Source organism: Zoogloea sp. (genome assembly GCF_030157465.1).
Lineage (GTDB): Bacteria > Pseudomonadota > Gammaproteobacteria > Burkholderiales > Rhodocyclaceae > Zoogloea.
In genome coordinates this window covers 56,892-103,556 of record NZ_JAOAUU010000135.1, presented here as the reverse complement: position 1 = coordinate 103,556, position 46,665 = coordinate 56,892, and the positions used below count along the sequence as shown (strand labels likewise).

Annotated in this window: 38 protein-coding genes and 1 pseudogene (1 of these 39 cut by a window edge); 10 read left to right on the top strand and 29 right to left on the bottom strand. The window is 65.7% G+C overall.

Going from position 1 to position 46,665, the window contains the following annotated elements; all coding sequences use genetic code 11:
- Positions 1-96: 96 nt before the first annotated feature.
- The 7 genes from Q1W26_RS16485 to clpB all read right to left on the bottom strand — a co-directional run bounded on the left by Q1W26_RS16485 (position 97) and on the right by clpB (position 8,605).
- Positions 97-537 (bottom strand): potassium channel family protein, encoded by a 441-nt coding sequence (locus Q1W26_RS16485; RefSeq protein ID WP_300442450.1) that lies wholly within the window; start codon positions 535-537, stop codon positions 97-99.
- A 151-nt stretch (positions 538-688) separates the two neighbouring features.
- On the bottom strand, positions 689-1,522 hold the full coding sequence (locus Q1W26_RS16480; RefSeq protein WP_300442449.1) for an aldo/keto reductase: 834 nt from the start codon (positions 1,520-1,522) through the stop codon (positions 689-691).
- A 76-nt stretch (positions 1,523-1,598) separates the two neighbouring features.
- The gene (locus Q1W26_RS16475; protein WP_300442447.1) at positions 1,599-3,032 is read right to left on the bottom strand and encodes an aldehyde dehydrogenase family protein; all 1,434 of its coding nucleotides are present in this window, start codon (positions 3,030-3,032) and stop codon (positions 1,599-1,601) included.
- 112 nt (positions 3,033-3,144) lie between these two features.
- Positions 3,145-4,026 carry a transglycosylase SLT domain-containing protein gene (locus Q1W26_RS16470; RefSeq protein WP_300442445.1) on the bottom strand — a complete coding sequence of 294 codons (882 nt, stop codon included), beginning with the start codon at positions 4,024-4,026 and terminating at the stop codon, positions 3,145-3,147.
- Positions 4,027-4,287: 261 nt separating this feature from the next.
- Complete coding sequence (locus tag Q1W26_RS16465; protein WP_300442443.1) at positions 4,288-4,770, bottom strand: OmpA family protein; 483 nt, start codon at positions 4,768-4,770, stop codon at positions 4,288-4,290.
- A 140-nt stretch (positions 4,771-4,910) separates the two neighbouring features.
- Entirely contained in the window at positions 4,911-5,885 is a 975-nt protein-coding gene (locus tag Q1W26_RS16460; protein ID WP_300442441.1) for a hypothetical protein, read from the bottom strand.
- Positions 5,886-6,025: 140 nt separating this feature from the next.
- A complete protein-coding gene (gene clpB / locus Q1W26_RS16455) occupies positions 6,026-8,605 on the bottom strand; it encodes an ATP-dependent chaperone ClpB (protein ID WP_300442439.1) in 2,580 nt (859 codons plus the stop codon).
- Between the two features lie 241 nt (positions 8,606-8,846).
- Here clpB and Q1W26_RS16450 point away from each other — a divergent pair, with 241 nt between their 5' ends.
- Entirely contained in the window at positions 8,847-10,004 is a 1,158-nt protein-coding gene (locus Q1W26_RS16450) for an ABC transporter substrate-binding protein (protein ID WP_300442437.1), read from the top strand.
- Between the two features lie 24 nt (positions 10,005-10,028).
- Here the strand turns inward: Q1W26_RS16450 and Q1W26_RS16445 are convergent, their stop codons facing one another.
- Genes Q1W26_RS16445 through Q1W26_RS16435 form a run of 3 tightly spaced genes read right to left on the bottom strand, consistent with a single transcriptional unit; the run spans position 10,029 to position 14,253 of the window.
- A complete protein-coding gene (locus tag Q1W26_RS16445) occupies positions 10,029-11,102 on the bottom strand; it encodes a lipocalin-like domain-containing protein (RefSeq protein ID WP_300442435.1) in 1,074 nt (357 codons plus the stop codon).
- Positions 11,102-13,603 (bottom strand): FtsX-like permease family protein, encoded by a 2,502-nt coding sequence (locus Q1W26_RS16440; protein ID WP_366143689.1) that lies wholly within the window; start codon positions 13,601-13,603, stop codon positions 11,102-11,104. The genes Q1W26_RS16445 and Q1W26_RS16440 overlap by 1 nt, the downstream gene beginning before the upstream one ends.
- Positions 13,600-14,253, bottom strand: coding sequence for an ABC transporter ATP-binding protein (locus Q1W26_RS16435; protein WP_300442433.1), 654 nt, complete (start codon positions 14,251-14,253; stop codon positions 13,600-13,602). The genes Q1W26_RS16440 and Q1W26_RS16435 overlap by 4 nt, the downstream gene beginning before the upstream one ends.
- Positions 14,254-14,435: 182 nt before the next feature.
- On the opposite strand from Q1W26_RS16435, the gene hpnC reads away from it, so the two are divergent.
- From hpnC to hpnE, 3 genes are read left to right on the top strand one after another with little or no spacing between them, the layout of a single operon-like run.
- On the top strand, positions 14,436-15,257 hold the full coding sequence (gene hpnC / locus Q1W26_RS16430; RefSeq protein ID WP_300442431.1) for a squalene synthase HpnC: 822 nt from the start codon (positions 14,436-14,438) through the stop codon (positions 15,255-15,257).
- Between the two features lie 51 nt (positions 15,258-15,308).
- On the top strand, positions 15,309-16,145 hold the full coding sequence (gene hpnD, locus Q1W26_RS16425; RefSeq protein WP_300442429.1) for a presqualene diphosphate synthase HpnD: 837 nt from the start codon (positions 15,309-15,311) through the stop codon (positions 16,143-16,145).
- A complete protein-coding gene (gene hpnE / locus Q1W26_RS16420) occupies positions 16,142-17,470 on the top strand; it encodes a hydroxysqualene dehydroxylase HpnE (RefSeq protein ID WP_300442428.1) in 1,329 nt (442 codons plus the stop codon). The genes hpnD and hpnE overlap by 4 nt, the downstream gene beginning before the upstream one ends.
- A 30-nt stretch (positions 17,471-17,500) precedes the next feature.
- Here the strand turns inward: hpnE and Q1W26_RS16415 are convergent, their stop codons facing one another.
- Positions 17,501-18,211, bottom strand: a complete 711-nt coding sequence (locus tag Q1W26_RS16415; protein WP_300442426.1) for an ABC transporter ATP-binding protein — start codon at positions 18,209-18,211, stop codon at positions 17,501-17,503.
- 145 nt (positions 18,212-18,356) lie between these two features.
- Entirely contained in the window at positions 18,357-19,817 is a 1,461-nt protein-coding gene (guaB, locus tag Q1W26_RS16410; RefSeq protein WP_300442424.1) for an IMP dehydrogenase, read from the bottom strand.
- An 81-nt stretch (positions 19,818-19,898) separates the two neighbouring features.
- Here guaB and Q1W26_RS16405 point away from each other — a divergent pair, with 81 nt between their 5' ends.
- The gene (locus Q1W26_RS16405) at positions 19,899-20,366 is read left to right on the top strand and encodes a DUF4124 domain-containing protein (protein ID WP_300442422.1); all 468 of its coding nucleotides are present in this window, start codon (positions 19,899-19,901) and stop codon (positions 20,364-20,366) included.
- Between the two features lie 36 nt (positions 20,367-20,402).
- Here Q1W26_RS16405 and Q1W26_RS16400 read toward each other — a convergent pair whose 3' ends face one another.
- Both Q1W26_RS16400 and Q1W26_RS16395 read right to left on the bottom strand, forming a co-directional pair.
- Positions 20,403-20,738 (bottom strand): RnfH family protein, encoded by a 336-nt coding sequence (locus Q1W26_RS16400; protein ID WP_300442420.1) that lies wholly within the window; start codon positions 20,736-20,738, stop codon positions 20,403-20,405.
- Position 20,739: 1 nt separating this feature from the next.
- Positions 20,740-21,177, bottom strand: coding sequence for a type II toxin-antitoxin system RatA family toxin (locus tag Q1W26_RS16395; protein ID WP_300442418.1), 438 nt, complete (start codon positions 21,175-21,177; stop codon positions 20,740-20,742).
- A 95-nt stretch (positions 21,178-21,272) separates the two neighbouring features.
- Here Q1W26_RS16395 and smpB point away from each other — a divergent pair, with 95 nt between their 5' ends.
- Positions 21,273-21,719, top strand: a complete 447-nt coding sequence (smpB, locus tag Q1W26_RS16390; RefSeq protein WP_300442417.1) for an SsrA-binding protein SmpB — start codon at positions 21,273-21,275, stop codon at positions 21,717-21,719.
- A 61-nt stretch (positions 21,720-21,780) separates the two neighbouring features.
- Here smpB and Q1W26_RS16385 read toward each other — a convergent pair whose 3' ends face one another.
- From Q1W26_RS16385 to Q1W26_RS16375, 3 genes are all read right to left on the bottom strand, one after another.
- On the bottom strand, positions 21,781-22,701 hold the full coding sequence (locus Q1W26_RS16385) for a hypothetical protein (protein ID WP_300442415.1): 921 nt from the start codon (positions 22,699-22,701) through the stop codon (positions 21,781-21,783).
- A 140-nt stretch (positions 22,702-22,841) separates the two neighbouring features.
- On the bottom strand, positions 22,842-23,141 hold the full coding sequence (locus tag Q1W26_RS16380) for a 4a-hydroxytetrahydrobiopterin dehydratase (RefSeq protein WP_300442413.1): 300 nt from the start codon (positions 23,139-23,141) through the stop codon (positions 22,842-22,844).
- 23 nt (positions 23,142-23,164) lie between these two features.
- Entirely contained in the window at positions 23,165-26,782 is a 3,618-nt protein-coding gene (locus tag Q1W26_RS16375; protein ID WP_300442411.1) for a DUF748 domain-containing protein, read from the bottom strand.
- Between the two features lie 193 nt (positions 26,783-26,975).
- On the opposite strand from Q1W26_RS16375, the gene Q1W26_RS16370 reads away from it, so the two are divergent.
- Entirely contained in the window at positions 26,976-28,199 is a 1,224-nt protein-coding gene (locus tag Q1W26_RS16370) for an NAD(P)/FAD-dependent oxidoreductase (RefSeq protein ID WP_300442409.1), read from the top strand.
- 74 nt (positions 28,200-28,273) lie between these two features.
- On the opposite strand, the gene ppa is transcribed toward Q1W26_RS16370, so the two are convergent.
- From ppa to hemN, 5 genes are all read right to left on the bottom strand, one after another.
- Entirely contained in the window at positions 28,274-28,801 is a 528-nt protein-coding gene (gene ppa / locus Q1W26_RS16365) for an inorganic diphosphatase (protein ID WP_148579286.1), read from the bottom strand.
- A gap of 84 nt (positions 28,802-28,885) precedes the next feature.
- Entirely contained in the window at positions 28,886-29,092 is a 207-nt protein-coding gene (locus tag Q1W26_RS16360) for a cation transporter (protein WP_300442407.1), read from the bottom strand.
- 11 nt (positions 29,093-29,103) lie between these two features.
- Entirely contained in the window at positions 29,104-31,506 is a 2,403-nt protein-coding gene (locus Q1W26_RS16355) for a heavy metal translocating P-type ATPase (protein ID WP_300442405.1), read from the bottom strand.
- 104 nt (positions 31,507-31,610) lie between these two features.
- The gene (locus tag Q1W26_RS16350; protein WP_300442404.1) at positions 31,611-32,318 is read right to left on the bottom strand and encodes a sulfite exporter TauE/SafE family protein; all 708 of its coding nucleotides are present in this window, start codon (positions 32,316-32,318) and stop codon (positions 31,611-31,613) included.
- Positions 32,319-32,427: 109 nt separating this feature from the next.
- Positions 32,428-33,822, bottom strand: coding sequence for an oxygen-independent coproporphyrinogen III oxidase (hemN, locus tag Q1W26_RS16345; RefSeq protein WP_300442403.1), 1,395 nt, complete (start codon positions 33,820-33,822; stop codon positions 32,428-32,430).
- Positions 33,823-33,941: 119 nt separating this feature from the next.
- Between hemN and fnr the strand changes: the two genes are divergently transcribed.
- The gene (gene fnr / locus Q1W26_RS16340; protein WP_300442401.1) at positions 33,942-34,676 is read left to right on the top strand and encodes a fumarate/nitrate reduction transcriptional regulator Fnr; all 735 of its coding nucleotides are present in this window, start codon (positions 33,942-33,944) and stop codon (positions 34,674-34,676) included.
- A gap of 79 nt (positions 34,677-34,755) precedes the next feature.
- Here the strand turns inward: fnr and Q1W26_RS16335 are convergent, their stop codons facing one another.
- From Q1W26_RS16335 to Q1W26_RS21525, 7 genes and pseudogenes are all read right to left on the bottom strand, one after another.
- On the bottom strand, positions 34,756-35,142 hold the full coding sequence (locus Q1W26_RS16335) for a SirB2 family protein (RefSeq protein ID WP_300442399.1): 387 nt from the start codon (positions 35,140-35,142) through the stop codon (positions 34,756-34,758).
- Between the two features lie 90 nt (positions 35,143-35,232).
- On the bottom strand, positions 35,233-35,973 hold the full coding sequence (locus Q1W26_RS16330) for an MBL fold metallo-hydrolase (RefSeq protein WP_300442398.1): 741 nt from the start codon (positions 35,971-35,973) through the stop codon (positions 35,233-35,235).
- Positions 35,974-35,979: 6 nt separating this feature from the next.
- Complete coding sequence (locus tag Q1W26_RS16325) at positions 35,980-36,603, bottom strand: chemotaxis protein (protein ID WP_300442396.1); 624 nt, start codon at positions 36,601-36,603, stop codon at positions 35,980-35,982.
- Positions 36,604-36,751: 148 nt separating this feature from the next.
- Positions 36,752-38,839 (bottom strand): hypothetical protein, encoded by a 2,088-nt coding sequence (locus Q1W26_RS16320; RefSeq protein ID WP_300442394.1) that lies wholly within the window; start codon positions 38,837-38,839, stop codon positions 36,752-36,754.
- Positions 38,840-39,147: 308 nt separating this feature from the next.
- Positions 39,148-42,048, bottom strand: a complete 2,901-nt coding sequence (locus tag Q1W26_RS16315; protein ID WP_300442456.1) for an autotransporter outer membrane beta-barrel domain-containing protein — start codon at positions 42,046-42,048, stop codon at positions 39,148-39,150.
- Between the two features lie 71 nt (positions 42,049-42,119).
- Positions 42,120-44,309 (bottom strand): autotransporter-associated beta strand repeat-containing protein, encoded by a 2,190-nt coding sequence (locus Q1W26_RS16310; protein ID WP_300442393.1) that lies wholly within the window; start codon positions 44,307-44,309, stop codon positions 42,120-42,122.
- Between the two features lie 804 nt (positions 44,310-45,113).
- Positions 45,114-45,221 (bottom strand): annotated as a pseudogene (locus Q1W26_RS21525) (ESPR-type extended signal peptide-containing protein); the annotation flags it as partial.
- A 292-nt stretch (positions 45,222-45,513) separates the two neighbouring features.
- Here Q1W26_RS21525 and Q1W26_RS16305 point away from each other — a divergent pair.
- Both Q1W26_RS16305 and Q1W26_RS16300 read left to right on the top strand, forming a co-directional pair.
- Positions 45,514-46,254 (top strand): tRNA pseudouridine(65) synthase TruC, encoded by a 741-nt coding sequence (locus Q1W26_RS16305; RefSeq protein WP_300442391.1) that lies wholly within the window; start codon positions 45,514-45,516, stop codon positions 46,252-46,254.
- Positions 46,255-46,397: 143 nt separating this feature from the next.
- Positions 46,398-46,665, top strand: the start of a protein-coding gene (locus tag Q1W26_RS16300; RefSeq protein ID WP_300442389.1) for a type II secretion system protein N. The gene runs 350 nt beyond the window's last position; the window shows 268 of its 618 coding nt (coding positions 1-268); the start codon lies at positions 46,398-46,400; the stop codon falls past the right edge of the window.

Sequence of the window (46,665 nt, the reverse complement as noted above, 5' to 3'; positions counted from 1 at the left end):
TCCACCCGGAAACCCTCCCGCTCCAGCCCCTCGACCAGGCCGGCCGCCAGCAGCACATCGTCTTCCACCACCAGGATGCGCATCCGGCCTCCCTTGTCAGGCGGCGCGGCCGGCCGCGTCGCTCCAGAAACGTTCCATGGCGATGTAGGTGTATGACGCCGACCAGCCGATCAGGAGCAGGCCGTTGAGCGCCTCGACGCCGGCCAGGAGGCGCACCGCTCCGCCGGGCACCACGTCGCCGTAGCCCAGGGAGGTGTAGGTTTCTGCCGAAAAATAGAGCGATACATCGAGCGAGAAACGGCTCGAATCGGCCAGCGTGCCCAAGCCGCCAAAGCGCACCAGGCCCCAGATCGCCAGCGCATACAGCGCGATTTCGAGCGCGTGGGCCAAGAAGGCGGCAATGATGACGACGATGAGCTTGGCCCGCGGCTTGATTCCCAGGCCCGGCAGCAACACCGTGAGGCCGCGCAGCACTTCATAGTGAATCACTGTTGTCACTACCAGCAGCGCCAGACACACCAGCACGACCATCGCCATTCTTCGCTCCCCGCCCCGAAGCTGCCCGCTGGCAGCGCCGGCCATTCTGGCACGGCGCCTGGCGGGCGCCTTTGCAAAAAGGCAAGGAAACGTAAGCCGCGGCTTCGCCGGGCGAAGGGTGCCCGGTAAAGCCGCGCCGGAATGCCGGCGCTCAGTGCCCGAAAACGTCGGCGTCCAGCATGCCCGGATCGGGCCGGTCGAGGGTGCCGAGCACGGCCATTTCGTCGGCCGACAGGGTGAAGCCGAAGATGTCCAGGTTTTGCGCCTGGCGCAGCGGGTCTGCCGACTTGGGCGTGGCGACGAAGCCCTGCTGCGTGAGCCAGCGCAGGATCACCTGCGCCGTGGTGCGGCCATGGCGCTCGGCCACCGCGGTGATCAAAGGGTCTGCAAGCATCGCGTTACCGCAGCCCAGGGGCCGCCAGGCACCGGTGGCGATGCCTTTGGCGCGGTGAATGTCCACCAGGTCGTTGCGCAGGTGGTAGGGGTCGAGCTGGATCTGGTTCAGGTGGGGCACCAGGCCCAGGTCGAACAGGCGCTGCAGGTGGGCCGGCTTGAAATTGGAGGTGCCGATGGCGCGCACCAGGCCCGCGTCGAGCAGGCGCACCAAACCCTGGTAGGCCTCGACGAAGCGGTCCTGGTCGGGGTTGGGCCAGTGCACCAGCAGCAGGTCGATGTAATCCAGCCCCATCCGCGCCAGGCTCGCTTCGCAGGCCTCGCGGGCACCGTCGACGCTGTGCCACTTGCGGTTGAACTTGGTGGTGACGAAAACGTCCGCGCGGCTTACGCCTGACTTGCGGATGCCCTCGCCGACGCCACGTTCGTTCTCGTAGTTCTCGGCGGTGTCGACGAGCCGGTAGCCCATGTCGAGAGCCTTCGCGACCGCCACGGCCGCTTCGGCATCGTTCATGGGCCAGGTGCCCAGGCCCAGCAGCGGCATGGTCACGCCGTTGGCCAGGGTGAGGGTGGGAGCAGGTGTGATCATCATGGGGATTTATCTGATTTTTCTGATGGGAGGGGCGGGCATTTTACCGCCCGCTCCGTGCGCACCGCAGGGCTCGCGCTCAGTCGTCCGCGCCGTAGCCGATGATCGCCTTGGTTTCGAGGAACTCCTCGAGCCCCCAGGCGCCCCACTCCCGGCCAAGGCCGGATTGCTTGTAGCCGCCAAAGGGCGCGCTCAGGTCCACCGGGGCGCCGTTGAGATGCACGTTGCCGGTACGCAGCCGCCGCGCCACGCGCCGCGCGCGCGGGATGTCGGCCGACGCCACATAGCCCGACAGGCCATAGGGCGTGTCGTTGGCGATGCGCACCGCGTCGTCTTCATCCCGGTAGGGCAGGATGGACAGCACCGGGCCGAAGATTTCCTCGCGGGCGATGGTCATGGCGTTGGTCACGCGGCTGAAGATCGTCGGGCGGGTGAAAAACCCCTGCGCCATGCCATCGGGCCGGCCGGGGCCGCCCGCCACCAGCTTCGCGCCTTCGGCGACGCCCAGTTCGATGAGCTGCTGCACGCGGCGAAACTGGGCTTCGTTGGCCAGCGGGCCCATGGTCGTGGCCTCCGACAGCGGATCGCCGACGACCACCTTCGCCAGTGCCGCCGCGGCAATGGCCTCCACCTCGTCGAGGCGGTTTTCGGGCACCAGCATGCGTGACGGGGCGTTGCAGTTCTGGCCGCTGTTGGTGAGCAGGGTCAGCACGCCGAGCTTCACCATGCGGGGAAAATCCGCGTCGTCGAGAAGAATGTTGGCGGACTTGCCGCCCAGCTCCAGCGCCACTTTTTTTACCGTGTCGGCGGCGGTTTTCATGACCAGCTTGCCGGCGCGGGTCGAGCCGGTGAAGGACACCATATCCACATCATGATGGGCCGCCAGCGGCGCGCCGACGCCCTCCCCGTCGCCATTCACAAGGTTGAAGACCCCGGCCGGAACCCCGGCGTCATCGAGAATTTCGGCCAGGATGAGCGCCGACAGCGGCGCCAGCTCGCTGGGCTTGAGCACCATGGTGCAGCCCGCTGCCAGCGCCGGGGCGACCTTGCAGGCCATCTGGTTGGCCGGCCAGTTCCAGGGCGTGATGAGGGCGCATACGCCGATCGGCTCGCGCAGGATGCGGGTGCTGCCCTGGCTTTTTTCGAAGGAGAAATCCCGGAGCGCGGTCGCCGCAACCTTGAAATGGGCCAGCCCCGAACCCGATTGGCCGCTGCCGGCAAGGGCCTTGAGCGGCGCGCCCATTTCGGTGCAGATCGCCCGGGCCATGTCGTCGTAGCGCTTTTTGTAGGCGTCGAGAATGCGCGCCATGAGATCAAGGCGATCCTCACGCGAGGTGGCCGCGAAGGCCGGAAACGCCGCCCGCGCCGCCGCCACCGCGCGATCCACGTCGGCCGCGGTGCCCATTGCAATTGCACCCACGGCGGCTTCGGTGGCCGGATTGATCACGTCGCGCCGCGCCGGGCCCGCCGGCTCGACCCACTGGCCGTTGATGTAGAACTGTTGCTGGTGCATGGCGTCCCTCCTTCGTTGTTATCGGTCGGGGGGTACGCTACAGGAAATGATGCGCCCTACGGAAGATGGCTCCGTGCGGGCCGCGGCCCGCCCGGAGCAAATCAGGGAGAAATCAGCCCCTCAGCACGTCCGCGTGGCGGGGCGCGCGGTAGAAGGCCATGACGCGGCGAACGTATTCCTGGGTTTCGGCGAAGGGCGGAATGCCCTTGTAGCGGGCCACGTTGCCTTCGCCGGCGTTGTAGGCGGCTGCGGCCAGCGCCACGTCGCCCTTGAACTGGCCGAGCAGGACGCGCAGGTAGGCAAGGCCACCGCGGATGTTCTGCTCCGGGTCCAGCGCGTCACGCACGCCAAAGCGTTCGGCGGTGCCGGGGATCAGCTGCATCAGGCCGAGGGCGTTTTTCGGCGAGCGGGCAGAGGCGTCAAAATTGGATTCGGTGCGCACGATGGCAAGGGCCAGGCGCGGGTCGATCTGGAAGCGCGGGGCCAGCTTTTGCACCAGCTGGGCATTCCGGCGCTTGTCGGCCGGCAGCGCCTTCACAAAACGCTCGACGACTTCATGGGGAACGGCTTCGTTGCTGTCGGCAGCGATCAGCGTGGGGGCCGTGCCATTGACGAGGCAATCCGGCAGGCGCTCGCCGGCAGGCAGCTCGCCCACCAGGCTGCGGGCCTTCTCGTGGCCACGCTGGGCGGCGATGGACAGCAGCGTGGTGGCAATCTGGTTGTCCCGCGCCACCCCCTGCCCCATCAGGAACAGGCGGCCGAGGCGGTACTGGCCCTCGACACTGCCGTCGCGTGCGGCGGCGCAGTAGTGGGCGGCGGCAATGCCGGGCTGGCGCCCTGCTTCGGCCTTGAATCCGCTCTCGAGCAGGCGGGCCAGGGCCGGCGGCTCGTCGCTCCATTCCGGCGCGTCCTCCTGGACACCGGCCTGCGCGCACACGGCGAACAGGGCCAGCAAGGCGGCAGCGGCAGAACGGGCAAGAGCGGAAGCGATCATCGGGAAATCCGGCAATGAGTCAGTGCCCGAATGATGCGGCCATCCATGGTGCACCGCCGTGATGCACTCGCCGTTTGGGGGCCGAAACAGGCTGCACCCCTGGCCGGATGCGATAAATTTCACAATCGGGCCGCCATTCGCAGCGCCACGAACCCGTTTGGCGACCGGTATGGCGAGAGCCCCGGCGCCTGCGCCCTGCCCGCGGTGGACGAAAAAAAGCCGGGCGAACCCGGCTTTTTATGCAGCCATGTACCCGGCAGCTTACTGCACGCGAACTTCCACGCGGCGCGCCTCGGCGGCTTCGCCACCACCCAGGGTCACGGCGGGCTTGCGCATGGCAAGCTTGTCGGCCGGAACGCCGGCAGCAAGCAGCGCATCCTTGACCGCGCCGGCGCGGGCCTTGGCCACTTCGGCGTTGACGGCGGCACCGCCGGTTTCGTCGTGGTAGCCCGAAATCAGCACGATCTTGGTGCCGTCTTCAGCCAGCTTGGCTACAACCTTGGCCACTTCTTCGGCGCCGTTGGCCGGCAGCTCGGCCTTGCCGGACTCAAAGTACAGCTTGACCAGCGGCTCGCCCACTTCGGCAATTTCCGGTGCCTCGACCGCAGCCACGGCGGCCGGCTTGGCAGCGGCGTTCTGGCCGGTCACGTAGACGGTAAGGCCGATCACCAGGCCGATCACCAGCGCGATGACACCAAAGAGGATGCCCAGTACGAGGTTTTGGTTGTCGTCGTCTTGTTCCATGTAGTGCTTTCCTTTCGCAAGTCATAAGAAAAATTTAACCGCGGAAGTATAACGGCTTATCCGCGCAGCCTTCGTTCCTTGGAGGGCCAAAAAGTTAAATAGCTTGTCCGGGCGGCGCAATGTCCCCGGGCCTGGCGGTCTCAGGGCCTCAGCAGCGTCAGCGTCCGGCGGCTGTAATCCCAGACGCTGATGTAGTTTTTCAGAAAATGGTAGCCCAGCCCCAGGCGGTTTTTTGATCCGGTTTTGAAATCGAGGTTGCGGGCATCGTGCAGGGCTTGAGCGCCGTGGCGCAGCCCTTTCAGGGTGCCCCGCGTATGGGGTTCATAGGTGCCGTAGGTGTGCTCGCTCGCCGCAAGCTTCAGGTAGCCCCGCTCGTCGAGCACCTTTTTCATGGGCTCCGTCAATTCCAGGGTGCCGTGGCTGCCGGTGTCAAAAAAGGCGGTGATGGTTTCATCGCCGATCTGCAATTCGACCTCGGGCATTTTCCCGTCCACGCCAACGGGGGTGAAGGCGAACGCGGTGACCACCCGGGCCGGATCGATCACGCTGGCGAGAACGCCTTCGTCCTGGTCGAGGGCGTGAAAGGTGATCGTCTGCGCCTCGTAGTCGATCACAAACAGATAATTTCGATTGAAACCGTGGCCGATGGAGCCGAGAAAATGCGGGGTGTAGGCCTGCTCCAGGAAGCTCCAGTCGGCATGCAGCAGGGCGGGCGTGTTTTCAAAGCGGATCTGGCCGGCGATCTCGATGCTGGCAACGGGGGCGTTTTGCCTGTAGATCAGCATTTCCTGACCCGACCCGGCGTGCCCCTGAAACACCAGCTGATCCCTGGCAAGGGACAGGAAGTGGTTGTTCAGAAAAAACGGGAACTCGGTTCCCGTATCGAACATGAACTTCCCCACCCTGCCGTTCACGGCCCCATCGATCAGGATATGGCCGTTGAACAGATAAAAAGGTAGCGTAAAACGGGGCTGGCCAGCCCGGTATTCGTTGAAGGAGACCACCGGCGAGCCGTTTTCGGGCTGGCCGGCGGCTGACGAAATCGATGAGGCGACGAGCGCCGCAGTCGCGACGATCCACACCGACAGTGTCTTCACTACAGTTCTGGCCGCCACGGGTCAAATTCCATGCAAATATCCGGGCCGCCATTAAAACATCATTGATACGCGGCCACGCCGGCCGGCTGTAAAAAGCCTGGGCGGGTCTTTCAACCCGCCCAGAACAGCATTGCGATCTTGCAGGCTTCCGGGCTGGCTCAGCCCTTCGCGAACACGATCCGGCCATGCTCCACGCCCACCCGGATCGTATCCTTGGCGGCGAACTGGCCTTCGAGGATGCGCCTGGCGAGCGGGTTTTCGATGTACTCCTGGATCGCCCGCTTGAGCGGCCGGGCGCCGAACACCGGGTCGAAACCGGCCTTCGCAAGCTCGGCAAGGGCGTCGTCGCTGGCGTCGAGGTGCATGTCGAGCTTGGCCAGACGCTTTTCCAGGTAGGCGAGCTGAATCTTCGCGATGGAGGCGATGTTCTTCTCGTCCAGCGCATGAAAGACCACCACTTCGTCGATCCGGTTGATGAACTCCGGCCTGAAGTAGCTTTTGACTTCCGCCATCACCGCCAGCTTGATCACCTGGTAATCGTCGCCCGACATCTGCTGGATCATCTGGCTGCCGAGGTTGCTGGTCATCACGATCACGGTGTTCTTGAAGTCCACCGTGCGGCCCTGGCCGTCGGTCATGCGACCGTCGTCGAGCACCTGCAGCAGCACGTTGAAGACGTCCGGGTGGGCCTTTTCGACTTCATCGAAGAGGATCACCGAATACGGCTTGCGACGCACCAGCTCGGTCAGGTAGCCCCCCTCTTCGTAGCCCACGTAGCCCGGCGGCGCGCCGATCAGGCGGGCCACCGAGTGCTTCTCCATGAACTCGCTCATGTCGATGCGGATCAGGTGTTCCTCACTGTCGAACAGGAACTCGGCCAGGGTCTTGCACAGCTCGGTCTTGCCCACGCCCGTGGGGCCCAGGAACAGGAATGAGCCATAGGGCCGGTTCTCGTCCGACAGGCCGGCACGGGAGCGGCGGATGGCGTCGGCGACAAGGCGCACGGCCTCGTCCTGGCCCACCACGCGCTGGTGCAGCTTGTCTTCCATCCGGAGCAGCTTTTCGCGCTCGCCCTGCATCATCTTACTGACCGGAATGCCGGTGGCGCGGCTCACCACTTCGGCGATTTCCTCGGCACCCACTTCGGTGCGCAAGAGCTTGTTGGCGGGCTTGGCCTCGCCGGTGGCTTCGGCCTTTTTAAGCTGGGCCTCGAGCTGGGGCAGCTGGCCGTATTGCAGCTCGGCCACCTTTTCGAGCTTGCCTTCGCGCTGCAGCCGGGTGATGTCGGCCTTGATGCGGTCGATTTCCTCCTTGATGTGGGCCGAGCCCTGCACCGCGGATTTTTCGGCCTTCCAGATTTCCTCGAGGTCGGAGTATTCCTTCTTGATGCGGACGATCTCCTCCTCGATCAGCGCCAGGCGCTTGAGGGAGGCTTCGTCCTTTTCCTTCTGCACCGCCAGCTGTTCGATCTCCAGCTGGATGCGGCGGCGCTCGAGCTTGTCCATCACCTCCGGCTTGGAGTCGATTTCCATCTTGATGCGCGCCGCGGCCTCGTCGATCAGGTCGATGGCCTTGTCGGGCAGGAAGCGGTCGGTGATGTAGCGGTGGCTCAGCTCGGCCGCGGCCACGATGGCCGGGTCGGTGATCTCCACGCCGTGGTGCACCTCGTACTTCTCCTGCAGGCCACGCAAAATGGCGATGGTGGCCTCGACGCTGGGCTCATCGACCAGCACCTTCTGGAAGCGGCGCTCGAAGGCCGCGTCCTTTTCGACATACTTTCTGTATTCGTTGAGCGTGGTGGCGCCGATGCAGTGCAGCTCGCCGCGCGCCAGCGCGGGCTTGAGCATGTTGCCGGCGTCGATCGCGCCCTCGGCCTTGCCGGCGCCGACCATGGTGTGCAGTTCGTCGATGAAGACGATGGTCTGGCCTTCGTCCTGGGCCAGCTCCTTGAGCACGTTCTTCAGCCGCTCCTCGAACTCGCCGCGGTACTTCGCGCCGGCCAGCAGCAGCGCCATGTCCAGCGACAGCACCCGCTTGCCCTTCAGCGAATCGGGCACCTCGCCGGCGACGATGCGCTGCGCCAGGCCTTCGACGATGGCCGTCTTGCCCACGCCCGGCTCGCCGATCAGCACCGGGTTGTTCTTGGTGCGGCGCTGCAGCACCTGGATGGCGCGGCGGATCTCGTCGTCGCGGCCGATCACCGGGTCGAGCTTGCCCTGACGGGCCCGCTCGGTGAGATCCACACAAAACTTCTTGAGGGCTTCGCGCTGGCCTTCGGCTTCGGCGCTGCCCACGGTCTGACCGCCGCGCACGGCGTCGATCGCCTGCTCCAGGGCCTTCTTCGTCAGGCCGCCCTCTTTCAGCAAGCGGCCGGTTTCGCCCTTGTCGTCGGCCAGCGCCAGCAGGAACATCTCGCTGGCGATGAACTCGTCGCCGCGCTGCTGGGCGGCCTTGTCGGCCAGGTTGAGCAGGTTGCCCAGATCGCGGCCAACCGACACGTCGCCGCCATGCCCCTGCACCTTGGGCAGGCGATCCAGCGCCTTGACGAGGGCTGCCTTGAGCCCGGCGCCATTCACGCCGGCACGCTGCAACAGCGAAGCGGTGCTGCCGTCGTCCTGGTTGAGGAGCGCCAGCAGCAGGTGCTGGGGCTCGATGAACTGCTGATCGTTGCCCACCGCGAGGCTTTGGGCGTCGGATAGGGCTTGCTGAAACTTGGTGGTGAACTTGTCGTAGCGCATGGGGCCTCCGGATTCTTGTCTGAGAACTAAATGGGGGGTAAAAACCAGAGTTCAAGCGCCCCGGCCAAAAGGCTGCGTCGATATCCGGGCGGCGCTTTTCAAAGCGCGCGCCCGCCCTTCAACCCAAACACCCTGCCCACAGTTCTGTGGTAGTTTCCGCCCCGCGGCCATATGCCGCTGGCAAGCCAGCTACGGCCTGCACAAGATCGCTTTCAACACCGCTTTTTACTGGAGACCCCGGATGGCGACTGGATTCAGCAAAATCTGCCACCGCGCCTTGCGCCACGGCCTGCTCGGGCTGGGCCTGACGGCTTCGATGCTTGCCCATTCCGCCGGCGAGTTCGTCATTGCCCAGGTGGCGCCCTTTACCGGGCCGGTGTCGGGCGAAGCCACCGAATTCAACGCCGGCATCCGCCTGGCCCTCAAGGCGGCCAACGCTGCCGGCGGCATCCACGGTCGGCAGGTCGTGCTGCGCAGCCTCGACGACGAATACAAGCCCGAAAAAACCGTCGCCCTGTTCAACCAGGTGGCCGCAACCGAGGCGCTCGCCGCGCTGATCCCCGTCGGCTCGGCAGGCATGGCCACGGTGCTGAAGGCACAGCTTCCCGAGACGCAGAAATTCCCGATCGTCGGCGTGATTCCCGGCGCCGAACCGCTACGCACGCCGCTCAACCCCTACGTTTATCACGTTCGGGCAGGCGATCTCGAACAGTACCGAAAGCTGGTCGACCACGCGGTGACCACCGGCCTCACCCGCATCGCCGTGGCCTATGCCGATCTGCCCTTCGGCACCGCCGGCCTCGCGGCCATCGAGGGCATGCTGAAAAAACATTCAAAAGAAACCGTCGCCCGGGTGGCCATACCGATGGGCGGCAAGGCCAAACTTCCGGAAATCATGGATGCCCTGGCGCGGGCCACGCCGGACATCGTGCTGCTGGTCAGCCCGTCCCAGCTGGCCGGCGAGTTCGTCAAAAGCTTCAAGGCAAAAGGCATGAGCGCCCAGCTCGGCATGCCCTCGTATGGCAACGCCGAAACCCTGTGCCAGCTTGCCGGCAACGACGTCGCCCGCGGCACGATCATGGCGCAGGTGATGCCCAACGTCACCAACAGCAGCATCCCGGTGGTGCGCCGCTTCCAGGACGACCTGAAAAAATACGGCGAAAAGGACATGCGCCCGAGCATCTTCCAGCTCGAAGCCTACGTCACCACCCAGGTGCTGCTCGAAGCCATGCGCCGCGCCGGCCCCGGCCTCAACCGCGCCAAACTCACCGTGGCGCTCGATTCACTCAAGCAGTTCAACACCGGCGGCTTCACCGTCGACTTCTCCCCCACCCGGCACACCGGTTCGGATTTCGTCGACATCAGCATCATCGGACGCGACTGCCGGCTGGTGTTCTGACGCAAACCCCATCGGCGCCCAACCTCAGCCCACCCGGATCCGCTCCCCGTAGCCGGTCATCTCAAGGTAGCCGCGCCCCGCCTCACGGCCGGCTTCCTGCACCCGCACCGCGCCCTCCCAGTACACCGCGCCGGTCGAGCGCCGGCTGTCCAGTTCCTGGTCGTCAAAGAGCGGCTGCAGCACAAAAACCCGCGCCCCAACCTGCACCCGCCATTCCACCGGATAGCGGATGCCGGTGCGCGGCGAGCGCCATTCCCGCAGCGGCACAAAGGCCACGGCCTCCGGCGGCAAAACCTGCGCGGCACCACCGGCCGAGCGCACCGTCGCCGCCGACCACACACTCCGTCCATCGCCGCCGCGCATCCGGAAAGCCATCAGCGCACTGCCGTCGTCCAGATTGACGCCAATCCAGTCCCAGCCCTGGGCCCCTTCCGGCATCACTTCGCTGGACCATTCGTGATCCAGCCAGGCGCGGCCGGTAACGGCTTCCTGGCGCCCGTCCAGTGTCACCGTGCCGCTCACCCGCAGCTGGGGCCGACTGTAGTAATGGCTGGCGTGACGCGGATCCGCCGCCTTGGCGCTGAAACCCGCAACGCCGTTGAGCAGCGGCGGGCCGTCTGGCGCGCAATCCAGTGCGTAGGCAAAATCGGCGGCGTTCACCTCGGCACGGTAGGCGTCGCCCACCTGCGCGAAACGCCAGTCGCCCACCCACACGCCGCTGCGCCCCGTCTCAAAACCTGCGCGACCAAAGCCCGCCCGCGCCGAACGCTCGTCGTGGCGCAGCCGCTTGAGGCGCGGATCGGCAATCGCCGCATGGGCGAGAATCAACTGGCGCGGCGCGAAGGCGCTCGGGCTGTCTTCGCCCACGCCGGTGCGCACCCGAAAGAACGTCGTCTGAAAACCCAGCGGAGCGCCGTCCGGCAGGCTGAGCCAGCCGGTGACGTACCACCACTCGGTACGAAAATCCGGGTGGGCGCCGTGATCCAGCGGAAAAGACAATCTACGTCCGGGCAACACCGGCGCAAAGCTAACCGGCGCCGCCACCGCCCGCCACGCCGGCAAGGCCAGCAAACCCAGAATCAATCGGCGTCTTTGCATCACCAGTCCTCCCGCACGGCCAGCACCGCGTCCTGGCGCATGGCCTGACGCCCGGCGAGCACCGCGGCCAGCGCCCCAAGCGCCACAAGCCCGACGCCAAACAGCGCCAGCGAGCCCCACGGCACGTGCAGGTCCATGCTCCAGTGAAAGCTCTGCCGATTGACCACCTCGATCAGCACCAGCCCGATCGCCCCGCCCGCCAGCAAACCGGCCACCACGCCGACGCCGGCCGCCAGCGCCCCCTCCTGCGCCAGCATCCAGCCGATCTGGCGGCGCGTCAGGCCCAGGTGGCGCAGCATGCCAAACTCCCGCCGCCGGGCCGCCGCCAGCGCCGCAAAACTGGCCGCCACGCCAGCCAGGCCAATGGCCACCGCCACCGCCTCGAGCAGGTAGGTGACGGCAAAGGTGCGATCAAAAATACGCAGGCTGAGCGCACGGATCTCGCCGGGATAAGACACTTCCAGCACCCCGGGGCCGGCCGTCGCGATCAGCGCCTCGGCCACCTGCCCAGGCACCGCGCCGGGCGCCAGAAAGATCGCCGCATCGTTGGCCGTCCGGTCGCCGGTAAGGCGGCGGTAGTCGGCCAGATCGATCATCACCGCGCCGGTCTGACGCGCGTAATCCCGCCACACACCGGCCACCCGCACGCTCAGGGCCTGCCCGGCCAGCGGCAGCACCACGCGCTCGCCGGGCTGCCAGCCGTGCAGATCCTGCATCGCCTCGGAAATCCAGATCGCCGGCTCGCTGCCGGCGGGGCGGGCACGACCGACCAGCGGCAGCCCGCTGCCATCCGCCGCCACCGGCCGGGCCAGCAAGGCCACCGGCGCCTGCCCGGCCTTGAGGCGCAGGCTGTCGTAGCGGGTGAAACTCACCTCGCCCACGCCCGGTGTCGCGGCAATGCGCGCCTGCAGGTTTTCATCCAGAAAGCCGCTGGAGGCGCTTTTACCGGCGCGCAAATACAGGTCGGCGGGCAGAACCTGCCCCAGCCATTCATCCACCGAATCCCGGAACGACGCCACCATGATGGCCATGGCCGCCGCCAGCGCCACGCTGGCCAGCACCCCGGCCGCGGCCACCACCGCATGCCCCGGCGCGGCGCCGAGGCGCGCCGCCGCCAGCCGTGCCGGCACCGGGCCACCCGCCGGCAACAGCCGCGCAAGACCGGCAGCCAGCAGCGGCAGCAGCATCACGCTGCCCGCCAGCAGGCAGGCGACGGCAACGTAGCCGCCAATCGGCAAGCCTTCCAGCGGCGCAATCCGCGCAGCGCCCAGGCTTGCCAGCAGCAGCAAGGCACCCAGCGCAGGGCGCCCGTGCCCGCCGATCAACGCCGCCTCGTCGCCGGCCTTGAGCGCCCGCGCCGGCGACACCGTGGCCGCCTCCCGCGCCGGCAACCACGCCCCGGCCACGCCGGCCAGCACGCCAAGGCCCACGTAGATGGCCGTCATGCCGGGTTGAAACTGCAGCTGCGGCTTGAGCCCCGAAAAATAGCCGGCGCCCAGATCGCCGCCAAGCAGCGCCAGCGCGCCCCAGGCCAGGCCGTAGCCCAGCGCCGTACCCAGGATTCCACCCGCCAGCCCGACTACCGCGCCCTCTGCCAGCAGCCAGCCGAACAGGCTCATGCGGGCCAGCCCGATGGCACGCAAAAACGCAAACTCGGTGCGCCGCCGCACCACCGACAGGGCCTGCGCCGAAAACACCAGAAAACCGCCCGTCAGGAGCGCAATCGCCGCCAGCATGGTCAGGTTGACCCGGTAGGCGCGGGAGAGATTCGCCGCCTCGTCCTCGGCCGCTTCCGGCACGGCGAGCATCACCCCGGCCGGCAGCAGCGCCTGCAGGGCATCCCGCGCGGCCTGCGGGGCAAGGCCGGCGGCAAGGCGCAAATCGATGCGCGAAATACGCCCCGGCGTGCCGAAACGGGCCTGTACCGCGGCAATGTCCATCACCGCCAGCCGCCGCCCCTCGCCCGCAGCCGGCACATCGCCCACCACGCGCAGTTCGACTTCCGCCGCGCCGGCCTGCACCCGCAGCCGCTCGCCGGGGCGGATGCCGAGCGCGGCCTGCGCCGCCGCGCTGACAAAAATCCCGTCGTCGGAAAGCGTCGCAAAACGGTCGGCGCCCTCTGCAGCCCGCGGCAGCAGCAGCGGGCTTACCCGGGCCAGCGCAAACACATCCACGCCCAGCAGCTTGAGTGTTTCGTCCCGGCCGGCTAGCTTGGCCTCCACTTCAATAAGCGGACTCGCTTCGGCCACTTCGGGACGCGCCGCCAGCACGGCGTAAAGCTGTTCGTCAAAACCGCCCCGCGCCCCGATCACCTGCAGATCCGCCTCGCCCACCAGCGTGCGCAGGCCGCGGCCGAACTCGGACAGCGCCGCCTCGTGCACCGCCTGCACCGCCATACCGAGCGCCACGCCCAGCACAATCGCCACGAGCGAGAACAGCGTCGCCATGCGTCGCCGGGCCAGTGAGCCGAGAAAAACTGGCGCCAGCGTGAGCGCCTTCACCCGTGCAGCCCCGTTGCGTCGAGGCGCAGCACCCGGTCGGCGGTGGCCGCCGCCTCCAGCGAATGGGTGACCAGGATGCCTACGGCCCCGACGCGGCGGATGCGCCCTGCCAGCAGTTCAAGCACCCGCGTGCCATTGGCCGGGTCCAGGTTGCCGGTGGGTTCGTCGGCCAGCACCACCCGCGGGCGATGCACCAAGGCGCGGGCAATCGCCACCCGCTGCATCTCGCCCCCCGAAAGCTCCCGCGGCCAGCTGTCGGCCCGATCCAGCAGGCCCACGGCTTCGAGAAGTTGCAGCGCCGGCGCATCCGCCGCGGCGCCGTCCACCCCCTGCAGCCACAGCGGCAGCGCCACATTCTGGCGCACGGTGAGATGGGGCAGCACGTGAAAAGCCTGGAACACGAAACCCAGCTTGTCGCGGCGCAAATGCGTCAGCGCATCCTCGTCGAGCCGGGCGTAGTCACAACCGTCGAGCACCAGCCGCCCACCGTCCGGCCTGTCCAGCCCGGCGATCAGGTTCAGCAGCGTCGATTTGCCCACGCCGGATTCCCCGACAATCGCCACGTATTCGCCCGGCTCAAGACGCAGGCACACGTCCTGCAGCACGCTGCGGCCATTGAAGCGGCGCGAGAGATTGTCGATTTCGAGCATGGAAGCGTGATGAACAGAAAAAAGGATGAAAAGAGAGGAAGCCTTGTCTGGCGGATTGGTGCCCGGCACCCGGGATTGGTTCCGGTTGCGAGTGAAAAGACGGCTGCGCCCGGGCGCGAAGTTTCAGACCATCCACCCTACCCCCTCACCCCTCGCCATCCGCGGGTATACTCCGCCCGCCCATGCCCGTCGACCACTACGAAAACTTCCCCGTCGCGTCCTTCCTTCTGCCCGCGCGCCTGCGCGAGCCGGTCGAGGCCATCTACGCCTTTGCCCGCTCCGCCGACGACATCGCCGACGAAGGCGACGCGCAGCCGATCGTCCGCCTGGCGCGGCTCAACGACTACCGCCGGGCGCTCCACGCCATCGAGCAGAACAAGCCTTTCGATGACCCCACGCTGGCACCGGTCTTCGATCGCCTCGGGCACGCCATCCGCCAGTTCAAGTTGCCGGTCGGGCTCTTTCGCGACCTGCTCGACGCCTTCAGCCAGGATGTGGGCAAGACCCGCTACGCAGATTTTGCCGAGCTTTCGGACTACTGCCGCCGCTCGGCCAACCCGGTAGGGCGGCTGATGCTGCACCTGTACAACGCGAACACGCCCGAAAACCTGGCCATGTCCGACCGGATCTGCACCAGTCTGCAGCTCATCAACTTCTGGCAGGACGTGGCCGTCGACTGGCAAAAGCAGCGCATCTACCTGCCGCTGGCCGACATGGAACGCTTTGGCGTCGACGAGGCCTGCATTGCCGGCGGCCAGGTGACGCGCCCGTTTTCTGCACTGATGGATTTCGAGATCCAGCGCGCCCGCACGATGATGCTTCACGGCGCGCCCCTCGCCCGCCGCCTGCCCGGCCGCATCGGCTGGGAGCTGCGGCTTGTCGTCCAGGGCGGCCTCGCCGTGCTCGACAAGATCGAAGCCGAGGCCTACGACGTCTTCAACCACCGCCCCGTTCTGGGCAAAGGCGACATGCTGCGCCTCGCCTGGCGCGCCCTCGTCCGCTAGGTGCCACTGAAATCAGCAGCACCCCATCCTAGCCCCGCATCTTTGGTAGCCATGACCGATCCCCACGCCTACTGCCAGGAAAAAGCCGCCACCAGCGGCTCCAGCTTCTACTACAGCTTCATGTTCCTGCCCCCCGAGCGGCGCCAGGCGATCACCGCCCTCTACGCCTTCTGCCGCGAGGTGGATGACGTCGTGGACGAATGCCAGGACATGCAGATCGCCCACACAAAACTCGACTGGTGGCGCAACCAGATCAACCAGGTGTTCACCGGCACGCCCCAGCACCCGGTCGCCCTGGCCCTGAAGGACATCTCGACGCGCTTCAGCCTGCCCCGCGAGCAGTTGCTGGAAATCATCGACGGCATGCAGATGGACCTCCAGCAAACCCGCTACCTCGACTGGAAGGCCCTAAACCTCTACTGCTACCGCGTGGCCAGCGTGGTCGGCCTGCTGTCGGCCGAAATCTTCGGCTACACCAACCGCCAGACGCTCAAGTACGCCCACGACCTTGGCCTCGCCTTCCAGCTCACCAACATCATCCGCGACGTGGGCGAAGACGCCCGCCGGGGCCGCATCTACCTGCCCGTCGACGAGCTGCAGCGCTTCAAGGTGCCAGCCAAGCAGATCCTCGAAGGCGAGTATTCCGACAACTTCCGCGAACTGATGGCCTTCCAGACCCAGCGCGCCCGCCAGCTCTACGACCAGGCCTTCGCCCAGCTGCCGCCGGAAGACAAGAAGACCCAGCGCCCCGGCCTGATCATGGCGGCCATCTACCGCACCCTGCTCGACGAGATCGAAGCGGACGGCTTCCAGGTGCTCGACCGCCGCACCTCGCTCACCCCTGTGCGCAAGATCTGGATCGCCGGCAAGACCTGGTTCCTCGGATGAGCCTTCAGCCCCAGGTTGCCATCATCGGCGGCGGCTACGCCGGTTTTTCCGCCGCCGTCACGCTGGCCCGGGGCGGCGCCCGCGTCACCCTCTTCGAAAGCTCGCGCACCCTCGGCGGACGCGCCCGCGTGGTCGACAAGAACGACTACGCCATCGATAACGGCCAGCACATCCTGCTTGGCGCCTACGCCGAAACCCTGCGCATGCTGCGCCTGGTCGGCGTCAAGCCTGGCGTGCTCGAAACCCGCCGGCTGGCGCTGGTCTATCCCGGCCTCGCGCCCCCGTGCGAACTGCGCGCCGCACCGCTGCCCGCCCCGCTGCACCTGGCCATCGGCCTGCTACGCGCCAAAGGCCTCGGCTGGGGTGACAAACTGGCCATGGCGCGCCTGATGCGCCGGCTCAAGCGCGACCGTTTTCGCGTCGAGCCCGACCGGCCCGTGGCCGTCCTGCTCAAGGAAACCGCACAAACCGAAAAACTCTCCCGCCTGATCTGGGAGCCGCTGTGCGTCGCGGCCCTCAACACGCCCATCGCCACCGCGTCGGCCCAGGTTTTTGCCAACGTGCTGCGCGACAGCCTCGCCGCCGGCGCCTCGGCATCCGACCTGCTGCTGCCGAAGGTCGACCTCTCGGAACTCTTCCCGGTGCCCGCATCCCGCTGGCTCGCCATGCGCGGCCACACCGTGCGCACCGCCGAGCCCATCAAGTCCATCGAACGGATGGAAGGCGGCTACCGCCTCGACGGCGATCCGTGGAACACCTGCTTTGATCACGTCGTGATCGCCACGGCGCCCTACCACGTGGCGGCGCTGGTCGAATCCTTTCCGGCCATGGCGGGCCTCGTCGAGCAGATCGGGCAACTCAAGCACGAACCCATCGTCACCGCCTGGCTGGCATTCGACGGGCCGCTGAACTTCCCCGAGCCGATGATCGGCCTGAATGGCGGCTACGGACAATGGGCGTTCGACCGCAGCGTCCTCGGCGGACCGGAAGGCCTGGTCGGCGTCGTCATCAGCGCCAGCGGCGCGCACCAGGACATTTCGAAGGACGCGCTGGAAATCGCGCTGCTGGAAGAATTGCAGGCCGTGCTCGGCCCCTTGCCGGCGCTCAACTGGGCACAGATCATCACCGAAAAACGTGCCACCTTCGCCTGCACGCCCGGCCTCCGCCGGCCCGGCACGCTCACGCCGGAAGCCGGCCTGTGGCTGGCCGGCGATTACGTCGCCTCGGACTATCCGGCCACGATCGAATCCGCAGTGCAAAGCGGCGTGATTGCCGGCCGCAGCATTCTCAAACGCTGCGGCCTGAAGGAGCAGTTTTTCCAGTAGGCCGGATTCCAGTCCGGCCTCTGCGCGTGCTCAGCCCGTCACCAGACGCCCGGCAGACAGCCGCAGGCTGCGCCCGCAGCGGGCCGCCAGCGCGGTGTCGTGAGTGACCAGCATGAGGGTTGTGCCGGATTCGGCGTTGAGGGAGAACATCAGCTCGATCACGGCCTCGCCGGTAGCCACGTCCAGATTGCCCGTCGGCTCGTCGGCCAGCACCAGCGCCGGACGCGGCGCAAAGGCACGGGCCACGGCCACGCGCTGCTGCTCGCCGCCCGAGAGCTGGCGCGGGTAATGCCCGAGCCGCGCAGACAGCCCGACCCGGCCAAGCCAGGCCTCGGCCTCCTGACGCGCATCGTGACGGCCGGCAAGCTCCAGCGGCAACATCACGTTCTCAAGCGCGGTGAGGGCCGGCAACAGCTGGAAGGACTGGAACACGAAGCCCACGCTGGCCCCGCGCAGCGCCGCGCGACCGTCTTCGTCCAGGGCAAAAAGATCCTGCCCGCGAATACGCACCGTGCCGCTGCTCGGCGTATCCAGCCCGGCAAGCAGGCCCAGCAGCGTGGACTTGCCCGAGCCGGAAGCCCCGACGATGGCCACCGCCTCGCCAGCCCGGATCGAGAAGGACACGTCCTCGAGGATATGCAGCGCCGCGCCGCCATCGGCAGCCACCGTGCGGCTCAGCTGGCTCACCTCGACAACCGGTGCCAGCGTGGAAGAAGATTCGATTGCGGTTCTGTTGAGCATGGAGTTGTGGAGTGCTGCGGCGGGTAGAGGTTCAACCGCGCGGATTCATCGATTCCTGATTATCCCGCCCGGCGTGCAAAGCCGCAGCGGTAAACGAATGAAGGCAGCCTCCCGGCTGCCTTCATGCACCTGCGGATCGACAGAATCAATCCACGTGGTAGTTCGGTGCTTCCTTGGTGATCTGCACGTCGTGAACGTGGGATTCACGGATGCCGGCCGAGGTGATTTCGACGAACTCGGCGCGGGTGCGCATGTCATCGATCGTGCCGCAGCCCACGTAGCCCATGGAAGCCCGCAGGCCACCCATCAACTGGTGGATCACCGCGGTAACGGCGCCCTTGTAGGGTACGCGGCCTTCGATGCCTTCCGGCACCAGCTTGTCCACGTTGCCGTCGTTCTCCTGGAAGTAACGGTCGGCGGCGCCCTGCTGCATGGCACCCAGCGAACCCATGCCGCGATAGGACTTGTACGAACGGCCCTGGAACAGCACGGTTTCGCCCGGCGCTTCTTCGGTACCGGCGAACAGGCCGCCCAGCATGACGACGTTGGCCCCTGCCGCGATGGCCTTGGAGATGTCGCCCGAATAGCGGATACCGCCATCGGCGATCATCGGCACGCCAGAACCGGCCAGCGCGGTAGAGACGTTGTCGACCGCGGTGATCTGCGGCACGCCGACACCGGCGACGATACGCGTGGTGCAGATCGAACCGGGGCCGATACCGACCTTGACGCCGTCAGCGCCGGCATCGACCAGCGCCCGGGCAGCCGAAGCGGTGGCAATGTTGCCGCCGATGACCTCGACCTGCGGGAAGTTCTTCTTGACCCAGTTCACGCGGTCGAGCACGCCCTGCGAGTGACCGTGGGCGGTATCGACGACGATCACGTCGACCCCGGCCTCGGCCAGCATTTCAGCTCGCTCTTCGGTGCCGACACCCACACCGATGGCTGCACCGACGCGCAGACGGCCCAGGCCGTCCTTGGAGGCGAACGGGTGCTCGGTGGACTTCAGCATGTCCTTGACGGTGATGAGGCCGGCCAGCTCGCCCGCGTCGTTGAGCACCAGCACGCGCTCGAGGCGGTGCTTGTGCATCAGCGCACGGCCTTCTTCGAGGCTGGCGCCTTCCTTGACGGTGATGAGGCGGGCCTGGGGCGTCATGATCGCGGAAACCGGCTGATCGAGATTGGTCTCGAAGCGGGTGTCGCGGTTGGTGACGATGCCGATGACCTTGCCGTTTTCCACCACCGGCAGGCCGGAGAACTTGTGTGTGCGGGTCAGGACCAGCACTTCACGGACCGTCATGGTCGGCGGAATGGTGATCGGATCCTTGAGGATGCCCGATTCGAAGCGTTTTACCTTGGCCACCTCGGCCGCCTGCTGCTGCGACGTGAGGTTTTTATGCACGATCCCGATGCCGCCTTCCTGCGCAAGCGCAATGGCGAGGCGGGATTCGGTGACGGTGTCCATGGCAGCGGACACCAGCGGAATATTCAGGGTAATGTTGCGCGTGAGTTTCGTCTGGAGGCTGACGTCGCGCGGGAGAACGCTGGAATGGGCCGGGATGAGAAGGACGTCATCGAACGTCAGCGCCTTCTGAATCACTCGCATGGCTTTAATCCCTTGAATCAAATCCGTATTATACGTACCCGGCCGCCCCGCGGCAAAAGCTTTGTCCGACTGGAGTCATCAATGTTGCGTAATCTTCTCGTTGTGTTGCTGGTATGCGCCGGCCAGGCGGCGTTTGCCCAGGGCATCTACAGCTGGAAGGACGCCAGCGGCAGGGTCCATTATTCGGACCTGCCGCCACCGGAAGCGACAGTCCGCACCGTCCGGCAGGCTCCCCTGGCACCGTCCAGACCTGCCACTGCCGACAGCACCCAGGCGGTGCCCCAGAGCTACGCTGAGAAGGAACTGGCCTTCCGCAAGCGCCGCGCCGAAGCCGCCGAAAGCGAAGAAAAATCCCGTAAAAACAAGGCCGCCGAGGACGCGCGGGAACGGGATTGCACCGAAATGCGCCACCAGCTGGCGGCCCTCGAAAGCGGCCAGAGCTTCAGCCGCTTCGACGACAACGGCGAGCGCGCCATTCTCGACGAGAACGAACGCAACGCCGAAATCGAACGTACCCGCAAGGCCGTGGAGCGCACCTGCAAGCAGTAAAAGCCGTCGCAGGCACCGTGCAAAACCCCGGCTGAACTACGCGGCGCCCTCTTCAGCCGAGCCGCCACCCTTCTTCATGACCTTCCCCTCTTCGGCACGTTTGCGGCGCACTTCCTTCGGATCGGCGATCAGCGGACGGTAGATTTCGATACGGTCGCGATCACGCAGCACCGTGTCGGCCTTGACCAGCTTGGCGAAGATGCCCAGCTTGTTGGTCTTGGCGAGATCGATCTCCGGGTGCTTCTGCAGCAGGCCGGACGCATCGATGGCGCGCTGGACAGTGCAGCCGGCCGGCAAGGTGAGATGCACGATCTCCTGGTGTTCGCGAAGCGCATAGCAGACTTCGACCTTGATTGAATCCTGAGTGGACATTTCAGTTCTTGCCGTAGATTTGCGCCGCGCGCTTTACAAAAGAATCGACGAAGGTGTTGGCGATGTGACTGAACACCGGCCCCACGGCCTTCTCGATCAGCCGGCTGGAAAATTCGTAGTGCATGTTGAACTCGACCTTGCAGGCCGCGTCGCCCAGCGGGGTGAAATCCCAGGAGCCGTCGAGGTGGGTGAACGGCCCGTCGGTTAGGCGGATCAGCATGTGCGAGGGATAGCGCTTCTCGTTCGCGGTGCTGAAGTGGGACTTGATGCCGTGGTAATTGATGTGCAGGGTGGCCTTGGTGACCGCCTCGTCGCGGGAGTGCACTTCACTGCCACCGCACCATGGTAAAAACTTGGGGTAATCCTCGCAGCGGTCCACCAGATCGAACATCTGGGCCGGCGTGAACTCGATCAGGACAATTTTTTTGACGGTTGCCATCGGGACGCGAGCGGGGTATCGAGCTGTTAAAATACGCGATTTTACGCGTCTGCACGGGCTCGCGCCAATGAGCCCGCGCCACTGAGGCAACACCCATGAGCATCATCGACAATCGCAAGGCCTTCCACGATTACTTCATCGAGGACAAATACGAAGCCGGCCTGGTCCTGGAAGGGTGGGAGGTCAAGGGCATCCGCGCCGGACGCGCCAACATCAAGGAAGCCTACGTGGTGATCCGCGGGGCGGAGATTTTCATCGTCGGCATGCACATCACGCCGCTCGAATCCACCTCCACGCACATCAACCCGGATCCGACGCGCACCCGCAAGTTGCTGCTTCACGCCGAAGAAATCGCCAAGCTGGTCGGCAAGGTGGAGCGCGCCGGTTACGCGCTGGTGCCTCTCGACCTGCATTACGTGAAGGGCCGCGTGAAAATCAGCGTCGGCCTTGCCAAGGGCAAGAAGCAGTTCGACAAGCGCGAAACCGAAAAGGAACGGGACTGGGACCGGGAGAAGGCGCGCCTGATCCGCGCCAAGGTCTGAGAAGAGCAGTGGGCCCTGCCTCCGCCGGACGCAGGGGCGAGGCCTCTGCCCCCACCCGCGACTAAGCCATCTCGCCGCGCGCCCACTCCACGTCAAGACGTTCCAGCGCATCCGCGGGCTGACATGCCGCGGCTTCGGCGTAGATGCCGTAGACCTCGCCCGGCACTCCGCCACCGCCGGCAAGCTGCATGGCCCGGGCGTACTCGGCAAGCACCACCGGTGACTGGGGATGCAGCTTGCGGGCGGCCTCGAAATGTTCGACGACAGCCTCCTTGCGCACTCCGTAGGTGAGCCCCGCAACCATGGCACCCACCTTGTCGATCACTTCCGCGTAGTGAATCCCCAGTCCGACATGGGCTTCGGCGTGACGGGGCTCGAGCAGGATGGCCCGCTGCAGGCTGTCCCGCACCTTGCCACCCATTCCCTGGGCCAGGGCCCTCACAACCGGGACATGCTGGCTGTAGCGCCCGAGCACCATACCGTGGGCATGCCATGCGTTGGCCCAGTTGGGGGCGATTTCCAGCAATGCGGTGCAGGAATCGACCGCTTCGCGCAGGATGGTTGAACGACAGGCTTCGTCCTCTTCGAGGTGCGAGGCGTAAACGGCGGCTGCCTTCGCGGCAACCACGGCGCCGATCGGGCCTGCCGCCAGCCCCCGGTCGGCGGCATCGGAAAAATCCCCGGCGTGATAGGCCCGCCACGCTTCTTCGAGCCGCGTGGCGGCGGCGGCCGGATCGGGCACATGGACTACCAGCGCCGGATTGGCACGCAGCAACTCGGCAAGACTGCCGGCATCCGGAAAGGCTTCCCGGTCGCCCCGATGCAGGCGGCACCAGTTGGAGGCGAGCGCGCAGCCGCCATAACGATAAACCCGGTCACCGTAAGGAAAGCGCTTCCAGGTATGTCGGCACGCCTCCTGCTCGCCTGCGGCAGGCTGCCGCGAACGGCGCAGGGCCGTGTTCCAGTCAAAGCTCAGGTGCATCCGCTGTGATCTCCCTCGAAAAACCGGCCTGCTCTTGTCCGTTGGGGCATGCGCAAAGGCCACCCAGGCGATAAGGTCCGGTCGTTCAAGGTTAGCACCCTCGCGACCGGCGCGCATGCCGCAACGCGGCAAGGCGTGCGTCAGGCGGGTGTCGCAGCTTCGTCCATGAAGCGCGCCAACGTCACGTCCAGTTCGGTCACGCCACCTGCGTCGTGGGTCGTCAGGACCACCTCGACCCGGTTGTAAACGTTGCGCCACTCCGGGTGGTGATCGAGCTTTTCAGCCATCAGCGCGACCCGCGTCATCCAGCCGAAGGCCGTGTTGAAATCGGCAAAACGGAATGCCTTGCCGATCGCATCGCGTCCGGGCTGCAGTTGCCAGCCGTCAAGATCCGCCAGTATTTCGGCGCGACGGGCGTCGTCCAGTTTTTCAGCTCGCATGCCAGCCTCCATCAAAACCTTCATCAGCGAAGCGAGAAATCCACCCGGCTGATCTTCGCCTTGGGCTGCTTGCCGTCGTCACCCTCGCGGCCGGCGAGCAGGAAGATGCGCTCGGCCGGGACATTGCCTTTTTCAAGCAGCCAGTTCTTTACCGCCTGGGCGCGCTGCTGGGCCAGCAGGCGCACGTCTTCGTCGCTGACCGGGGTGTTGGCGAGGATCAGCTTTTCCATTTCGGCAACGGGCAGATCCTTGGCAAGACCGATCACGTTGCGCGGCTTGGGAAACTTCTCGTCCTTGTACACCCGGGTCAGCAGCGCAGGATATTCGGCCGGCGGGATCTGCACCCGGCCATCCTCGCCCAGGGATTCACCCTTCTTCGCCATGTCCTTGACCTTCAGTCCTTCGACCTTGCCCATCAGCATGGCCTGCTTGAGGCCTTCGCGGTCGGTCGCCGGATCGATCCGGCCGGCGATCTCGAGCTTGAGCCCGGTCTTCTCGTTCATGACCTTGGCGATGGCGGCGAGCTTGGTCCCGGCAGCATCGGGCAGGCGTGCAAAACCGGGTTCGAAATCGACCCAGGCCATCTCCTCGCTGTTGCCGCCCATCATCGAGCCGAGCAAGGCAAAGGGCGAGGTGATCGCCTTGGTGATGAGATTGACGATGACCTTGACCACGATGCCGCCAATGCTGAATTGCGGATCATCCAGCGAGCCGCCGATCGGCAGATCGAGGTCGATCTCGCCACGGCTGTTCTTCAGGAGCGACACGGCCAGCAGCACCGGCAGCTTGAGGGCGGTCGGGCTGTCCACCTTGTCGCCGAAGGTCAGCTGGTCGAGGAAAACCTGGTTGGTGGCGCTGAGCTTGCGGTCTTCAACCTTGTAGTTGAGGGTGGCCGACAGCTTGCCCTTCTCGATGCCGTACCCCACGTATTTGCCGGCGTAGGTCGACACGCTGGAGAGCTCGAAATCCTTGACCGACGCCTTGATGTCCAGCGCCCGGTCCTGGCGGAAGGGGTTGAGCCTGCCCACCACTTCAACCGGCGCCGCGTTATCCACCTTGCCGCGCAGATCGAGTTCGGCGATGGTCGTCGGGTCGGACGAGAGGCCGTTGAGGCGCCCCCCCATGCCGGTGAGGTTGGCGTCGTAGTTGGGCTTGATGAAGCGGTCACTGTAGGCGATGTTGCCGCCCTGCAGCGTGATGCGCTTGATCGACAGCGGCATCATCGGCTCGGCGGGCGGGGCCATTTTTGCGGAGGTCGCGGCGGGCCCGGCCGGGGCGCTTCCGTTGGCCTGGGCGGCATTCTCTTCGGCCTTTTCCTCGTCGGCGCGCTGGGCGGTGATCTCGCGGATGTTGAGACCGCCCTTGGCGTCGAGAATCAGGCGCGTGTAGAAGTCGGACAGCGCAATATCGTCGATGCTCACCGACATCGGCGCAAAGCGGATGTCCATGCCATTGAAGTAGAGGGATTTCCACTTGAGGAAGTCGGTGGCATTGAGCTTGTCCACCGAAGCAAAATCGCCCACGGTCAGATTGCCCCGGAAGCTTCCCTTCACCGCTCCGCTCGCCGGCACCTCGAAGGCCAGTTTGCTGCGCGAGCTGACGTTGCCGCGGGTGATCGCGATCTTCACCCTCTCGGTCACGTAGGGCTGGAGCATGGCCAGATCAACGGCCCTCAGGTTCAGGTCGAGGTTGCCGGCCAGCGGCGTCAGGCCCAGCGTGCCGGCCACGCCGATTTTGCCGCGCTTATTGATCGACGATTGCAGATCGATCCTTGCCTTGCTGCCCTTGGCGGTGGACAGGCCGTCGATCTTCAAGGCCAGCGGTTCGGCATTCAAGACAATGGCCGGCGACAGGGTGCGATCCTCGACGCGCACGCCCCAGTCGTCGAGGGCCACGCGCTTCACATCCACCTGCCAGACCGACGCGGGCGCGGCACGCGTGGAAGCCGGGGCCTTTGCCACGGGCCGCAAGGCGGCCTTGCCGGGCTGGCCTTCGCGGGGCTCGGCGGCGATCTTCTGGGCGTTGAATACGCCCTCCTTGTCGCGCACCAGTGAAATTCGCGTCGCCTTGCCGCTCACCTCACCCACCGTCACCCGGTGACTGGCGCTATCCACGTTCGCATCGCGCACTTCCAGCAGGCCGACCCTGGCCAGCGGCGTCTTTTCGCCCTTGAATTGCACGCCGAGATCCTTCAGCGCCAGCAAGGCGGCCTTGAGCCTGATCTTCGGCTCGCTCCCCGCCTCCTGCAAAAACTCGTAGTCGACCTTGCCGTCGAGCTTGCCCGACAGCACTTCGCCCTGCTTGAGCACGCCAGCGAGATAAGACCTGGGGCCAACCAGATCCAGCCCGGCCAGATCCAGCGTGCCGACCGCCTTGAGCGGAGCGAGCGTGACGCTGCCCGTGTGCTCGAAGCGCTCGCCGACGGCAGTGGCAAAGCCGAAATCGAGCTCCGCCGGCGCGTTACCCGTCAGCGCAAACTTGCGCAACGAAACGTGGATGTCCTGCAGCGTTTTCTTGAAAACGCCGGCCGGCAGGTCATCCGAAAAATCCACGCGTCCGCCGGCAAGCTTGAACTCGCCGAGAGTGACCGCAAAGGGTTTGGCCGCTGCGGCCTCCGCCGGTGCCTGGGCCGCGGGAGCCGTTGACTGAACAGGCCTGGGAACCAGCGACAGCAGGCTGATGCGCCCATCGCGGTCACGGCTTGCGACGATTTCCGGCTTGTCCACGGCCACCGTGCCGAGGGCCAGTTCGCGGGCCAGCGGCGCCAGCTTGTCGATACCGATTTTCACCAGGGGCAGCCTGATCGCCGGGCTGCCGTCGGCATGCTGGATGTCCACGTCAGCCAGGCTGACGCCGCCCTTGAGCGTCACGCTCGGCGCTTCGCCGGCAGGCTGGGCAAAGGATGCCTCCAGGTCGGACGACAGGCGCGCGGCAGGCAGGCGGAAAGTTTTTTCCACGGGCAGATAGCCCACGTAACGGCTCAGATCGAAGCCGTCGAACTTGAGATCGACCACCGACTCGCGGGTGGCCGAAAACGGTCTGGCCTTGCCGCGGATGTCAAAAGGCGTGTCATTCACCTTCATCGACAGAAGCGGCTCGACAAAGGTTTCGACCTGTGAAGGCAGGTTGGAGACAAAGGGCACGCCGAGATCAAGATCGGCAATCACGTGCTTCTGACTGGCCGGCCGGTCGTCGAAATCGATGCGACCCTTTTCGATGCGGATATTGTGGATCGCGAAGTGGCTCTTCGAGCCGTCATCCGGCTTGGCCAGCATTTCATCGATGACATCCGACCAGTTGAAGCGCTGGCCCTCGAGGCGCACCACGCTCACCACCGGCTCGACCAGCCTGATCTCCTGAACCACCACACCGCCGCGGAACAGGGATTCGGCCTCGACGTTGGCGTACAGCGACGCGAAACTCATCGCGGTAGCGCCGCCTTCGCGCTCAAGAATGCGCAGGCCGCGCACCTCGGCCGACAGGGCGTAAGGATTGATCGACACACCCTCGATCGCTACCGGACGGTGGAGCAGTTCGCCGATCTTCGTTTCGGCGATGGATTTGACCAGCGGCGGCGCCGCCAGAAAACCCGCCACGCCAACCACCGCCATCACGCCGGCAGTCCACAAAGCCCACTTCAACGGCCTTCCGCCAGCCCCCAATTTCTGCACCATCGCTCGTGTTCCTTTTTCTGCGCACCGCTTCAGTGCGCGCTTTTCGTATCGTCCAAGCCTAGCAGGGGAAAGCCACAGTGAGAATGAAGTTGTGCGCGGAGTTTGCGGCAAGACAAGTCGCGGACTATCCTCCCCGACCTCTCCAGCATCCCGGCCCGTCATGAACCATCCTGCCCAGCCCTCCCACTTCGACGTCATCGTGATCGGCGCCGGCGCAGCCGGCATGATGTGCGCCGCCGAGGCCGGCCAGCGCGGGCGCCGCGTGCTGATCATCGACCACGCCGAAAAGCTCGCCGAGAAGATCCGCATCTCGGGCGGCGGCCGCTGCAATTTCACCAACCTCGAAGTCGGCATCGCCAACTACCTGTCGCGCAACCCGCAGTTCTGCCGCTCTGCGCTCAGCCGCTTCACGCCAGCCCACTTCATCGAAAGGGTGAACCGCCACGGCATCCGCTGGCACGAGCGAGAACACGGCCAGCTGTTTTGCGACGACTCCGCGCAGGACATCATCGACATGCTGCGTACCGGCTGCGACAGCGGCCAGGTGAGCTGGGCCATGCCCTGCCAACTTGAAACCATTGGCGCCGGCACCGAACCCGGCGCCCGCTTCATCCTCGACACCAGCCACGGCCGCTTCAGCTGCGAAAGCCTGGTGGTCGCCACCGGCGGGCTGTCGATTCCCAAGATCGGCGCCTCGCCGCTGGGCTACAAGATTGCCGAACAGTTCGGCCTTGCCATCGTGCCGCCCAAGCCGGCCCTTGTGCCGCTCACGCTGCCGCCGGAAGAACTGTCGATCTACAAGGAACTGGCCGGCATGGCTTTCGACGCGGTGGCCGAATGCGGCGCCGGGCGTTTTCGCGAAAACCTGCTGTTCACCCACCGCGGGCTGTCCGGCCCGGTGATCCTGCAAGCATCTTCCTACTGGCAGGCGCGGGATTACGGCGGCGACGAGGGTGGCAGCCAGGTCATGGTCGATCTCTTTCCGGCTGGCGATGTACGCCAGTGGCTGCTCGACAATGCCCGCAGCAAGCAACTGCTCGGCAACCTGCTTTCCGAACGGCTGCCCAAGCGCTTCGCCCACGCCTGGTGCGACCAGCGCGGCTGGAACAAGCCGGTCAACCAGTTCAACACCAGGGAACTCGACGCCATCGCCGACCTCCTTGCGCGCTGGGCCATCACGCCCAACGGCACGCTCGGCTACGCCAAGGCCGAAGTCACCCTCGGCGGCGTCGACACACGGGAGCTATCGTCAAAAACCATGGAAGCCCGCAAGGTGCCGGGGCTTTATTTTGTCGGCGAAGTGATGGACGTGACCGGCCACCTGGGCGGCTACAACTTCCAGTGGGCCTGGGCCAGCGGCCACGCGGCCGGGCAGGCGGTCTAGGACCACGTCCAGGCCGCCGCCAGAAACAACAAGGCCCGCACGTAGCGGGCCTTGTTCAACAACGTGCGAACGGCTTACTTGGCAGCAGCGGCCAGGCCGTTGACGATTTCCTGCTTGGCTTCTTCAACGGTGCCCCAGCCCAGGATCTTGACCCACTTGCCCGGCTCCAGATCCTTGTAGTGCTCGAAGAAATGCACGGTCTGCTTCATCAGCAGCTCGGGCAGATCGTCGGTGGTCTGAACCTTGTCGTACAGCGGGGTCAGCTTGGAGACGGGCACAGCCACAACCTTGGCATCCACGCCGCCGTCATCTTCCATCTTCAGCACGCCCACCGGGCGGCAGCGGATGACCACGCCCGGCGCCAGCGGGAAGGGGGTAACGACCAGCACGTCCACCGGATCGCCGTCGCCGGCAACGGTGTGCGGCACATAGCCGTAGTTGATCGGGTAACGCATGGAGGTGCCCATGAAACGGTCGACGAAAATCGCGCCGCTATCCTTGTCCACCTCGAACTTGATCGGATCGCCCTGGGCGGAAATCTCGATGATCACGTTGATGTCGTTCGGAACGTCCTTGCCGGCCTTGACCTGATCGAAACCCATTTTCTACCTCCCGTTGTTATTGAATGAATTCAGCCCGCGATTATAAGGGAGCTATGTGAATCCGGGATAAACCCTTGCTCCGAATCAGGCCGCGTCGAAGCCGCAATCCTCGATTACGGTGCGCAGCGCATTGGCCGACACTTTTGCCGGATCGTAGCCGACCCGCGCCTCGCCCGCCTCCAGTGACACCTCCACGCTGGCCACACCGGCCAAGCCGGACAGCGCGCCGGTGAGGTTTTTGACGCAGCCCTGGCAGCTCATGCCGCCCACCTTGATCACTACATTTTCCATCGTGCTTCCTTTCAGTTTTTACCGGAGCGCCAGCGCCTGAGCAGCAGCGAGTTGCTCACGACCGACACCGAACTCATCGCCATCGCCGCCCCGGCGATCACCGGGTTGAGCAGCCCGAGGGCGGCGGCCGGAATGCCGAGAATATTGTAGATAAAGGCAAAGAACAGATTCTGGCGGATCTTGCCGAGGGTGGCCCGCGAGAGTGAAATCGCGTCGGCAACGCTGCCCAGATCGTTCCTCACCAGCGTGAGGTCGGCTGCCTCGATGGCCACGTCGGAGCCTGCGCCAATGGCGAAGGACACGTCGGCCGCCGCCAGCGCCGGCGCGTCATTGATGCCGTCGCCCACCATGCCGACGAGGCCCTTTCCGCGCAGCGCCTCCACCGCAGCCGCCTTGTCGCCGGGCAGCACCTGGGCACGAAACTCGGTAATGCCGGCCTCCGCGGCAATGCGCGCGGCAGCGGCCGGATGGTCACCGGTCAACATCACGACCCGCACCCCCATCGCCTGCAGGCGCTGAACGGCGGCCTTCGAGGTGGCGCGCAGCGGGTCGGCGATGCCGAGGGCGCCAAGCGCCTTGCCATCGGCCGCCACGCCCACCGGCGTCAGCGCTGCCGCAAGCAGCGGGTCGAGCACGTCGGCCGGCAGCGGCACGCCGCGCTCGGCCAGAAAATCCGGCGAACCGACCAGCACGTCCTGATTGCCCACGCGGCCGGTCACGCCTTTGCCACCAACGGCCGTGACCGCTTCGGCCTGCTCCGGCGCCAGGCCGGCAGCCCGGGCAAGCTCGACCACCGCCCGGGCCAGCGGGTGATGACTCGCCTGCTCGAGACTCGCCGCCAGCACCAGCATGTGGTCATGATCGACTCCCGCCGCGGTGCGTACATCCAGCACCGCCGGCCGGCCCTCGGTGAGGGTGCCCGTCTTGTCCACCACCAGCGTCCGGATCTGCTCTGCCTGCTCCAGCGCCTCCGCGTTGCGCACCAGAATGCCGGCTCCGGCGCCCTGCCCCGTGCCCACCATCACCGCCGTCGGCGTTGCCAGCCCCAGCGCACACGGGCAGGCGATCACCAGCACCGCGACGCTATTGACCAGCGCCGGCGCCAACTCGCCGCCAAACCACCACCAGCCGGCAAAAGTGGCCAGCGCAATGCCCACCACCACCGGCACGAAAATCGCCGAGATGCGGTCGGCCAGTCGCTGTACCGCCGGCTTGCCACCCTGGGCCTGCTCCACCAGCCGCACGATGCCGGCGAGCAAGGTTTCGGCCCCCACGCCGGTGGCGCGGCAGCGCAGCACGCCGTTGCCGTTCACCGTCGCAGCAAAAACAGAATCGCCCGCGAGCTTGGCCACCGGCACGCTCTCGCCGGTCAGCATGGCCTCATCGGCCGACGATTCGCCGGACAGCACCTCGCCATCGACGGGAACCGAATCCCCCGGCCGCAACACGAAAACCATGCCTGCCACCACCTGGGCGACCGGTAACTCGACCAGCTGCCCCTCACGTTCGATCCACGCCGTGGGCGGCTGCAGGCGCAACAGCGCCTCGACGGCCGCCGACGTACGTGCCCGGGCGCGCGCTTCGAGCAGCTTGCCGAGAAGCACCAGCGTGATGATGCTGGCCGACGCTTCGAAATAAACGTGAAGCTCATGCCGATCGAGCAACACCACGGCAAGACTGAAAAAGTAAGCCACGCTGGTGCCAAGGGCCACCAGCACGTCCATGTTGGCGCCACCGCCCCGCAGCGAAGACCAGGCGCCCCGGTAGAAACGCCGTCCGATCCAGAACTGCACCGGCGTAGCCAGCAGGCACTGCAGCCAGCGCGGCAGCCATTCGTCGTGGTGGGCAGAGCCCTGGAAGCCGGCGCCGAGCATGCCGAACATCTGCACCAGAAAAGGCAGACTCAGCAGCGCTGAAATCCAGAAAAGGCGCAGCTCGGCACGGAACTCGGCCGCCTTGCGGGCGTGCTCGGCTTCCCGGTCGCGACCGGCGACGGGCGTCGCGGTAAAGCCGGCCTGACTGATCGCCGCGACGATGGCCGCCGAATCGGCGAGGCCCGGCGTGTAGCGCACCTGCGCCGTCTCGGCGGCAAAATTGACGCTGCCCTCGACGCCCGGCAGGCGATTGACGACCTTCTCGATGCGCGCCGCACAGGCCGCGCAGCTCATGCCGGCAATGCCCAGTTCGAGCACCTGCGGCGCCACGTCGAAACCCGCCTTGCGGATGGCGGCAAGGATGTCGACCGCGGCGGCGCCATCCGGAGCGGCCGACACGCGGGCCTTTTCGGTGGCGAAATTGACCCTCGCCTCCACGCCCGGCAAGCGGTTCAACACTTTCTCGAGGCGCACGGCGCAGGCCGCGCAGCTCATGCCGGAAACCGGCAAATCGTAGCCCACGCCTCGCTCGTCGCCCATGATCGCGCCCCTAGCCGGCCCGCCGTGAAACAGCGGAATCGTCGATGGCAAAAAGCATTCTCATGGTTGCAGCCCTTGAACAAAGAACGCAAAGAACGGAAAAATCAGAAATGGCAGACCACGCCATTCCACAACGCGCTGCCGAGGCTGGGGGTGTTCACCAATCCATAAACGCCAAACGCCAGCACTACCAGTCCAGACCCCGTCCGGACGGCCTGGTTCCGCACCACGTCGCGCAGGCGCTTGAGAATCATGCCGGCAAGCATCAGGTTGGGCAGCGTACCGAGCCCGAAAGCCAGCATCAGCCCCGCACCACGTTCCGCCGCACCGGTGACGAGCGCGGTGGCGAGCACGCTGTACACGAGACCGCAGGGCAGAAAACCCCACAGCAGCCCGAGAGGAAAAGCCTGCGCCACGCTGCGCGCCGGCAGGAAGCGCCGGGTGAGCGGCTGAATGCGCGCCCACAGGCGATGGCCGAGTTTTTCGACGCCCGACAGCGCACGGGTGAAGCCGGTGAGATAAAGCCCCAGCGCCACCAGCATCAGGTTGGCCGCCACGTAAAGCCCGAGCTGGATCGGCAGGATGTCGTTGAACAGCATCCCCACCGTACCGATGGCGCCCATCGCCGCACCCGCCACGGTATAGCTGGTGATGCGCCCGATGTTATAGGCCAGGTGCAGCGGCCACTCCCGGCGACGTTGGCCGGGAAGCTGCACCGTGAGCGCGCTGACGATCCCGCCACACATGCCGATGCAGTGCGTGCCGCCCAGCAGGCCGATCAGGAAAACTGCGAAATAGCCGGTTTCAGGCATGGTCTGGACCCACAAAAAAAGAAACGCCCCGCGGAGTCACGGGGCGCATCGGATACCGCATCACAACGCATTCTAGCCCGGCCACCGGAGGGCAGCCAGCCGGAAGGCTTCAGATCACTTTCGAATAACGGGTGCGCTCGCGGTCGGAACGCAGGTAGCGGTCGAAAACCATGGCAATTGCCCGCACCAGCATGCGGCCGGCCGGCAGCACGGTGATCCACTGCTCGTCGATCTGCAGCAGTCCGCCCTTCTCCATGTCACGCAGGTCGGCGATCTCGGAGGCGAAATACGTTTTGAAGTCGATCAGGTGGGCGATTTCGATGGATTCGATCGACAGCTCGAAATGGCACATCAGCGCCTGGATGATCGAGCGGCGCAGAAGGTCGTCCGGGGTAAGCTCGATACCGCGCAGCACCGGCAGGCGGCCGGTGTCGAGGATGTCGTAGTACTCGTCCAGGGTTTTTACGTTTTGCGCGTAGGTTGGGCCCACCTTGCCGATGGCCGACACACCGAAGGCCAGCAGGTCGCACTCGGCGTAGGTGGAATAACCCTGGAAGTTGCGGTGCAGACGGCCCTGACGCTGGGCGGTGGTAAGCTCGTCAGTCGGCTTGGCGAAGTGGTCCATGCCGATGAACACGTAGCCGGCCTCGGTCAGGCGGCGGATCGCCAGCTGCATGATCTGCAGCTTGGTTTCACCGGACGGCAACTGCGCATCGACGATGCGGCGCTGCGGCTTGAAGAGGCTGGGCAGATGCGCGTAGTTGTAGATCGACAGGCGGTCGGGCGACAGCGACAGGATTTGTTCCAGCGTGCGGTTGAAGCTGATGACGTTCTGCTTGGGCAGACCATAGATCAGGTCCACACTGATCGACTTGAAGCCGTGGGCACGGGCGGCATCGATCACCAGGCGGGTTTCGTCCTCGCTCTGGACACGGTTCACCGCCTTTTGCACATCGGGGTTGAAATCCTGGATGCCGACACTCATGCGGTTGAAGCCGAGTTCGGCCAGCAGCGCAACGGTGGCCTCATCGACCTTGCGCGGGTCGACCTCAATGGAATACTCGCCATCGGGCACCAGCGTGAAATGCTTCTTCACGATGCCCATCAGCTGGCGCAGTTCATCATGGGAGAGGAAGGTGGGCGTACCGCCGCCCAGGTGCAGTTGAAGCACTTCCCGCGGCCCCTGCAGGCAGGCGGCCTGGAGATCGACTTCCTTTTCGAGGTATTCGAGATACTTGGCCGAGCGGCCGTGGTCCTTCGTGATGATCTTGTTGCAGGCGCAGTAGTAGCAGATCGTATTGCAGAAGGGGATGTGGAAGTATAATGAAAGAGGTTTGCCAATACCGCCAATCGACCGCTTTCCGAGCCAGTGGCAAAGCGCATCAGAGTTGAACGCTTCAACAAAGCGGTCAGCGGTGGGGTACGAGGTGTACCTCGGGCCATTCACATCGAACTTGCGAATGAGCTCGGGGTCGAAAATCAGGTCTTTTTGAATCGTGTTCATGGTGAGACTTCTGTTGGTTGCCTGAAACAATCGCAGAATCACCCCCGAATAGTATTGATGTGGATCAAAGGGCTCCAAAGGTTGGTAAAACCCCTTAGCTCAGGTGATTGCCCGTGCAGATGAAATCGGTAGTTCCGGTAACGACAACAGAGATCAAGACGGCCTGCTCCCAGTGCAACCTGCGGGAGCTGTGCCTGCCTTTCGGCCTTGACCCCCGGGAGGTCGACCAGCTCGACGAGCTCGTCGGTGCCCGCCGCAAGATCAAGCGCCAGCAGCATCTCTACCGCTCGGGCGACGGCTTCGAGGCGATCTACGCGATCCGCGCCGGCTCCTTCAAAACCGACGTCATCCTGGAGGACGGCCGCGACCAGGTGACCGGCTTCCAGATGACCGGCGAAGTCCTCGGCCTCGACGGCATCAGCACGGAGCACCACTCCTGCAATGCCATCGCCCTCGAAGACAGCGAAGTCTGCGTGATTCCGTTCAGCCGCCTTGAAGAACTGTCCCGCCAGGTCGAAAGCCTGCAGCACCAGTTCCACAAAATCATGAGCCGCGAAATCGTTCGCGACCACGGCGTGATGATGCTGCTCGGCTCGATGCGCGCCGAAGAGCGGCTGGCGGCCTTCCTGCTCAACATGTCACAGCGTTTCACGGCGCGGGGCTTCTCGCCGTCCGAGTTTCACCTGCGCATGACCCGCGACGAGATCGGCTCCTACCTCGGGCTCAAGCTAGAAACCGTCTCGCGTGCCTTCTCGCGCTTCCAGGAAGAAGGCCTGGTGGCCGTCCAGCAGAAGCACATCCGCATTCTCGACACCCCCGGCCTCAAGCGCCTGCTCAACCACCACGCAGCGTAAAACCCTGCACAAAGCGCAAACTGCGGCGAATCGACGCCGAAGCCGCCTGATCAGGCGGCAAGCGGCAGCTCGCTGGTGACTAGATGCCGCCCAGAAAGCCGAGCGGATTCTTGCTGAGCGCCACCGACACGATGTAAGCGAAGGTGGCCAGCGCAGCCAGGAATGCGACCCGCCTCACGCCAGACGGCCGTCCAGGCTTGAGCGCCAGCATGCCCAGCCCGATGTAAGCCAGCAGGCCCAGCACCTTGGCGGTCAGCCAGCCTTGCACAAAGGGATACTGGCCGGACATCCAGGCCAGCGTGATGGCACTGCCCAGGAGGCAGGTATCGATGATGTGCGGCAGGCGGCGGGTCAGTTTCGCCCGAAGCAGGCCCGAGCCGGTGATCGCCCACCATCCGCGCAATGCAAAACCTGCGCCGCTCAGCACGACGCAGGTGATGTGGAAATGCTTGAGAGCCAGGTACATGTCGCCTCGAAGTGACGCGTCGAAAAACAGCCGGCGGCAGCGGCAAGCTGAAAAACGTCACCGGGCCCCGCAGGCGTGGAGCCCTGAACTTTATCCGCGCAGCACGCCGACTTCCAGCGCCGCGAACCAGTTGATGAAGCGCTGCACGTCGGCGCCCTGGTAGATGGCGCCGTGCTGCGGCACCAGCATGTCGATATCGAGGCGCGAAACCCGCTCACACCAGTCGCGCTTGGCCTTGTCCGAACCCATCCAGCGCTTGTGGAAACCTTCGGCATGGCGGATGTGGCGGGAGAAATCCTCCACGTAAAGGTTGTTCTGATCGGGCGGCAGCAACGCGGCACCCACATCGCCGGAAAACAGGATCTTGGATTTCGGGTCGTACAGGTGATGGTTGCCGGACGAGTGCAGGTAATGGGCAGGAATCGCCTGCAACTCCAGCCCGCCAAGCTTGATCGTCATGCCCGGATCGGGGATCGGCACGAAGGTGGAATCGGTTCCGCCGAAGTGGGGCAGGAAGGATTGCCACAGCCAGCTGGTGTAGCACTTGAGGTCAGGCTTGAATTCGAGCCACAGGGCCAGCGACGAGATGATGTCCGGATCCTGGTGGGAGGCGAAGATGCCCGCGAGCGTGGTCGGGTCGCACTCGGCCGACAGCGCCGAGAACACCGACGGAAATATCTCGATGCCGCCCGGATCGCACAACAGTGCCTCGTTACCATCGACGATCACGTATTCGTTGGTATCGATGATGTAGCCGGGTTTGCTCGGGTCGCGGGCAATCGCCAGCCAGCGATGTTCGTCGTCCTGGTAGATACAGTGAGCCTGCTTCATGGGTTTTCAGTCCTTTACTAGCCGTTCCTTGCCAAGCACTTCGAGGGATCGCTTGATCTGGGCGATCACCTCCGCGAAATCCGTCGAGACCTGCATCAACGCCGGGCTGAAGCCACCGCCGTAGGCCGCCTCGATCTTGGCCGAGCGGGCCAGCACGCCGCCCAGTTCGACCAGTTGTTGGGTTTCTTCCACGGCTGCACGCAGGCGCAGGTCGAGGGCTCGCAGGCTTGCCTGCTGTTCGGCCAGGCGCAAGGCGCCGCGCTTTCTCGCTTCACGCACACCGGGCACGCCTTCGCCGCTCAGGCGGAACGCCTCGGTGAGAATCGCGGTGTTGCGCTGTTGCTGGACGACTCCGGTCACGCTGCCGACCGAGCCGGACGTCATGTCACGCAGGGACGACATGCGACGTGTCAGATCCTGGGCGAAGCGGCGCAGCTCGTTGGACAGCACCCCGAAACCCAGGGCCGCGTTGCCGGCCCGCTTGGCCAGGAAGATGGCGTTGAGGGCCATCAGGTTGATGCGGAAGGCCGTCGCAACGATGGCCTTGATCTCTTCATTGACCAGGACGATGCCGGCCAGTTCGCCGCTGCGGCGAGGGGGTGGTTTCAGATTTCGTTCAGGCGCGTTCATACCGGGCTCTCGGGCGGCGGGCAGCCGCATAGGGGCGCATTGATCGGGGCTGGCGCAGCGTCCACCCTGATCCGGAAGGAATGAACAGGCCGGTCGCCGCGGGAGGATTAACGGCGGCCGGCCGGCAAGCTTGAGCCCGGCGGGGTCGTCACGAAGTGACGGCAGAGCGCATTGGCGGCAGGAAGAAATCGCGCGGTCGGGTGCGCAGGCGCAGCCACAGGCGACGGCGCAATTCACGCAGGTCGGCCCTGGGCAGATCGTAGGCGCGCACTGCAGTGAGCAGCGACAGCGCAAAGCTCACCCCCAGGTTGAGGACGAACATCACGGCAACCCCGGCAATCGCCAGGGTGAGCAGTCCGGTGCCCACCAGCGGCAACTCCAGCGACGAGGTGGCAAGGCTCAGGATGCCGGAGTTGAGCGTCACGTGGCGCACGTCGAGGGGCAGGCCAAAAAACTTGCCCAGCACCGGGGTCATGCCAAGCATGAGGCCCAGCGAGATGTTGGTGGCCCAGCCCGACATGTTGCGCGACACGACGCCTGCGAGGCGGATCATGCGCATCGGCCCGAAGCGCCGGCCCAGCCGGTGTTCGGCAATCGCCTGGGGCAGCCGGTGATACACGACCCAGTTATCCACCCAGCCACCGACGAGGGCGGCGAGATAGAGCACGACGCCGGTGAGCGCGGCGTAGAACACCGTGCCGCTATCCACCGGGCTCAGCGAGTGGAACACGTACGCGGCCTCGGAGGCGGACAGGTAGGAGTGGCCAGTCACGAATTGCCACATGGCGTCGAAGGCGTAGGCCCCGGTGGCCACCAGCACCACGTTGGCGATGGTGGCGGCAAGCTGGGAGCGGCAGATACACGCGGCGTAATCGACGATCACGTCGAGCCGTTCGCCGCCTTTTCTGTCTCGGATGATCGCCGCGAAGGCCGCCGCGGTCATCGCCGGCTGCTTGGTGGCGAGCATGAGGCCGAAGGCCTGCAGCAGCAGAAAACTCAGCGCGTAATTGAGGCCCGAGGTGAAGCCTTCGACAAACAGCGCGAGGCCCGCGCCGGCAATGGCCATTTTCGCGGCCGCGGTGCCCACGGTCAGCAGGCCGCCACCGGCCGCCGCGATCCAGATGTGACGGTAGTCGTCGGGCGTTTCGGCGATGTAGTGCTCGCCCGTTTCGCCCGCCCGGTCGACGATGCGGCGCTGAAGCCGCTGCAGGTTGCTGCGCACCAGGTGGCGCAGGCTGGTGCTTTCATGGGCCGCGTAGGCGAGTTGCTGCCAAAGCAGCAGTTGCGGGCCGGGCGCCCCCGGCTCGGCGCTCATCACGCCGACGATGCTTTCCATGCGGGCGAGGCAGCGCTCCAGCACATCGAGGCCGTAGACGATATCGACGCTGATGCCTTCCGACTCCAGACGTTTTGAAATGAGCTGCATCTCCTCCCGGCACGCCTCCAGGTCGGCCTGCCAGGCATCTAGCAAAGGCCCGGAAATCCGCTGCTGCTCCCACGCGCACAGCAGGTTTTCGCCGCTGTCGGCAAGCCGCTTGAACGGCGAGGCGGCCACCGGGCGGCGCTCGCTGCGGGTCCGCAGCTTGAGCGACAAGCCCTGCCCCTGCACCCGCGCCACAAGCAGCCGGAAGCCGTCGGCCATGGCGCTGCGCAGAGCCTGAGCCATTTCCGGCTCGGTGCTCGGGAAGAGGATGTCCACGGCACGCTGAAAGGTGGACGGCTGCAGCCCGCGGATCAGGGTCAGATCCCGGTCACGCCGGAAACTGCGGCTCACCAGGTGGGACAGATCGTGATCGTCCCGCGGCGAGGGGATCAGTTTCGCGGTCAGGCGGTCGCCGAATTCGGACAGGAAGCCCCGGTCACTGGGAATGCCCACTTCGCCGAACAGGTTGGCAGCGTCGGTTTCGTCGAGGATCGCCCGGATGGCCCGGCGCACGTCGGCGGCCAGATCGGAATTGGCCGCGAGCACGTCCATCAGCACGGCGAAACGCTGGGTGGCCGAGCCGTGAACATCGACCGTATCGATATAGACGTCGTTCCAGAGCGAGCCGCCCGCCAGCCAGGCGGTCAGGTCACGCCAGGCATCGAGGCGGTCGGGCAGATCAGCAGCGTCGATCAGCGCATGAAGCCGCGCGGCGAGTTTCGGGAGGTCGCGCTGGCTTTGGCGCTGGGGAGGCAGTGCGGCATGAATACACGCAAGAACTGCATCCGGTGAGAGGGGCGGAGTCAGGGTCAAATTATTCTGCATACGTGGATTGTGACCCGGGTGAGCACAATTTGTTCGCGCAAAAATTTATTGTTTCATCTCGGGGCCAACCCGCGCCGTGCGCGAAACCAGCGCAGAGCCCCGGCCTGCCGGACGCCCCGGGTGACGACAAACCCTGCGGCAAAAACACGTACTTCTGAGCTCCGGATTCCGCTTTGCGGCTCCGGAATGACGAACTGAGGCTTCTTGCGCTCGCCGGGCACAAAAAAACTGCCCGCCTTTTGGGCGGGCAATTCGGGATGAACCCGCCCTTCCGGGGGGGGGGGACGTCTAGGGCATCAGAACGCGACGCGCACGCCGAGGTTGCCACCGATATCGGACTGCCCCGAACGCGCTTCGCCAGTCAGGCCGATGTAGGCGAAGGCCTGCGGCGCAAGCCGCAGCGTGCCGGAGACACCAATCTGGCCAAAGCTGCGGCCAACCTGGGGCCCTGCCACGGTAAAGCTCTCGCCAGCCAGCGAGGCGCGCAAGGTCGGGCGCACGGCGTTACCGCTATCCTGACCCACGCCGATCTCGGCCTGGTAGGTGTAGGGCGCGGAGAGCGGATCCTTGCGGATCGACCCCGCCGCTACGCCGACCATCGCACGGAAGCCGTTGGCGGAGTACTTGTCGAGGCTGAGGGCGGCGGTCGATGCCGAGCCTTCGCTGACATCACCACGGGTGGTTTGCTGGAACAAAGTCCGCACGAAGGGCTCGACAACGGTGGTCAGCAGCTCGACCGGCTTGCGCACGGCCACACCGGCCAGCCAGTTCTCGCCACGCTGATGCGTCTTGAGGCTGCCGGCTCCGGCGATCGGGTCGACACGGGTGCTTTCCCAGGTGCTGCTGCCGTAGCCCAGCACACCGTCGATGGCGTAGCCCCCCGTGCGGTACTGCCCGTAGCCGAAGAACAGGTTTTCGTCCATCGAGCCCGAGGCGCTCACACCGCTCATTGCCAGGTTGGAACTGGCATGGGAGAAACCCACGCCGAGCCGGGCATTGGCGGTGCTGGCGACATCACCACCGATCGCAAACTGGGTGCGATCGGTACGGAAGCCGGACGACGTGCTGTCGCTGCTCCACTGGCCGCGGTTGGCCCCCATTTCGATCCACAAGGCGCGGTGGTCATGCAGATCGGTGGAATCGGCGGCATTGCGGCTGGAGCCACTGCCCAGCTGCCGTCCGATGGCGCCCTGGGTCCATTGGCCCGCACGCGGCGCAGCAGCGGCAAGCGCGGCATGCACCTCGCCGGACAAGGCCGTCATCACGCCCGGCAACTGGGCTGCGTTGAGACCGGCCAGCGTGTAGAAGAGCTGGCCCTGGGCCGTGGTCGAGGCGCCCTGCTGGTCGGCGGTCACGATGCGATCCACCGCGGCGCCGAGAGCCCGGGCATTGCCATTGACGGCCTGCAGGCCGCTGGCGTAGGAGGTCGGAATCACGCGCAGATCGACACTATTGCTGCCGAAGACATCGTAGAACACCGCCATGCGGGTGCCGGTGGCCATGCCGTCAGGCTGGGCCAGTGGCGCAAAGCGGCCGGAGATGCCGCCATCGGCAGTAATGATGCGGAAGGTGTCGCCCAGTTGCGGAACGTAGGGCGTGTAGGTGACCGCACCGGTTATGGCCGTGAGGTTGGGCGCCAGCGTGGCGCCGCCTGCGACAAACTGGTTGCCCGCCCCGGTAACCAGCAGGCGCGAGTAGTTGCCCGGGCCTGAAGCCGTGCCGAGGCCGTTGATGTCGGCCTGGAAGGAGCTGCCGGCAAGCATCGTGACCGTGCCGGTGGTGGTCAGCGTACCCGGCGAATTGCCGGGGGCGAGAATGCCATGCACCGAGATCGGGCCGTTAACCAGGCCGGTACCACGCAGGATGGCCGGCGAATCCACGGAGACGACGCTGTCGAGGGTGCCGTTGGCGCGCAACTCACCCTGCTGGACGCAGGTGCCGTTGCTCTGGGTCATGACACCGGTGAGGTTGAGCGTGCCCAGGCCAGACTTGACGAAGCAGCCCGAGCTACCGCCCGAGTCGCTACCCGTGTCGGTGATGGTGCCGGAAAGCGTGGTGGTGGTGCCGGTATCGACGTTAACCGTGGTGTTGCCGGCCAGGATGATGGACTGCCCGGTCAGGATATCCACCGTGGTGTTGACGGTGCCGCCATTCACGGTGACGTTGCCCCAGCCGAGACCCCAGGCGTTGGTGACCTGCACGAGGCCCCCATTGACGATCATGCCGCCTGTCCAGCCAGAGCCGACGGTGTGGTCACCGGAGCTGTCGCCCGACAGGACAAGGGTGCCGGCACCCGTCTTGTTCAGTTGCCCCGCCCCGACCAGCGAGCCGGTCAGGCTGAGGGTGGCACCGGTATCGGTGGCCACGGTGCCGCCGCCGGTGGCGTTGACGTCACGGGCAGAACTGAAGCTGGTGGTGGCCTGCAGGGTTCCGCCATTGAAAGTGATGGCGCTGCTACCCGCCCCCAGGCTGGCGTCGGATGCCACTTTGAGCGTGCCACCGTTGAGCGTGGTGCCACCGGTGTAGCTGTTGGCACCGGAAAGCTGCAAGCTGCCCTGATTGACCACCGTTCCGCCGGTGTGAGCCAGGTCGCCACTGAGCACGACCGCGCCGCCACCGTTCTTGACGAGGGCGCCGCTGCCCGAAACGACTCCGCTGCCGCTGAGGGTGGTGCCGTTATCCGCCTGCAGGGTGCCGGTTCCGGTGACGTTGATGTCACGGGCGGTGGTGAAGCTGGAGGTGCTCTGCAGGGTGCCGCCATTCAGGTTCAGAACACCACCGGCCCCACCGAGGTTGGCGTCGGACGAAACACGAACGATGGCGCCGTTGCCGATGGTGGTGCCACCCGTGTAGGTGCTGACACCACCGAGGGCGACGACACCTGAAGCGACATTGAGGCCGCCGGTACCGGAAATCACCCCGTCAAAATTGCCGCTGGCGTTGCTGAGCGTAAGGCTTTGACTACCGAGGATGACATTACCGGACCCGACCACGGTTGCGATCGAAGCCCCGGCAGCGGAGCCGGAAACATCGAAGCTGCCGTTGTTAACAAGCGTGCTGGCCACACCGGCCGTACCGGCACCGGTGAGGGCCAGCGTTGCACCGCTGTCGATGGTCGTCGCACCGGTGTAGGTGTTGGCGCCGGAGAAAGTCTGGCTGCCTCCCTTGACGGCTACGCCGCCAGTGCCGCTGATCACGCCGCCAAAGCTGCCGCTGGCATTGCTGAGGTTGAGGTTACGGTTGCCCAGGACAACTTCGCCGCCGCCTGTCAGGGCGGTGATGGTGGAGCCGAGCGAAGACGTGGTGCCCGAGATGTCGAGGGTGCCGTCGTTGGCGAGGCCGCTGGCAGAGGCCAGGTGGTGGTGCCCACAAGGGCCACGGTCGCGCCGCTGGCGATGCTCACGGCACCCGGCGCGGTGTAGTTGCCGCACAGGTCGAGACGCCCCGCCGCCACGCTGGCGCCGCCGCTGTTGCTCACGTCACCGCACAGTTGCAGGGTGCCGGCGCCGTTCTTGAGCAGCGCGCCGGTGCCGCTGACGGCGCCGGTGTCCTGCAGCGTCGTGCCTGCGTCGGTGGTGAGCGTGCCGGTGCCGGTGAGGCTGGTGGCGCGGGCGGTGGTGAAGCTTGCCGTGCTGTGCAGCGTGCCGTTGTCGAGCGCGAGCGGGCCGGCCGCGTTGCCGAGGTTGGCGTCGGACGAGACCGCCACGGTGCCGCCATTCACGGTGGTGCCGCCGCTGTAGGTGTTGGTGCCGGACAGCGTCAGGGTGCCGGCGCCGGCCTTGACGAGGCCGCCGGTGCCGCCGATGACGCCACTGAAGCTGCCTTGGTTGAGCGTCAGCGTGTGGCTGCCGAGGCCGACCGCGCCGCTGCCGTCGAGCTGGTTGATGGCTTCGCTGGCGCCGAGGGTGAGGGTGCCGTTGTCGGTGACGTTGGCGCTGGCCGACAGGCCGCCGTTGCTGTCGTTGAAGGTGGCGCCGCTGGCGATGCTGATCGCGTTCGAGGCGAGCGAACCGGCGCCGGACAGGGTCAGCGTGGCGCCGCTGCCGACGCTGGTCGCGCCGGTGTAGGTGTTGGCGCCGGTGAGGGTTTCGCTGCCGCCCGTCACGCTGAGGCCGCCACTGCCGCCAACGATGCCACTGATGGTGCCGGCGGCGTTGCTGAGCGTCAGGGTCTGGCTGCCCAGTGCGATGTTGCCGCTGCCACTGACGGTTTGGGCGGTGGTGCCGGCACTGGTGCCGGAGATGTCGAGGGTGCCGCTGTTGGTGATGCCGCTGGACGAGGCGAGGCTGGTGGTGCCGGTGACGCCGAGGGTCGCGCCGCTGGCGATGCTCACGGCACCCGGCGCGGTGTAGTTGCCGCACAGGTCGAGACGCCCCGCCGCCACGCTGGCGCCGCCGCTGTTGCTCACGTCACCGCACAGTTGCAGGGTGCCGGCGCCGTTCTTGAGCAGCGCGCCGGTGCCGCTGACGGCGCCGGTGTCCTGCAGCGTCGTGCCTGCGTCGGTGGTGAGCGTGCCGGTGCCGGTGAGGCTGGTGGCGCGGGCGGTGGTGAAGCTTGCCGTGCTGTGCAGCGTGCCGTTGTCGAGCGCGAGCGGGCCGGCCGCGTTGCCGAGGTTGGCGTCGGACGAGACCGCCACGGTGCCGCCATTCACGGTGGTGCCGCCGCTGTAGGTGTTGGTGCCGGACAGCGTCAGGGTGCCGGCGCCGGCCTTGACGAGGCCGCCGGTGCCGCCGATGACGCCACTGAAGCTGCCTTGGTTGAGCGTCAGCGTGTGGCTGCCGAGGCCGACCGCGCCGCTGCCGTCGAGCTGGTTGATGGCTTCGCTGGCGCCGAGGGTGAGGGTGCCGTTGTCGGTGACGTTGGCGCTGGCCGACAGGCCGCCGTTGCTGTCGTTGAAGGTGGCGCCGCTGGCGATGCTGATCGCGTTCGAGGCGAGCGAACCGGCGCCGGACAGGGTCAGCGTGGCGCCGCTGCCGACGCTGGTCGCGCCGGTGTAGGTGTTGGCGCCGGTGAGGGTTTCGCTGCCGCCCGTCACGCTGAGGCCGCCACTGCCGCCGACGACGCCACTGAAGGTGCCGGCGGCGTTGGACAAGGTGAGAGTCTTGGTGCCAAGAGCCACCGCACCGTTACCGGAAAGGGTCTTGATCGTCGCGCCGGAGGTGGTGCCGGAAATGTCGAAGATGCCGTTGTCGATCACGCCGCTCGACGCAGCGATGCTGCCTGAGCCGGACAGGGCAAGGGTGGCGCCGCTGTTGATCGTGGTGCTGCCGGTATAGGTGTTGATTCCCGAGAAGGTCACCGAGCCACCCGAATCACCATTTGAAATGGTCAGCGCCCCTGGGCCGGCAGTATCTGCGATGACACCGGAGAACGTCGAGGCGATACCACTTTGATCGATGGCTCCCCCAGTGGTGTTGATCGTGAAGCCCTGGGAGTAAACGTGATTCGCAGAATCCATCCTCAGCGTGCCGCCATCGAACACCGGATTCAGCGTTCCACCCGCTAGGCCGGCGGCTAGATGCGGTGAGCCACTGGTGGCAATGTCGGTCGCAACAGGACCGCCTGCGCCTGTCGTTTCGGACGGTAGGAAAAGCGGTGTAAATCCGCCTGCGCTGGGATCGCAAGCCGTTGGCGACGCGAGAAGCGATGCGCACGGGCCGGCGTAAACCCCCAGTTGTACCTCGCTGGTATCGGCGACGTTGTTGGACAGGGCGGAGAACGAAACCGTATAAATTGAACCGGCCGTCAGGCTGAGTCCTTGATAAATACCGTCAAAGCTGCCTACCGCGCCGTCATACCACGAACCGCTCGTGCCGGTATTCACTCCAAGGCCGCTGGTCGAGGTGTATTGCGCCGTCCCCGGCGCTTTCCATTGGCCAGCAGCAGTGGGCGTGGTTCCGTTTTGATAGACGACACCCCAGTTCGCAGGCGCCTGGATGCCATTACCCCCTACCGCCCCCCCCTGAGCAAAATTGGGGTTGATCAGCAAATTGTTTGCATCTCCTTGAAGCGTCAGGGAGACATTCCCGAAAGTCCAGAAAGCCGGATCCTGCCGAAAGGCAAAAAGCAGATAATTGCTGCCGGAATTCGCAGCGGTGAAATTGACAGAGTAGTCGCTGAAAACGTTCGGGGTGTTGCCGCCCTGAATCGCATAGATATAACCGCCCGGCAGAATCTGAGCCCAAGCCGATGTTCCAAGGCCTAGAGCCCCAAGGCTCAATGCCATCGCAGCAGCACGCCAGACACCCGGCACTTTTCTCTTGCCGGTTCGGGCTTTCGAGTCCTTGCCATGCGCCTTCGACACTTCGGAGGCGACGACGACAGAATTGTGCTTTTTGCTGAACACCAGCCGAAATAAATTTTTATTCATATTCCCCCCTATCACTCGTAACCAGGCGCGCCCCTGCCTCAGTGTGGATATGCGCACGAACCCAGAATCAATTACCTACAAAAAAATATGACAAAGCAACCAAAGGCGATTAACGACCGCTCACCACCCATCTTTAGAGCAAAAGCTTTTTTCTCTGAATTACCCAAGTTAGGGCAACAATCACGGCACCCAACACACATAAAAAAACAAATACACTGCAAAGCCCCCCAAGCAGACGCGTGCGCCCAAGCGGGCTTCAGCTCCGCCGCCGTCTGAACTACCATCCCGCCCCATGCTTCCCATCATTTTTCGCGACGAACATATCGTCGTCATTCACAAGCCCTCCGGCCTGCTCGTTCATCGCAGCGAAATCGACCGCCACGAAACGCGTTTCGCCGTGCAGCTGCTGCGCGACCAGATCGGGCGCCGCGTGTACCCCGCCCACCGGCTCGACCGGGGCACCTCGGGCGTGCTGGTCTTTGCGCTGGACAAGGAAACCGCCCGCCTCCTGGGCGGGCAGTTCGAACGTCAGGAAGTGGCCAAGACCTACCTCGCCGTGGTGCGCGGCCATCCGCCCGAATCCGGCCACATCGACCACGCCCTGAGCCGCCGTCGCGACGACGCCGAGTGGGTGGGCGACAAGACCTCCGACGAAGCCCAGCCGGCCGTCACCGATTTCCGCTGCCTCGCCACCTGCGAACTCCCCCACCAGGTGGACCGCTACCCCACCAGCCGCTATGCCCTCGTCGAAGTCACACCCCACACGGGCCGCCGCCACCAGATTCGCCGCCACCTCAAGCACGTCGCCCACCCCGTGATCGGCGACGCCACCTTCGGCAAGGGCCGCCACAACCGGCTGTTCCAGACGCTTTTTGGCTGCCACCGGATGCTGCTGGCCTGCGCGCGGATGCAGCTCACCCACCCGTACACCGGCGAGCCGCTCGATCTCGTCGCCCCGCCGGATGGCGAATTTGCCGCCGTGCTCGAAGCCCTGGGCTGGGCCGGCGCCCTGCCGGCGGTGCTGCGCCAATAGCCGCCCGTAACGCCTTTGTCCTAAGCATGGGCGCACGATCCGCAGCCGGCACGCAGGCGCGAGCCGGGCGCCCGGTATCAATAAGTTGCTTTCGCCTGTAACAGAGGGCGGATAAGATTGACGGTCTTTTGTCCCGCGCAACGATGAAGCTCCCCGAACGCCCCGACCTGTCCGGCATTTCCTGGCAACGCGCTGCGCGCCTCGGCCCCGTGCTGGCCTGGGGGCTGGCACTGGCCGTCACGGCCTGGGTGGCCGCCGACCTGTTCTGGCGTTTCAGTGCGCCGAGCGCCCCGGCCCTTCCCGTCGCCAGCCTCGCCGACCCGCAAGCTGCCGCCCAGGCCATCGCCAGCCGGCACCTGATGGGGCAGGCCGCAGCCGGCAGCACCGCGGCAGCGCCCGTCCAGCCCGGCC

Bases quoted from the DNA above. Each gene is read 5' to 3' on its own strand.
- Q1W26_RS16360 (WP_300442407.1), bottom strand. From the start codon at position 29,092: ATGGAAAATGTAGTGATCAAGGTGGGCGGCATGAGCTGCCAGGGCTGC.
- hemN (WP_300442403.1), bottom strand. From the start codon at position 33,822: ATGAACACGATTCAAAAAGACCTGATTTTCGACCCCGAGCTCATTCGC.
- Q1W26_RS16450 (WP_300442437.1), top strand. From the start codon at position 8,847: ATGGCGACTGGATTCAGCAAAATCTGCCACCGCGCCTTGCGCCACGGC.
- Q1W26_RS16445 (WP_300442435.1), bottom strand. From the start codon at position 11,102: ATGCAAAGACGCCGATTGATTCTGGGTTTGCTGGCCTTGCCGGCGTGG.
- Q1W26_RS16335 (WP_300442399.1), bottom strand. From the start codon at position 35,142: ATGTACCTGGCTCTCAAGCATTTCCACATCACCTGCGTCGTGCTGAGC.
- Q1W26_RS16415 (WP_300442426.1), bottom strand. From the start codon at position 18,211: ATGCTCAACAGAACCGCAATCGAATCTTCTTCCACGCTGGCACCGGTT.
- Q1W26_RS16470 (WP_300442445.1), bottom strand. From the start codon at position 4,026: ATGATCGCTTCCGCTCTTGCCCGTTCTGCCGCTGCCGCCTTGCTGGCC.
- Q1W26_RS16385 (WP_300442415.1), bottom strand. From the start codon at position 22,701: ATGCACCTGAGCTTTGACTGGAACACGGCCCTGCGCCGTTCGCGGCAG.
- Q1W26_RS16380 (WP_300442413.1), bottom strand. From the start codon at position 23,141: ATGCGAGCTGAAAAACTGGACGACGCCCGTCGCGCCGAAATACTGGCG.
- guaB (WP_300442424.1), bottom strand. From the start codon at position 19,817: ATGCGAGTGATTCAGAAGGCGCTGACGTTCGATGACGTCCTTCTCATC.
- hpnC (WP_300442431.1), top strand. From the start codon at position 14,436: ATGCCCGTCGACCACTACGAAAACTTCCCCGTCGCGTCCTTCCTTCTG.
- smpB (WP_300442417.1), top strand. From the start codon at position 21,273: ATGAGCATCATCGACAATCGCAAGGCCTTCCACGATTACTTCATCGAG.
- ppa (WP_148579286.1), bottom strand. From the start codon at position 28,801: ATGGGTTTCGATCAGGTCAAGGCCGGCAAGGACGTTCCGAACGACATC.
- Q1W26_RS16370 (WP_300442409.1), top strand. From the start codon at position 26,976: ATGAACCATCCTGCCCAGCCCTCCCACTTCGACGTCATCGTGATCGGC.
- Q1W26_RS16350 (WP_300442404.1), bottom strand. From the start codon at position 32,318: ATGCCTGAAACCGGCTATTTCGCAGTTTTCCTGATCGGCCTGCTGGGC.
- hpnD (WP_300442429.1), top strand. From the start codon at position 15,309: ATGACCGATCCCCACGCCTACTGCCAGGAAAAAGCCGCCACCAGCGGC.
- Q1W26_RS16330 (WP_300442398.1), bottom strand. From the start codon at position 35,973: ATGAAGCAGGCTCACTGTATCTACCAGGACGACGAACATCGCTGGCTG.
- Q1W26_RS16305 (WP_300442391.1), top strand. From the start codon at position 45,514: ATGCTTCCCATCATTTTTCGCGACGAACATATCGTCGTCATTCACAAG.
- Q1W26_RS16395 (WP_300442418.1), bottom strand. From the start codon at position 21,177: ATGGCAACCGTCAAAAAAATTGTCCTGATCGAGTTCACGCCGGCCCAG.
- clpB (WP_300442439.1), bottom strand. From the start codon at position 8,605: ATGCGCTACGACAAGTTCACCACCAAGTTTCAGCAAGCCCTATCCGAC.
- hpnE (WP_300442428.1), top strand. From the start codon at position 16,142: ATGAGCCTTCAGCCCCAGGTTGCCATCATCGGCGGCGGCTACGCCGGT.
- Q1W26_RS16400 (WP_300442420.1), bottom strand. From the start codon at position 20,738: ATGTCCACTCAGGATTCAATCAAGGTCGAAGTCTGCTATGCGCTTCGC.
- Q1W26_RS16405 (WP_300442422.1), top strand. From the start codon at position 19,899: ATGTTGCGTAATCTTCTCGTTGTGTTGCTGGTATGCGCCGGCCAGGCG.
- fnr (WP_300442401.1), top strand. From the start codon at position 33,942: ATGAAATCGGTAGTTCCGGTAACGACAACAGAGATCAAGACGGCCTGC.
- Q1W26_RS16435 (WP_300442433.1), bottom strand. From the start codon at position 14,253: ATGCTCGAAATCGACAATCTCTCGCGCCGCTTCAATGGCCGCAGCGTG.
- Q1W26_RS16465 (WP_300442443.1), bottom strand. From the start codon at position 4,770: ATGGAACAAGACGACGACAACCAAAACCTCGTACTGGGCATCCTCTTT.
- Q1W26_RS16485 (WP_300442450.1), bottom strand. From the start codon at position 537: ATGGCGATGGTCGTGCTGGTGTGTCTGGCGCTGCTGGTAGTGACAACA.
- Q1W26_RS16355 (WP_300442405.1), bottom strand. From the start codon at position 31,506: ATGGGCGACGAGCGAGGCGTGGGCTACGATTTGCCGGTTTCCGGCATG.
- Q1W26_RS16310 (WP_300442393.1), bottom strand. From the start codon at position 44,309: ATGGATTCTGCGAATCACGTTTACTCCCAGGGCTTCACGATCAACACC.
- Q1W26_RS16325 (WP_300442396.1), bottom strand. From the start codon at position 36,603: ATGAACGCGCCTGAACGAAATCTGAAACCACCCCCTCGCCGCAGCGGC.
- Q1W26_RS16480 (WP_300442449.1), bottom strand. From the start codon at position 1,522: ATGATGATCACACCTGCTCCCACCCTCACCCTGGCCAACGGCGTGACC.
- Q1W26_RS16475 (WP_300442447.1), bottom strand. From the start codon at position 3,032: ATGCACCAGCAACAGTTCTACATCAACGGCCAGTGGGTCGAGCCGGCG.